Annotated in this window: 55 protein-coding genes and 1 tRNA gene (1 of these 56 running past the window's edge); 38 read left to right on the top strand and 18 right to left on the bottom strand. The window is 60.8% G+C overall.

Annotation, left to right across the window (positions count from 1 at the left end; translation table 11 throughout):
• The 6 genes from ilvD to ACTHXA_RS07270 all read left to right on the top strand — a co-directional run.
• Nucleotides 1-636: the end of a dihydroxy-acid dehydratase gene (ilvD, locus tag ACTHXA_RS07295; RefSeq protein ID WP_441670869.1), read on the top strand. 1068 nt of this gene lie to the left of the window's left edge; the window shows 636 of its 1704 coding nt (coding positions 1069-1704); its start codon lies off the left edge, out of view; its stop codon occupies nucleotides 634-636.
• Between the two features lie 54 nt (nucleotides 637-690).
• A complete protein-coding gene (locus tag ACTHXA_RS07290; protein WP_441670867.1) occupies nucleotides 691-2493 on the top strand; it encodes an acetolactate synthase large subunit in 1803 nt (600 codons plus the stop codon).
• Nucleotides 2494-2499: 6 nt separating this feature from the next.
• Nucleotides 2500-3006, top strand: a complete 507-nt coding sequence (ilvN, locus tag ACTHXA_RS07285; RefSeq protein ID WP_441670866.1) for an acetolactate synthase small subunit — start codon at nucleotides 2500-2502, stop codon at nucleotides 3004-3006.
• 53 nt (nucleotides 3007-3059) lie between these two features.
• A complete protein-coding gene (gene ilvC / locus ACTHXA_RS07280; RefSeq protein ID WP_441670864.1) occupies nucleotides 3060-4085 on the top strand; it encodes a ketol-acid reductoisomerase in 1026 nt (341 codons plus the stop codon).
• A 188-nt stretch (nucleotides 4086-4273) separates the two neighbouring features.
• Nucleotides 4274-5320, top strand: coding sequence for a 3-isopropylmalate dehydrogenase (locus ACTHXA_RS07275; RefSeq protein ID WP_441670862.1), 1047 nt, complete (start codon nucleotides 4274-4276; stop codon nucleotides 5318-5320).
• A gap of 35 nt (nucleotides 5321-5355) precedes the next feature.
• Nucleotides 5356-6453 (top strand): branched-chain amino acid aminotransferase, encoded by a 1098-nt coding sequence (locus ACTHXA_RS07270; RefSeq protein WP_441670860.1) that lies wholly within the window; start codon nucleotides 5356-5358, stop codon nucleotides 6451-6453.
• A gap of 23 nt (nucleotides 6454-6476) precedes the next feature.
• On the opposite strand, the gene ACTHXA_RS07265 is transcribed toward ACTHXA_RS07270, so the two are convergent.
• Complete coding sequence (locus tag ACTHXA_RS07265; protein WP_441670858.1) at nucleotides 6477-7919, bottom strand: PucR family transcriptional regulator; 1443 nt, start codon at nucleotides 7917-7919, stop codon at nucleotides 6477-6479.
• Between the two features lie 154 nt (nucleotides 7920-8073).
• On the opposite strand from ACTHXA_RS07265, the gene gabT reads away from it, so the two are divergent.
• Nucleotides 8074-9402, top strand: coding sequence for a 4-aminobutyrate--2-oxoglutarate transaminase (gene gabT, locus ACTHXA_RS07260; RefSeq protein ID WP_441670856.1), 1329 nt, complete (start codon nucleotides 8074-8076; stop codon nucleotides 9400-9402).
• Between the two features lie 86 nt (nucleotides 9403-9488).
• Here gabT and ACTHXA_RS07255 read toward each other — a convergent pair whose 3' ends face one another.
• Entirely contained in the window at nucleotides 9489-10184 is a 696-nt protein-coding gene (locus tag ACTHXA_RS07255) for a TetR/AcrR family transcriptional regulator (RefSeq protein WP_441670854.1), read from the bottom strand.
• Between the two features lie 140 nt (nucleotides 10185-10324).
• On the opposite strand from ACTHXA_RS07255, the gene ACTHXA_RS07250 reads away from it, so the two are divergent.
• The 3 genes from ACTHXA_RS07250 to ACTHXA_RS07240 all read left to right on the top strand — a co-directional run bounded on the left by ACTHXA_RS07250 (nucleotide 10325) and on the right by ACTHXA_RS07240 (nucleotide 13118).
• Nucleotides 10325-11284, top strand: a complete 960-nt coding sequence (locus ACTHXA_RS07250) for a universal stress protein (protein WP_441670852.1) — start codon at nucleotides 10325-10327, stop codon at nucleotides 11282-11284.
• Between the two features lie 47 nt (nucleotides 11285-11331).
• On the top strand, nucleotides 11332-12102 hold the full coding sequence (locus ACTHXA_RS07245) for a fumarylacetoacetate hydrolase family protein (RefSeq protein ID WP_441670850.1): 771 nt from the start codon (nucleotides 11332-11334) through the stop codon (nucleotides 12100-12102).
• 119 nt (nucleotides 12103-12221) lie between these two features.
• Nucleotides 12222-13118 carry a hypothetical protein gene (locus ACTHXA_RS07240; RefSeq protein WP_441670848.1) on the top strand — a complete coding sequence of 299 codons (897 nt, stop codon included), beginning with the start codon at nucleotides 12222-12224 and terminating at the stop codon, nucleotides 13116-13118.
• Between the two features lie 28 nt (nucleotides 13119-13146).
• Here the strand turns inward: ACTHXA_RS07240 and ACTHXA_RS07235 are convergent, their stop codons facing one another.
• A complete protein-coding gene (locus ACTHXA_RS07235) occupies nucleotides 13147-13788 on the bottom strand; it encodes a SatD family protein (RefSeq protein ID WP_441670847.1) in 642 nt (213 codons plus the stop codon).
• A 101-nt stretch (nucleotides 13789-13889) separates the two neighbouring features.
• Here ACTHXA_RS07235 and ACTHXA_RS07230 point away from each other — a divergent pair, with 101 nt between their 5' ends.
• The 6 genes from ACTHXA_RS07230 to hisC all read left to right on the top strand — a co-directional run bounded on the left by ACTHXA_RS07230 (nucleotide 13890) and on the right by hisC (nucleotide 19502).
• A complete protein-coding gene (locus ACTHXA_RS07230; protein ID WP_441670845.1) occupies nucleotides 13890-14285 on the top strand; it encodes a hypothetical protein in 396 nt (131 codons plus the stop codon).
• Complete coding sequence (locus tag ACTHXA_RS07225; RefSeq protein WP_441670843.1) at nucleotides 14279-14920, top strand: HD domain-containing protein; 642 nt, start codon at nucleotides 14279-14281, stop codon at nucleotides 14918-14920. Before ACTHXA_RS07230 ends, ACTHXA_RS07225 begins: the two co-directional genes overlap by 7 nt.
• A gap of 67 nt (nucleotides 14921-14987) precedes the next feature.
• The gene (gene gltX, locus ACTHXA_RS07220) at nucleotides 14988-16511 is read left to right on the top strand and encodes a glutamate--tRNA ligase (RefSeq protein ID WP_441670841.1); all 1524 of its coding nucleotides are present in this window, start codon (nucleotides 14988-14990) and stop codon (nucleotides 16509-16511) included.
• Nucleotides 16512-17504: an NAD(P)/FAD-dependent oxidoreductase gene (locus tag ACTHXA_RS07215; RefSeq protein WP_441670839.1), complete on the top strand. Its 993-nt coding sequence runs from the start codon at nucleotides 16512-16514 to the stop codon at nucleotides 17502-17504.
• 92 nt (nucleotides 17505-17596) lie between these two features.
• The gene (locus ACTHXA_RS07210) at nucleotides 17597-18163 is read left to right on the top strand and encodes a hypothetical protein (RefSeq protein WP_441670837.1); all 567 of its coding nucleotides are present in this window, start codon (nucleotides 17597-17599) and stop codon (nucleotides 18161-18163) included.
• 223 nt (nucleotides 18164-18386) lie between these two features.
• Nucleotides 18387-19502, top strand: coding sequence for a histidinol-phosphate transaminase (gene hisC / locus ACTHXA_RS07205; protein ID WP_441670835.1), 1116 nt, complete (start codon nucleotides 18387-18389; stop codon nucleotides 19500-19502).
• Here the strand turns inward: hisC and ACTHXA_RS07200 are convergent.
• From ACTHXA_RS07200 to ACTHXA_RS07185, 4 genes are all read right to left on the bottom strand, one after another.
• Nucleotides 19480-20589: a magnesium and cobalt transport protein CorA gene (locus ACTHXA_RS07200; RefSeq protein WP_441670833.1), complete on the bottom strand. Its 1110-nt coding sequence runs from the start codon at nucleotides 20587-20589 to the stop codon at nucleotides 19480-19482. The genes hisC and ACTHXA_RS07200 overlap by 23 nt on opposite strands.
• Before the next feature lie 85 nt (nucleotides 20590-20674).
• Complete coding sequence (locus tag ACTHXA_RS07195) at nucleotides 20675-21631, bottom strand: ion transporter (RefSeq protein WP_441670831.1); 957 nt, start codon at nucleotides 21629-21631, stop codon at nucleotides 20675-20677.
• Nucleotides 21632-21763: 132 nt separating this feature from the next.
• Nucleotides 21764-23062 carry an MFS transporter gene (locus ACTHXA_RS07190; RefSeq protein ID WP_441670829.1) on the bottom strand — a complete coding sequence of 433 codons (1299 nt, stop codon included), beginning with the start codon at nucleotides 23060-23062 and terminating at the stop codon, nucleotides 21764-21766.
• Nucleotides 23059-24291 (bottom strand): M20 metallopeptidase family protein, encoded by a 1233-nt coding sequence (locus tag ACTHXA_RS07185; RefSeq protein WP_441670827.1) that lies wholly within the window; start codon nucleotides 24289-24291, stop codon nucleotides 23059-23061. Before ACTHXA_RS07185 ends, ACTHXA_RS07190 begins: the two co-directional genes overlap by 4 nt.
• A 120-nt stretch (nucleotides 24292-24411) precedes the next feature.
• Here ACTHXA_RS07185 and ACTHXA_RS07180 point away from each other — a divergent pair, with 120 nt between their 5' ends.
• Together ACTHXA_RS07180 and ACTHXA_RS07175 are read left to right on the top strand one after the other, a co-directional pair.
• Nucleotides 24412-25440, top strand: a complete 1029-nt coding sequence (locus ACTHXA_RS07180) for an Lrp/AsnC family transcriptional regulator (protein WP_441670825.1) — start codon at nucleotides 24412-24414, stop codon at nucleotides 25438-25440.
• Nucleotides 25441-25619: 179 nt separating this feature from the next.
• Nucleotides 25620-25691: transfer RNA gene (locus ACTHXA_RS07175), tRNA-Gln, on the top strand.
• A 136-nt stretch (nucleotides 25692-25827) separates the two neighbouring features.
• Here the strand turns inward: ACTHXA_RS07175 and ACTHXA_RS07170 are convergent.
• Complete coding sequence (locus tag ACTHXA_RS07170) at nucleotides 25828-27261, bottom strand: hypothetical protein (RefSeq protein WP_441670823.1); 1434 nt, start codon at nucleotides 27259-27261, stop codon at nucleotides 25828-25830.
• Nucleotides 27258-28040, bottom strand: a complete 783-nt coding sequence (locus ACTHXA_RS07165) for a hypothetical protein (RefSeq protein ID WP_441670821.1) — start codon at nucleotides 28038-28040, stop codon at nucleotides 27258-27260. Before ACTHXA_RS07165 ends, ACTHXA_RS07170 begins: the two co-directional genes overlap by 4 nt.
• A gap of 329 nt (nucleotides 28041-28369) precedes the next feature.
• Here ACTHXA_RS07165 and ACTHXA_RS07160 point away from each other — a divergent pair, with 329 nt between their 5' ends.
• Nucleotides 28370-28720, top strand: coding sequence for a hypothetical protein (locus ACTHXA_RS07160; RefSeq protein WP_441670819.1), 351 nt, complete (start codon nucleotides 28370-28372; stop codon nucleotides 28718-28720).
• 68 nt (nucleotides 28721-28788) lie between these two features.
• Here the strand turns inward: ACTHXA_RS07160 and ACTHXA_RS07155 are convergent, their stop codons facing one another.
• The 7 genes from ACTHXA_RS07155 to ACTHXA_RS07125 form a co-directional block, all read right to left on the bottom strand.
• Nucleotides 28789-30492 carry an SWIM zinc finger family protein gene (locus ACTHXA_RS07155; RefSeq protein WP_441670817.1) on the bottom strand — a complete coding sequence of 568 codons (1704 nt, stop codon included), beginning with the start codon at nucleotides 30490-30492 and terminating at the stop codon, nucleotides 28789-28791.
• 143 nt (nucleotides 30493-30635) lie between these two features.
• Nucleotides 30636-31835 (bottom strand): pyridoxal phosphate-dependent aminotransferase, encoded by a 1200-nt coding sequence (locus tag ACTHXA_RS07150; protein ID WP_441670815.1) that lies wholly within the window; start codon nucleotides 31833-31835, stop codon nucleotides 30636-30638.
• Between the two features lie 90 nt (nucleotides 31836-31925).
• Nucleotides 31926-32747: an IclR family transcriptional regulator gene (locus ACTHXA_RS07145; protein WP_441670813.1), complete on the bottom strand. Its 822-nt coding sequence runs from the start codon at nucleotides 32745-32747 to the stop codon at nucleotides 31926-31928.
• Between the two features lie 13 nt (nucleotides 32748-32760).
• Entirely contained in the window at nucleotides 32761-33801 is a 1041-nt protein-coding gene (gene cofD, locus ACTHXA_RS07140; protein ID WP_441670811.1) for a 2-phospho-L-lactate transferase, read from the bottom strand.
• Between the two features lie 5 nt (nucleotides 33802-33806).
• Entirely contained in the window at nucleotides 33807-34631 is an 825-nt protein-coding gene (locus ACTHXA_RS07135) for an ABC transporter ATP-binding protein (protein WP_441670809.1), read from the bottom strand.
• Nucleotides 34631-35668, bottom strand: coding sequence for a FecCD family ABC transporter permease (locus ACTHXA_RS07130; protein WP_441670807.1), 1038 nt, complete (start codon nucleotides 35666-35668; stop codon nucleotides 34631-34633). Before ACTHXA_RS07130 ends, ACTHXA_RS07135 begins: the two co-directional genes overlap by 1 nt.
• The gene (locus tag ACTHXA_RS07125; protein WP_441670805.1) at nucleotides 35665-36480 is read right to left on the bottom strand and encodes an ABC transporter substrate-binding protein; all 816 of its coding nucleotides are present in this window, start codon (nucleotides 36478-36480) and stop codon (nucleotides 35665-35667) included. The genes ACTHXA_RS07130 and ACTHXA_RS07125 overlap by 4 nt, the downstream gene beginning before the upstream one ends.
• Nucleotides 36481-36872: 392 nt before the next feature.
• Between ACTHXA_RS07125 and ACTHXA_RS07120 the strand changes: the two genes are divergently transcribed.
• The 16 genes from ACTHXA_RS07120 to ACTHXA_RS07045 all read left to right on the top strand — a co-directional run bounded on the left by ACTHXA_RS07120 (nucleotide 36873) and on the right by ACTHXA_RS07045 (nucleotide 53463).
• A complete protein-coding gene (locus ACTHXA_RS07120; RefSeq protein WP_441670803.1) occupies nucleotides 36873-37448 on the top strand; it encodes an amino acid synthesis family protein in 576 nt (191 codons plus the stop codon).
• 25 nt (nucleotides 37449-37473) lie between these two features.
• Nucleotides 37474-38826, top strand: coding sequence for an aminotransferase class III-fold pyridoxal phosphate-dependent enzyme (locus ACTHXA_RS07115; protein ID WP_441670801.1), 1353 nt, complete (start codon nucleotides 37474-37476; stop codon nucleotides 38824-38826).
• Between the two features lie 12 nt (nucleotides 38827-38838).
• The gene (hydA, locus tag ACTHXA_RS07110; protein ID WP_441670799.1) at nucleotides 38839-40284 is read left to right on the top strand and encodes a dihydropyrimidinase; all 1446 of its coding nucleotides are present in this window, start codon (nucleotides 38839-38841) and stop codon (nucleotides 40282-40284) included.
• 24 nt (nucleotides 40285-40308) lie between these two features.
• Nucleotides 40309-41340, top strand: coding sequence for an LLM class flavin-dependent oxidoreductase (locus tag ACTHXA_RS07105; RefSeq protein ID WP_441670797.1), 1032 nt, complete (start codon nucleotides 40309-40311; stop codon nucleotides 41338-41340).
• Between the two features lie 2 nt (nucleotides 41341-41342).
• A complete protein-coding gene (gene npdG, locus ACTHXA_RS07100; protein ID WP_441670795.1) occupies nucleotides 41343-42017 on the top strand; it encodes an NADPH-dependent F420 reductase in 675 nt (224 codons plus the stop codon).
• A complete protein-coding gene (locus ACTHXA_RS07095; protein WP_441670793.1) occupies nucleotides 42014-42832 on the top strand; it encodes a carbon-nitrogen hydrolase family protein in 819 nt (272 codons plus the stop codon). The genes npdG and ACTHXA_RS07095 overlap by 4 nt, the downstream gene beginning before the upstream one ends.
• Before the next feature lie 93 nt (nucleotides 42833-42925).
• Nucleotides 42926-44602 (top strand): NCS1 family nucleobase:cation symporter-1, encoded by a 1677-nt coding sequence (locus ACTHXA_RS07090; protein ID WP_441670791.1) that lies wholly within the window; start codon nucleotides 42926-42928, stop codon nucleotides 44600-44602.
• Nucleotides 44599-45720: a Zn-dependent alcohol dehydrogenase gene (locus ACTHXA_RS07085; RefSeq protein WP_441670789.1), complete on the top strand. Its 1122-nt coding sequence runs from the start codon at nucleotides 44599-44601 to the stop codon at nucleotides 45718-45720. The genes ACTHXA_RS07090 and ACTHXA_RS07085 overlap by 4 nt, the downstream gene beginning before the upstream one ends.
• Nucleotides 45721-45763: 43 nt before the next feature.
• A complete protein-coding gene (locus tag ACTHXA_RS07080; protein ID WP_441670787.1) occupies nucleotides 45764-47233 on the top strand; it encodes an aldehyde dehydrogenase family protein in 1470 nt (489 codons plus the stop codon).
• A gap of 10 nt (nucleotides 47234-47243) precedes the next feature.
• Nucleotides 47244-48023, top strand: coding sequence for a coenzyme F420-0:L-glutamate ligase (gene cofE, locus ACTHXA_RS07075; protein WP_441670785.1), 780 nt, complete (start codon nucleotides 47244-47246; stop codon nucleotides 48021-48023).
• Nucleotides 48020-48640, top strand: coding sequence for an NTP transferase domain-containing protein (locus ACTHXA_RS07070; protein ID WP_441670783.1), 621 nt, complete (start codon nucleotides 48020-48022; stop codon nucleotides 48638-48640). Before cofE ends, ACTHXA_RS07070 begins: the two co-directional genes overlap by 4 nt.
• A 296-nt stretch (nucleotides 48641-48936) precedes the next feature.
• Nucleotides 48937-49767, top strand: a complete 831-nt coding sequence (locus tag ACTHXA_RS07065; RefSeq protein ID WP_441670781.1) for an ABC transporter permease — start codon at nucleotides 48937-48939, stop codon at nucleotides 49765-49767.
• Nucleotides 49760-50551 (top strand): ABC transporter ATP-binding protein, encoded by a 792-nt coding sequence (locus ACTHXA_RS07060; RefSeq protein ID WP_441670779.1) that lies wholly within the window; start codon nucleotides 49760-49762, stop codon nucleotides 50549-50551. The genes ACTHXA_RS07065 and ACTHXA_RS07060 overlap by 8 nt, the downstream gene beginning before the upstream one ends.
• Entirely contained in the window at nucleotides 50551-51366 is an 816-nt protein-coding gene (locus tag ACTHXA_RS07055) for an ABC transporter permease (protein WP_441670777.1), read from the top strand. The genes ACTHXA_RS07060 and ACTHXA_RS07055 overlap by 1 nt, the downstream gene beginning before the upstream one ends.
• Nucleotides 51367-51405: 39 nt before the next feature.
• Entirely contained in the window at nucleotides 51406-52560 is a 1155-nt protein-coding gene (locus ACTHXA_RS07050) for an ABC transporter substrate-binding protein (protein WP_441670775.1), read from the top strand.
• Nucleotides 52561-52563: 3 nt separating this feature from the next.
• A complete protein-coding gene (locus tag ACTHXA_RS07045) occupies nucleotides 52564-53463 on the top strand; it encodes a nitrilase-related carbon-nitrogen hydrolase (protein WP_441670773.1) in 900 nt (299 codons plus the stop codon).
• A 147-nt stretch (nucleotides 53464-53610) separates the two neighbouring features.
• Here ACTHXA_RS07045 and ACTHXA_RS07040 read toward each other — a convergent pair whose 3' ends face one another.
• Nucleotides 53611-54459 (bottom strand): SDR family oxidoreductase, encoded by an 849-nt coding sequence (locus tag ACTHXA_RS07040; RefSeq protein ID WP_441670771.1) that lies wholly within the window; start codon nucleotides 54457-54459, stop codon nucleotides 53611-53613.
• 104 nt (nucleotides 54460-54563) lie between these two features.
• On the opposite strand from ACTHXA_RS07040, the gene ACTHXA_RS07035 reads away from it, so the two are divergent.
• Together ACTHXA_RS07035 and ACTHXA_RS07030 are read left to right on the top strand one after the other, a co-directional pair.
• Entirely contained in the window at nucleotides 54564-54971 is a 408-nt protein-coding gene (locus ACTHXA_RS07035) for a winged helix-turn-helix transcriptional regulator (protein WP_441670769.1), read from the top strand.
• Between the two features lie 9 nt (nucleotides 54972-54980).
• Nucleotides 54981-55400, top strand: a complete 420-nt coding sequence (locus ACTHXA_RS07030; RefSeq protein ID WP_441670767.1) for a DUF4260 domain-containing protein — start codon at nucleotides 54981-54983, stop codon at nucleotides 55398-55400.
• Here ACTHXA_RS07030 and ACTHXA_RS07025 read toward each other — a convergent pair.
• Nucleotides 55397-56374 (bottom strand): GlxA family transcriptional regulator, encoded by a 978-nt coding sequence (locus ACTHXA_RS07025; RefSeq protein WP_441670765.1) that lies wholly within the window; start codon nucleotides 56372-56374, stop codon nucleotides 55397-55399. The two genes, ACTHXA_RS07030 and ACTHXA_RS07025, sit on opposite strands and share 4 nt — an antisense overlap.
• A gap of 77 nt (nucleotides 56375-56451) precedes the next feature.
• Here ACTHXA_RS07025 and ACTHXA_RS07020 point away from each other — a divergent pair, with 77 nt between their 5' ends.
• A complete protein-coding gene (locus tag ACTHXA_RS07020; protein ID WP_441670763.1) occupies nucleotides 56452-57090 on the top strand; it encodes an HD domain-containing protein in 639 nt (212 codons plus the stop codon).
• The last annotated feature ends 150 nt before the right edge of the window (nucleotides 57091-57240 follow it).

Below are 57240 nucleotides of genomic sequence, written 5' to 3'. Positions count from 1 at the left end.
GGTAAGACGGTTGCGGAAAACCTCGCCGAGCTCAACCCCGAGCCGCTCGACGGCGAAGTGATCCACACGATGGACAACCCGATCCACGAAACCGGTGGCATCTCGATCCTGCACGGCACGCTTGCTCCCGAAGGCGCTGTGGTGAAATCGGCAGGCTTCGACCTCGAGGCCTTCGAAGGCCCCGCGCGCGTATTCGAACGCGAGCGGGAAGCGATGGATGCGCTCACTCGCGGCGAGATCAAGCACGGCGACGTCGTGGTGATTCGCTACGAGGGTCCGAAGGGTGGTCCCGGGATGCGCGAGATGCTTGCGATCACCGGAGCGATCAAGGGCGCGGGCCTCGGTAAGGATGTACTATTGTTGACCGACGGTCGATTCTCAGGCGGCACAACCGGACTGTGCATCGGCCACGTCGCGCCAGAGGCAGTGGACGCTGGTCCAATTGCCTTCGTGCGTGATGGAGATCTCATTCGGGTCGATATCGCAGCGCGGACTCTTGACTTACTCGTCGATGAATCCGAGCTTGCCGCCCGCCGTGAAGGCTGGGCACCGCTTCCTCCTCGGTACACGCGTGGCGTGCTCGCGAAATACGCGAAGCTCGTGAAGTCCGCGTCTGAGGGAGCAATCACCGGCTAAGCCCAGCGAATTCCGCTTAGCCTCTCCGATTTCGCCTTTGAGGAATACTAGTTAATGACACGTGAAGCAACACGGTCCGCTGACGCCTTGGCGTCCCCGGCCGCGCCCAAGCCCGAACGCATGACTGGAGCGGCTGCGGTCGTCCGCACGCTCGAGTTGCTCGGGGTCACCGACGTCTTCGGTCTGCCCGGAGGCGCCATCCTTCCCGCCTACGATGCGATCCTTGACGCAAAGACGCTGAACCACATCCTCGTTCGTCACGAACAGGGTGCCGGTCACGCCGCCGAAGGATACGCTGCGGCAAGTGGCAAGGTGGGGGTATGTATCGCGACCTCCGGTCCCGGTGCGACCAACCTCGTCACCGCCATTGCGGATGCGCACATGGACTCGGTCCCCCTGCTCGCGATCACCGGTCAGGTGTTCTCGAACCTCATGGGTACCGATGCGTTCCAGGAAGCCGACATCGTGGGGGTCACGATGCCGATTTCCAAGCACTCGATTCTCGTGCGCCGTGCCGAGGATATCCCGCAGGCGATCGCAAGCGCGTACCACCTCGCATCCACCGGCCGCCCCGGCCCGGTTCTGGTCGATATCACCAAGGATGCGCAGCAGAACGAGTTTGATTTCGAATGGCCCGTGAAGCTTGATCTGCCCGGCTACCGCCCGATTACCAAGGCGCACGGCAAGCAGATTCTCGCGGCCGTGGACATGCTGCGGGAAGCAAAGAAGCCCGTGATTTACGCGGGTGGCGGTGTTGTTCGGGCCGAAGCATCGGCTGAACTCGCTGAACTCGCGCGCCTGTCGGGTGCCCCCGTGGTGACCACGCTCATGGCCCGCGGTGCTTTCCCTGACAGCCACCGACAGAACCTCGGCATGCCGGGAATGCACGGTACGGTTCCCGCGGTGCTGGCACTGCAGGAAGCCGATCTGCTGTTCACCGTCGGTGCTCGATTTGATGACCGCGTGACCGGTAAGGCTGCGCTCTTCGCGACGAAGTCGAAGGTCGTGCACATCGACATCGACCCGGCGGAGATCTCAAAGATTCGTAACGCCGACGTGCCGATTGTGGGCGACGCGAAGGAAGTACTTGCCGACGTTAACCGCGCGCTCGCGGAACGTGCAGGCGACGAGAGCGAAGACCTCAGCCCGTGGTGGGAATACCTCGATGGCCTGAAAGCAGAGTTCCCCCGTGGCTACACACCCACCACTGATGGACTGCTCGAGCCGCAGCGCATTATCCAGCGCATTAGCGAACTGAGCGGTCCGGAGGCTATCTACGCCACCGGCGTGGGTCAGCACCAAATGTGGGCGGCACAGTTCATCGACCTTGAGCGACCGAACTCCTTCCTCAACTCGGGAGGTGCGGGCACCATGGGCTACGCAGTTCCCGCCGCGATGGGGGCGAAGGTTGCGCAGCCGGATCGCACCGTATGGGCGATTGACGGCGACGGTTGCTTCCAGATGACCAACCAGGAAATCGCGACCTGTGTGATCGAGAACATCCCAATCAAGATCGCGGTGATCAATAACTCGTCGCTCGGTATGGTGCGTCAGTGGCAGACTCTCTTCTACGACGGTCGTTACTCGAACACCGACCTCAACACCGGTCACAACTCGATTCGTGTGCCTGACTTCGTCAAGCTTGCGGATGCGTATGGTGCCCTCGGCATCCGGGTTGAGCGCGAAGAAGAAATTGACGAGGCAATCAAGACCGCCCTCGAGACCAACGACCGCCCGGTCGTGATCGACTTCGTCGTGTCTGCGGATGCGATGGTGTGGCCGATGGTGCCGCAGGGCGTTTCGAACAGCTTCATTAATTACGCGCGTGACGCGAGCCCCGCGTACGAGGGGGAGTAAGGAACTATGTCAAAGCACATCCTGTCGCTTCTCGTTGAAGACAAGCCCGGTCTGCTCGCTCGCGTCGCCGGCCTGTTCTCGCGTCGCGGATTTAACATCACCTCGCTCGCGGTGGGGGAGTCCGAAGTTGAAGGCCTCTCGCGGATGACCGTTGTGGTCGACGTCGAGAACTTTCCGCTCGAGCAAGTCACCAAGCAGCTCAACAAGCTGGTCAATGTGATCAAGATCGTGGAGCTCATCCCCGAATCTGCCGTCGAGCGCGAGCACGTGCTCATTAAGGTGCGAGCTGATAAGCAGACTCGCTCCGAGGTAATTGAGGCAGTCAATCTGTTCCGGGCACGGGTCGTCGACGTATCGCAAGACTCGCTCATCATTGAAGTTACCGGGGACTCGGGCAAAGTTGGGGCGCTTCTGCGTATGCTCGAGCCGTATGGCATTCGGGAAATGGTGCAGTCGGGCCTTATTGCTGTTGGTCGCGGACGGAAATCCATCACTGAGCGGGTCTACCGCTAATACCCTGGGCGCACCGCCCACAACTGCGTATATATAAGGAGTACACACCGAACATGGCTGAGATCTTTTACGACAAGGACGCCGACCTCTCGATCATCCAGGGCAAGAAGGTAGCCGTTGTTGGCTACGGCTCGCAGGGCCACGCACACGCACAGAACCTGCGCGACTCGGGTGTTGAGGTAGTCATCGCACTTCGCGAGGGCTCAAAGTCGGCTGCGAAGGCGCAGGAAGACGGCTTCGAGGTCAAGACCAACGCCGAAGCTGCTGCCTGGGCAGATCTGATCATGATCCTTGCACCGGACCAGCACCAGCGTGGACTCTTCACCGAAGACATCGCCCCCAACCTCACTGCAGGCAAGACCCTCGCCTTCGCGCACGGATTCAACATCCGCTTCGACCTGATTCAGGCACCCGAAGGAATCGACGTCATTCTCGTCGCGCCGAAGGCTCCCGGCCACACCGTTCGTCGCGAGTTCGTTGCCGGCCGCGGTATCCCCGACATCATCGCCGTAGAGGTGGATGCATCGGGCTCGGCTTGGGAGACCGCAAAGTCCTACGCAAAGGCAATCGGTGGCACCCGCGCCGGTGTCATCAAGACCACCTTCACCGAAGAGACCGAGACCGACCTCTTCGGCGAGCAGGCAGTGCTCTGCGGTGGTACCTCGCGCCTCATCCAGTACGGCTTCGAGACCCTTACCGAAGCTGGCTACCAGCCCGAGATCGCATACTTCGAGGTGCTGCACGAGCTCAAGCTCATCGTTGACCTCATCTTCGAAGGCGGCATCACCAAGCAGCGCTGGAGCGTTTCGGACACCGCCGAGTACGGTGACTACGTTTCGGGCCCACGCGTGATCGACCCCTCGGTCAAGGACAACATGAAGGCCGTGCTCGCGGACATCCAGTCGGGTGCGTTCGCAAAGCGCTTCATTGACGACCAGGACAACGGCGCCGAGGAGTTCAAGAAGCTCCGCGCCGAGGGTGAGTCGCACCCGATCGAGAAGACCGGTGTTGAGCTGCGCAAGCTCTTCTCGTGGCAGCAGGCTGACGAGGACTACGTCGACGGTTCGGCTGCACGCTAGTCTGCCGCTTTTGTAAGAGTCGGGCCGAACGCATTTTGGATGCGTTTGGCCCGACTTTTGCGTTTCCTCTTGCTTTTCGACGTGCGCGCGCTTAGCGAACGATTGAACGATCCTGTAGCCACGTCGCCACAACGGCACGCTGGGGACTAGGCTATTCACGGTTAACTTTGGTGAAAGGAAGCGGGAACGTGCGCGAAAAAATTGATCTGGCAGTCATCGCAGGCGATGGAATCGGTCCGGAAGTTATCGCTCAAGCCCGTCGGGTGTTTCGGGCTGCGCTCCCCGAGAATGTCGAGCTGACAGAAACCGAGTATCCCTTCGGCGCGCAGCACTATCAGGCAACCAATGAGATCCTCGACGATGAGTCGCTCGAGAAGCTCGCGCAGCACGACGCCATCTTGCTCGGCGCAGTCGGCGGTAACCCAGCGGACCCGCGCCTGGCCGGCGGAATCATTGAGCGCGGACTGCTGCTCAAGATCCGCTTCGCCTTTGACCACTACATCAACTTGCGCCCAGTGCGGCTGTGGCCGAACACCACGAGCCCGCTCGCAAACCCCGGCGAGATCGACTTCGTCGTTGTCCGCGAAGGTACCGAGGGAAGCTACACGGGCACCGGCGGCAGCGTGCGGGAGAACACCCCGCACGAGATCGCCACCGAGGTGTCAGTGAATACCGCATACGGCGTCGAGCGCACTGTCCGCTACGCCTTTGAGCTGGCCCAAAGCCGCGACAAGAGGCTCACCCTGGTGCACAAAAAGAACGTGCTCGTGAACGCCGGTGTGCTCTGGAACCGCATTGTCAACGAAGTCGCTACCGAGTATCCCGAGGTCAAGGTGGACTACCTCCACATCGACGCAGCCACAATCTTCTTCGTCACCGACCCGTCGCGATTTGATGTCATTGTCACTGATAACCTGTTCGGTGACATCATTACCGACCTTGCAGGTGCCGTCACCGGTGGCATCGGCCTGGCGGCCTCGGGAAACATTAATCCCGATGGAACCTTCCCGAGCATGTTCGAACCCGTACACGGCTCGGCTCCTGATATCGCAGGAACTGGCAAGGCGAACCCGAGCGCAGCCATTCTGTCGACCGCGCTCATGCTCCGCCACTTCGGCTTCGAAGCCGAGGCGCAGCGTGTTGAAGCGGCCTGCGAAGCCGACGTCGTCGAATTCGGTGACGTCGAACGCACCACGAGCGAGATTGGCGACGCCATTCTCTCGCGACTTTCCTAACTTCTCCGACCCTAATCATCCGCTAAGGACCAATCATGACCGACCGCTCCTCGCTCGAATTCACTATCGAGCGCAACCCGAATCCCGTAACTGACGACGCACGCGCGAAGCTGCTCGAGAACCCAGGATTTGGTGTTCAGTTCACCGACCACATGGTCGTCATTGACTGGACGCGCGAGGGCGGTTGGCAGGATGCTGGAGTCATTCCATACGGTCCGCTGCAGATGAACCCTGGGAACGCGGTCTTCCACTACGCGCAGGAGGTCTTCGAAGGCCTCAAAGCGTACCGGCACGCGGACGGGTCGGTGCATACCTTTCGGCCAGAGATGAACGCGAAGCGGATGCAGGGCTCAGCTCGGCGACTCGCACTGCCGGAACTGCCGGAAGATATGTTCGTCGAATCGCTGCGCCAGCTCGTGCAGATCGATGAGGCCTGGGTACCGGCTTATGGTGAGAACAAATCGCTGTACCTGCGCCCATTCATGATCGCGAATGAGGACTTCCTCGGTGTTCGCCCGGCAGAAACTGTCACCTTCTTCGTGATCGCCTCGCCCGCGGGCTCGTACTTTAGCGATCCGACCCGTCCCGTTGACATCTGGCTCGAGACCGAGCTCTCCCGCGCCGGTCGCGGAGGCACCGGCGCGGCGAAGTGCGGCGGTAACTATGCTGCTTCGCTGCTGCCGCAGCGGACGGCGTATGAAAACGGTTGCGAGCAGGTGCTCTTCCTGGATGCGGCGAATGAAAAGTACATCGAAGAGCTCGGCGGCATGAACCTCGTGCTGATCTACGCCGACGGCACCGTCGTGACTCCCGAATCGGACTCGATCCTCGCGAGCGTGACGAACGACTCGATCCTGACGCTCTTCCGGGATGGTGGCCACAAGGTGGAGCGTCGCCCGGTCACGATCGACGAGTGGCGCGAGGGTGCGGCCGCCGGAACGATCACCGAAGCCTTCGCGGTGGGTACCGCGGCGGTCATCTCGCCAATCGGTATCCTCAAGCACCCCGAGTTCCAGATCGAGAACCCGCGAGTGAGCGAGGACTCACTCTCAATGCGCCTGCGTGCGAAACTTACCGGCATCCAGAACGGTGACGTCGCGGATGAGTACGGCTGGCTCGAGCAGCTTGTTTAGTAGGAGATTCCGGCTGCTCGCCGCTAGCCTTCCGTGAGGCGGCGGGCCGCGCGGGCCAGTGAGAGCTGCACGGCATCGGCCGTAATCCGCGGATCAAGGCCGGTGATGCTCGCAACCTGGTCGATGCGATAGCGCACCGTGTTTCGGTGCGTGCCGAGTACCTGCGCAACCTCGTTCGCGGCGCCCGAGTTGGCGAGGAACGCATCCAAGGTCGCTACGAGCTGTGTGCCGTGTTCGCGATCATGTCGCTCGAGCGGGCCGAGGAGTTCTTCCGCGAGATCGGCAATCGGCGCATCCGCCGCGCCGAGAATGAGCGCCGCGATCGAGAGCCGCGGTGCCTCACCGATCACTTCATCGGTGGCGAGTCGGTCAAGGGCATCGAGCGCTTCGTACCAGCTCCAGCGCAGCGCAGATGTCGCGGGATAGGGGCCACCGATGCCGACACGAGCGGGAATTCCGGCCGCTCGAGTCGCGACGATGAGGGCCTCTGCCGCGACCTGCGGAGCCACATCACGAGCATCCAGCAACACGGTGAGTCGATCGTCAAGCACAGTCGCTACGGTGTCGCGCAAGGAAGAGGGTAGCTGCATCGCCGCGAGGTCGGCGCGGCGTTGACCGGTTCCGGTGACCACCAGCATCCGGAAAGTGCCGCCCGGCTCCAACCCAATTGATTCCAGCCGGGGGGTGACCACCTCGGGCGCAAGCCGACCGGCGATGAGATCGCCGATGACCTGGCCGGCTTGCTCGCGCGCATCCCGCCGCCGCCTTGCGGTCTGCGCGAGGTGGAGGCCCACGAGGGTGCGCGAGGTGGTGAGTAGCTCATCGTCGTTACGGGGGCGGGATACGTGCAGCGTCGCCTGGCCTGCCGGGCCCAGCGCAATGGGCAGGGCATCCCACCCGGTGATCTGCGGGTCATCAATTTCGAGCGAGCCGGAAATGAGCTCACCGTTGACCGACACCGCAACGTGCGCGCCGGTCTCACGACCGAGCGTCGCCAACATGGATTCGAGGCCGCCGTCTCCCATGAGGAGCGCCACGAGGCGCTCGCGGCGGCGATATTGCGCTTCAACTTTTTCGACGCGGTCGGAGGCATTGGCGTAGGCAACGCGCTTCACGACCAGGGCGAAGGAGACCTGCACCGGTACTTCGAGGACGGGAATGCCGGCGCGGCGAGCTTCGTCGAGCAGAGCCTCGGGAATCTGCTCGTGGGTGAAGCCACTGCCGAAGCCGATGCCGCGAGAACCAGCCGCGGCAACCGCGCGCACAAAATTGCGGCAGGCGCGAACTGAACGAAGCCGCATCCCGGTCGTGAGTACCAACTCGCCACCGGTGAGAAATGGGCCCGGATCTGGCATTTCCGTGGTGGCGGCCCAGTCGAGACGATCGTTGAGCACGCTGCCGTGACCGACGCGGATGCGGAGCCCGAGCTCGGGATCACGGACCAATTCGGCAATTGAAATGGGCATGCCCATAAGACTATTGCTAATGCGGGTGCACAACAATTGCCCACACGGTAGTGCGCAGCCACATCCATACCAATATTCAAGCGACGTACGCTTTCGAGAGTGTGGCGGACAGCCGCCATCGCAAAATTCAGAATGTCTAAGGAAGGCAGGAGCAATGGAGTTTCGTCTGGAGCAAAAGCGCGAGATTGTCACCGAGATCCCCGGTCCGAAGTCGCTGGAGCTGAAGCAGCGCCGCGATCAGTACGTCAGCGCCTCGGTCGGATCAGCACTGCCCAACTACATTGAGCAGTCGGACGGCGCGATTCTTCGCGACGTTGATGGCAACCAGTTCATCGACTTTGGTGCCGGTATCGGCGTCACCACGGTCGGTAACGCAAGCCCCAAGGTCGTCAAGGCGATTCAGGATGCAGCAACCCAGGCCACGCACTTGCAGATCAACACCGCGCCATACGGCAGCTATATCGACCTGTGCCAGAAGCTCACCGAAATTACTCCCGGCGACTTCCCCAAGAAGGCAGTGCTCTTCAACTCGGGTGCCGAAGCACTCGAGAACGCCGTCAAGATCGCCCGCAAGCACACCGGCCGCGACGCCATCGTCGTATTCGACCACGCGTTCCACGGCCGCACGAACCTCACGATGGCAATGACCTCGAAGTCGATGCCGTACAAGGATGGCTTCGGTCCGTTCGCGCCGGAGATTTACCGCGCACCGCTGAGCTACCCGTACCGCGATGAGCTCTCGGGCGCTGAGGCAGCTGCTCGCACGATCGACATGATCGACAAGCAGGTCGGCGCAAAGAATGTGGCCGCGATCATCATTGAGCCACTCGTCGGTGAAGGTGGCTTCATCGTGCCAGCCGAGGGCTTCCTGCCCGCACTTGTCGAGTTCGCTAACGAAAACGGCATCGTCTTCGTCGCTGACGAGGTGCAGGCCGGTATGAGCCGCACCGGTAAGTGGTTCTGCTCGGAGTGGGAGGGCATCGAGCCGGACCTCATCACGAGCGCAAAGGGCATCGCCGGTGGTATGCCGCTTTCGGCAGTGGTTGGCCGTGCCGAGATCATGGATGCTTCGCACGCCGGCGGTATCGGCGGCACCTACTCGGGTAACCCCGTTGCGAACGCCGCTGCACTCGCGACCATCGAGGCTTATGAGACGGAAAACCTGCAGGCAGAGGCACTGCGCATCGAGAAGACGGTGCGTGAGGTGCTTGAGCCGCTCGTTGCTGAACTCGATGTTGTCGGTGAGGTTCGCGGTCGCGGTGCCATGCTCGCGATCGAGCTCGTAAAGGACTCCTCGAGCAAGACGCCGAACCCGGAGCTCGTCAAGACGGTTGTCGCTGACGCAATCTCGCAGGGTGTGCTCTTCCTCACCTGCGGCACCTACGGCAATGTGATCCGCTTCCTGCCGCCGCTGGTGATGACCGACGAGCTGCTGCGCGATGGACTGAGCGTATTGGTCGAGTCGCTGCGTAAGCACGCCTAGCCCGCCGCGATCGCGTCATCGACTGGCGTGTCGAACGCTATAAACCCGGTACCGAGAGTACGAACGCTCTCGGTGCCGGGTTTGTCTTAGTGGTCTGTTTCCGAGCCTGACTTCGACTCCGGACTCGGCAGGTCGACCCCGAGCTGTTCTGCACTCCAGGTCAGGATTGAATAGAACCCGATTCGGAAGAGCGCGTCACTGCTGAGCGGAGCATCAATGTCTCCCCGGGCATCCACGGAAGCGGCATAAGTCGGGGCGATCTCCAAGAGGTCTCGTTTATCGAGAACACCTTCGCGAACTTCTTCTTTGAGTGCGCTTCCAAAGATAAAGGCTTCGAGCGACTCGATGAGTGAGAGCGTGGATTCTATTGGCCAGCCGCCTTCGACGAGTGCGGTGGTTACGCGTTCATACATCCGCCACGCATTCGGCGATTCGTTAGCCGGTTGGGTTGCTAACAGCAAAATGAGTTCGCGGTGAGTCACGAGCACTTTGAGATAACTCTGTGCCCACGCCTCGAGTCCCTTTACCCATGTCTTCGTCTCAAATGCGGAGATATCGATTTCGCCGATGACCTCGTCTTCAACCCAAATGAGAATCTCGCGCTTTGAGTCAGCATGGTTATAAAGAGCAGACGGTGTGACGGAGAGTTCGTTCGCGAGTGAGGTCATTGTGAGCGCATCGGCACCCCGAGTCACAATAAGGTCACGAGCGGCGGCAGTGATGCCCGCACGCGTCAACAAGTTGGTGCGGGGACGGCCTGCGGGACGGCGAGTGCCTGCCACGAGCCCTCCTTTCACTCATACTCACGTGGCATTCAAATAAATGAATTAGATTCTATTTATGCGCTGTGAATCGATTACCTTCATATTTATATGATTGTACTTGTATTAAAATCCTACTCATCTGCGCTCAACGTCCATTAATGCCCGGGAGGTATTTCTTCATGTCCCCCTCTGAGAAATCTAGTGGGAGCTTAGTCGTTGGCTACGTTGCTGATGACCGGGGTAATGATGCGCTAGAACTTGCTTGTTTTCTCGCGATTGGTACTTGGTCCGAAATTATTATTGTGATGGTTCTTCCGGAGCCGCGGATAGGTCGAATCCCGGGCGGCGGTGTCACAAATCACACTTTGGATGCAAATCAGACGCAATTAAAAAAGTGGCAGGATGATGTGCTCGCTCGAGTTCCCGAGGAAATCAATGCTCGGGTCGAATTTCGCTACGGCTCAAATGACGCGCGAGGGCTCCTTGACGCCGCGGAAGACAATGACGCCACACTCATCGTCGTGGGTGCTGCCGCGGGTCGCCTGTTTCGGAGTTTTTCCGTGGGGCCAACGGCGAATACGCTGCTGCATTCCTCACCGGTTCCGGTAGCCCTTGCACCCGGTGGCTTTCGTGCTCCCGAAGGCAAAGTCGAGCGCATTACCGGCATCTACGGCACCCGACCGGGGTCCGAGGCGGTCATCGGTCGCACCGTAGAGCGCGCACTGGATCGCGATATTCCGCTGCGGCTAATCTCGCTCGTGCAGGTCGATCTCATCGAGCCGGCGGCAATTCGCGATATCTCAGATGAGGCCCGAGACTTTGGCGGTCGCCACCTCGAGAGTGAGGCCGTCGGGATGCTGGAGTCAGGGCGAGCGATCATTGAAATCGCCGAGGGACGCGATTTTGAGGATGCGCTTTCGCAAATTGAGTGGCTCGATAAGGAAATCGCCTTGCTCGGCTCGAGCCGACTTGGAAAAGGCACCAGCGTCTTCCTCGGATCGCGAGCTCACCGCATCCTGCGCACGCTGCAGGTGCCGGTCATCGTAATCCCGAGTGACTTCCGGGGGTCGACCACCGTCGAGGAGCCGACCCAAATCATCCCAATTGCTGGAGATTAGGCGGGCCCTAAGCTGTTGCCAGGCAGGTGGTGACTAGACTCGGCCGGGTGAAGATCGCACGTTTCGAATACCAGGACCAGCTCGCTTACGGCATTTTCGACGAGGACGCTGACGTCTATGTCCGCCTCGCCGGGGATCCGTTGTATGCGGGGATCGAAACTATTGATGAGCGTATTCCCGCTGCGGATGTGCGGCTGCTCGCACCGGTAATCCCGCGTTCGAAGGTGGTTGCCTTCGGTCGCAATTACTCGGAGCACGCGCGCGAGATGGGCAATGAAGTGGCGACCGAGCCGCTGATGTTCCTCAAACCAAACACCTCGATCATTGGCCCAGGTCACCCCATCCGTCTGCCCCGGCAGTCGCAGCACGTCGAGCACGAGGTGGAGCTTGCCGTCGTGATCGGAAGCGTGGCGCGTCACGTTCCGGCAGCAGATGCGCACCAGGTGATTTTTGGCTACACCGTCGCAAACGACGTGACCGCCCGCGACCTGCAGAAGTCCGATGGACAGTGGAGTCGAGCCAAGGGCTTCGATTCCTTCTGCCCGCTGGGCCCGTATATCGAGACGGAATTCGACCCCGCAAGCGGTGGGATCGGGGCAAAGGTGAATGGTGAGGTGCGTCAGGTTGGCGATCTCAACCAAATGGAACGCACGGTAGGCCAGCTCATTGAGTACGCCTCGAGCGTATTCACGCTCCTGCCCGGAGATATCCTGCTGACCGGTACGCCCGCCGGTGTCGGTCCGCTGACCGACGGCGATGAGGTGACCTGCGCGGTTGAGGGAATTGGAACGCTGAGCAACCCGGTCACGGGGGACTAGCTCCTTTTCGGTGGGATGCGCTGGCTCCGCTTGCCGGCGCATCCTCGAGCTTGGGGAAGCCTGCGCTCTTACCAAAAACTGGCCGGTCCGGGACGGTTTCGAATGCATAGACTTGATCTATGTTGGAAGCGCCGCGCTGGTCCCAGCGCAATTGGGCAAAGATTCACCGGGGTTGGATCGTCCCGTTGGTGTTGATTGTTGCGATCATCATCGCCAATAACCTGCTGCTCGCGGGTTCAAGCACTTCCGGGCAACCCCTCACCTACGGCGGTCTGTTCACGGGCCTGCTCAACTTTGTGTTGCTTATCGGGCTCCTCGCGGCGCTCGTATTCCTCATCATTGGAATCGTCGGGCTCATTCGAGCGATGCTGCGCTCGCGAGGTATCTACACCAAGCGCGAGCGGCGAGAGCTGGAGAACTATGAGTACCGGCTCAAGTATCGTGCTGATGCGCGCCTCGCGGCCGGGCGGACCCTCGAACAACTCCTCAACGGTCAAGTGCCACAGAGCTTCGTCGACTGGAGCATCCCCTTCGATCAGGATGAGGCACCGTTCGCCCGTGCGCAGTTCGGGTACGCGCGGTTTTATGGCACGGATGCACAGTGGACCAGCGGTGGCCTGGTCATGTTTGGCGGTCCGATGCTGCTCGCGGGTTCGCTGCTCGCAAGCGCTGCGGTCTCCGGGTCGAATAAAAACCGCGCCCTGCGTGAAGCTGCGGAACAGTGGCGCGAGGGGCAACTTGTCGACGGCATCATCACCAATCGCCGGTTCATCGCCATTCGTGCCGATGGTGAGGTGCTGAGTTTCTGGTACGAGGCCATTTCTCAAATGAATTTCAGTCTCGACACGCACCAGATTATTTTGCGCTTCCACGACACTGCACCGCTGTTCATCGAAGGAGATGACACCGATGTGCTTGCCGTCTACATCGTGGCTGGCATCCATGGTGACAACGGGCTGCGACAGCACCCCGAGCTTGAGCCGATTCGCTCGGCCTACGGTCAGATCGCGGCCTAGACCCTTAGGGGCCGCGTCGTTTGCGTTGCTATGGCAATTGCGCGAGCGACTCAATGGCATCAGCGAGGATGCGCAGGTCATTATTAATGATTCGTTGCGAGTTGGCCGAGGGGCTGATTCCGGCGAGCTTGGCCGCAGTTTTATTGTCATGCCCGGCGAGCAGGGAACGGAGCGCTTGACGGGCACCGTCCCGAAGCCGCGCGAGGTGCGTATCCACGAGACGCACCGTGGGAATTACGAGCGGGTTCGCGCTGCTGCGCTCATCGCGGATCCCGGTGCGTAAGCCAGCGGTGCCGGGCTCCGCGGCGAGCTGTTCGATCTCTTCGATCGCTTCGCGGGCGCGCCACCAGGCACTGCCGTCTTGAATGCCGCGCTCAGCATCGATGATTTCGATTTCGCCCACGCCGATTCCGAAGCGCAGCTCGACTTCATCGAGCAGTTCGTTACGGAAGAAGTGACTCGCGCGTAGGGCATCGCCAAGGGTTGCATAGATGCCCTGCATTTCGTCGCCAACGGTGACTCGAAGCGCATCGAGCGGCGGGACGGCGTAATTCGTCGCCTTAATGGCAGCGAGCACCTTCGGATGCGCCGCGTTTCGGTCGGCCTCTCGGGAGCCGACCTGGTCCACCAACAACCCGGCACATGAAGTAAATGTTTTCATTTTTACCATATGAAGAGAATAGCTTCATTGTGTTGTGGGTGCCAGGGGTATGAAGTGCGGGTGCGCGTGGTGCCAGCAATGTGTCGGAGGCTACACGCAGAATAGGGGACATGGATCCAGCGATCGAGGTCTTCTTGAAGGGGCTCATCATCGCGGCGTGCGGGCTCGCCGCGCTGCTTGCGAACCCCGCGATCCGCTATTTCTTGCGCAAGATTGAGCCGCCCGCGCCGAAAGATGACACCCTCGTGCTCGACCCAAATCGCACACTGCCCGGCGGGCGTTGGATCGGCATCCTCGAACGTGCTGGCGTATTCGGTTGCCTCGTGATGGGGTTCCCCGCGGGACTCGCATTCATCATCGCAATTAAGGGGCTTGGCCGGTATCCCGAGCTTCGTGCGCAGGCGAATCCGCGCGTGGGAGAGTTGTTTATTATTGGCACGCTCGCGAGCCTGCTGTGGGCGGCCGCGTTTGCGGGAATCGCATATTGGGGAGTTCGAGCATGGTAGTGAATCACGAGGGTGTAAATCAGCGCAGTGCAAATCAGAGCAGTACGCCCGGCGGAGCCCAGCCGCACGATCCCGATCTGCCGCCAGAGATCACTGCGGCGCTCCTCGAGCGCTGGCGAGAACCACACCGCGACTATCACGGTGAAACGCACCTCCGGTCGGGGCTCGACGCACTCGAAACCTTAGGCGGCACTCGACTCGAGCGGATCGCGTTTTGGTGCCATGACGCGGTGCACTCAAACACGTCGCCGGAGGACGAACACGCATCCGTCGAGGTCACCCGAGAGGTCCTGGGCCAGTGGCTGCCGCAGCCAGAGCTCGAGGAGGTAATCCGACTCATCCTGATCACGATCGATCACGCACCCGAGGCCGGTGATGCGGCCGGAGCGCGCGTGTCGGATGCCGACTTGGTCGGGCTCGGGTATCCCTGGGATGGCTACGCCGCCAATATCGCGGGCATCCGGGTCGAGCTTCCGCAACTCAGCGATGAACAGTGGCGCGAACGCCGCCGCGGCGCCGTCACGAAACTGCTGCAACACGAGCCGCTGTTCCACACCGAGTACGGGCGCTCGCGGTGGGAGCCACGGGCACGGGAAAATCTGCAGCGAGAACTCGCCGAGCTGGGTGGCAACTGACCCACGAATGCGAGGGCAAACATCCTGACCCAGAAGCAAGGTAAGGCTCAGTAAGATGGGCAGCACCATGACTTCTGTAGATGCTGCGCCCGTCACGAGCGCCACCGGTTCTGATATTCGAGTTCGCTTTTGCCCTTCGCCGACGGGAACCCCGCACGTCGGGTTGATCCGTACCGCGCTATTCAACTGGGCATACGCAAAGCACACGGGTGGCAAACTCGTGTTCCGGATCGAGGACACCGATGCCGAGCGCGACTCCGAAGAGAGCTACGCGATGATTCTCGAGGCAATGCGCTGGCTGCGACTCGACTGGGACGAGGGTATCGATGTGGGCGGACCGCACGAGCCGTACCGCCAGTCGCAGCGCTCGGATAAGTACGAGGAAGTGATCGACAAGCTCAAGGACGCCGGATTCCTCTACGAGTCCTTCGCGACCGGCGAAGAGATCGAAGCTCGGAACATTGCGAACGGCCGCGACCCGCGCCAGGGTTACGACAATTTTGAGCGAGACCTGACCGAGGAGGAGCGTGCGGCGCTCAAGGCAGAAGGCCGACAGCCGAGCTTGCGCCTGCGAGTTCCCGACGCGGACCTCTCCTTCGACGACCTCGTTCGCGGCGAGATCACCTTCAAAGCGGGATCCTTCTCCGACTTCGTCGTGGTGCGGCCGAACGGTAAGCCGCTCTACACGCTGGTGAACCCAGTCGATGACGCACTCATGGGAATCACTCACGTGCTGCGTGGCGAAGACCTCCTCTCGTCAACTCCGCGGCAGATTGCGCTGTACCACGCGCTTATTGCCGTGGGCGTTACCGAGTTCGTGCCACGCTTCGGGCACCTCCCGTACGTGATGGGCGAGGGCAACAAGAAGCTCTCGAAGCGCGATCCCGAATCGAACCTCTTCCACCACCGGGACCGCGGTTTCCTGCCCGAGGGCCTGCTGAACTACCTGGCGCTGCTGGGCTGGTCGATCGCGCCGGACCGGGATGTGTTCACGATGGCGGAGATGATCTCGGCCTTCGAGATCGAAGACGTGAACCCGAACCCCGCGCGCTTCGACGTGAAGAAAGCCGAAGCCATCAACGGTGATCACATGCGCGAGCTCGACGGCGAGGACTTCGCTGATCGTCTCGTGCCGTACCTGCAGGATGCGGGGATCGTTACCAATCCTGCCGAGGGCGCGGAGCTCCGCATGATTCGGGCCGCAGCGCCACACGTGCAGGAGCGCATGCAGTTACTCGGCGAAGCACCCGGGCTGCTCGCCTTCCTCTTCACCACCAGCGATGAGCTCGTATATGCCGAGGACGCGCTGAAGACTCTCAAGGCAGGGGCCGAAGAAACGCTCGCCGCAACGGGTAAGGCGCTCGCGGACGTTACGGAGTGGGACACCGAGCACATTGAAGCGGCGCTGCGCGCCAAGCTGATTGATGAGTTGGCGTTGAAGCCTCGCCTCGCGTTTGGTCCGGCACGAGTGGCGCTTTCCGGGCAGCGAATCTCCCCACCGCTCTTCGAATCGATGGAGCTGCTCGGCAAAGACGAAACGCTCGTGCGGGTTGAGCGACTGCGTGAGTTCCTTGAAAACAAGGATGCGTAGTTGACCGACGAAGGAATTGACGCGGCTGGCGTGGCTGCGAGTGCGAGCACGCCAGCAGACCAAATCGCGTCGGCCGATCAGTACGAAGTTGTCGTGATTGGTGGTGGCCCCGCGGGACTGCAGGCTGCGCTGATCCTTGCGCGGCAGTTGCGCCGAGTGCTCGTGCTGGACGGCAACCGCCCCCGACATTCGGCAACGCTCGAGGCACACGGCTTTTTGTCCCGCGACAATATCCCGCCCAATGAGCTGCGCGCTGCCGGTCGAGAGTCGGTCGAACACTACGACACGGCCGAGATCCAGTTTGCCCAAGTGACTCGCGTTTCGCGGGATGCCGGTGCGGGATTCGTGATCGAAGCTCGCGGTGTGCGCGGCACCCCCAACCGGCTCGTGCGTGCGGAACGCGTGATCCTCGCCACCGGCTTAAAGGAAACCTTCCCGAAACTGCCGATGCTGCGCGCGTTCTATGGCACACACATCCACTCCTGCGTCGTGTGCGATGCGTGGGGGAAGAAAGACACCCGGCTCGCGGTGTTTGGCGTGCCGGAGGCGAAAACGCTCGCGTATCGCGCCGCGCAACTGTCGAGGATCGGCTCCCACGTAACACTGTTCGCCAACGAGACACAGGTTGACGAGACTGATGCGGCTCGACTGCGCGAACTCGGCGTCGTGATCGACCGGCGCGAGCTCGAGGATGCAGTGGGGGACAAAGCCACGCTGACCGGAATGCGAGTGGTTGGTGGCGAGATCGTTGATGTAGACGCCGCGTTCGTGTTGCCCAGCTACGAGGCACAACTAGGCTTCCTCGATGAGGATCTGCGTCCCGACCTTACTGAGGAAGGGTTCGTTGTTGCCGACAACTTTGGCCGGACCCGCGTGCAGAACCTTTACGCCACGGGGGAGCTCACCCTGCCGGGGCCGGAAGTCCTGATTATTTCTGCCGGCAAGGGAGCACGCACCGCGATTGCAGTGCACCGCGACGCCACCGGGTTCTGATGGCTGAAGACCCTAGTCCCAGTCCCGGTCAATCTGAAAAAGTGCCACGAGAGAGGCGACACGCCCACGACACGCCGTCGGAATCTCCCGCGGTGGCACTTTTCCAGAAGCAAGGCACCGGCTCTGAGGGCGAAGAGTTCGCAAAAGCCGTCGAGAATGTGGAAAAGGCCTCACCGCGACGCGCGTGGCACATCATCTCCGCGGCAGGCGCGGGCGTAACCGCAACGACCTTCCTCGTGCTTGCGTTCATGTTCTTCGTGGTGTTCGCGCAGTCGCAGTCGTCGCTCGAATTCCTGTCGTACACCCTGTTTATGCTGCAGATTCTAGGCATGGTCTGGGCGCTGATCGTGCACACCCCGCTGTGGCTACTCGTTGAGCGCCGCGGCTGGAACAAGTACCTCATCATGGCACTCGAAGCGATCGCACTCGGGCCAGTGGTCGCGATCCTACTGCTTGCGACGCAGTTGTTTACGGTGGAGACATGGGGCCTATTCGTCGCGCTACTCTTCATCCCGGCCCTATTCCATGCCGGAGTCTCGGGCCTGGCGTTGCAGAATGAGAAGCTGCGCCGACGCGGCTGGTTGATCTGGGTGATCGCCACCGTGGTCACGTTCATTGCATGGTTCCTCTCCGGCATTCTGCCGTGGATGCTGCGCTAGCGACGGTCTGAATCACAAGTGCACAACGTTTGCGAGTAGTCGACCCTAAAGTGACCATTTTGCTAAGAGGTTAGATAAACAAGTTGCAAGTATTGCCATAAAAATTGGATCACTTGCAAAAGTGTGCTGTCGGCAGTACGAATTGCATTATCGGCGCCGACGAAGACCGCCGCTCAAGTCTCGGTGACCCACACGAGAGGTCACGAACAGTAGGAGTACATCGATGACGAATGCGACCACTGACCAAAGCAAGCAACCACGCGAACCGCAACCACGCGACGTATTTCACCGCATCCCCGCGTATAAACCGGGGCGTCGCGCGGAAGGCGCGCAGATCGCGGCACTCGCGTCGAACGAGAGCCATCACAATCCACTACCCTCCGTGCGCGAAGCGCTCGCGGCCGAAACGCAACGTGTGAACCGGTACCCGGACGCGGGTGTAGTCGCGCTACACGAGCGACTCGCGCAGAAGTTTGCGGTGGTCGCCGACCAGATCGCCACCGGGGCGGGGAGTATCGGGGTGCTGCAGCAACTCATTTCAGCGTATTGCGGGCCCGGCGACGAGGTCGTGTTTGCGTGGCGATCCTTCGAGGCGTATCCGCTGCTGGTCTACCTCGCGGGTGCGGACCCGGTGATGGTGCCGCTTCGTGAGGACGAGAGTCACGACCTCGATGGGATCGCAGCATCGGTGACCGAGCGCACCCGAGTGGTGCTGCTGTGCACCCCGAATAATCCCACCGGGGTGAGCCTCAGCCACGACGCGGTGGTGGAGTTTCTCGACAAGGTCCCACAGCACGTCCTCGTGGTGATCGACGAGGCCTATGTGGAATACGAGACGAGTGAGGATGCGGTTGACTCGCTCGCGCTTATTGCCGAGCGTCCCAACGTGCTTGCATTACGGACCTTCTCCAAGGCATACGGTCTCGCGGGACTGCGTGTCGGCTATGCGGTATCAACGCCGCGCATTATCGAGTCGGTACGAAAAGCCGGCCTCCCATTCAGCGTGAACTCACTCGCGCAGCGTGCGGCGATTGCCTCATTGGATGCGGATGACGAGCTCGCGGTTCGCGCCACGGAGGTTGTTGGGGCGCGTGAGCGACTCGTGGCGGAGTTGCGGGACACCGCATGGCAAATAGTCCCGAGCCAAGCGAACTTCATTTGGATTCGAGTGACCGGTGACCGCAACGCGGCACTCAGCGCAGCCTTTGACGAAGCTGGAATCTTGACCCGCGTATTCCCCGAGGACGGAATCCGAATTACGCTTGCGGATGCGGCGACCAACGACCGAGTCGTGGACGTCCTCAGGAGCGTCGAAGTCACATCCACTTCGATTTCTTGAACACGATAAAGAGCACCACCGCGACCAGCAGCATGAGCCCGAGCGCCATCGGGTATCCGAATGACCAGTGCAGTTCGGGCATATCGTCGAAGTTCATGCCGTAGATCGCGCCGACCAGCGTGGGCGCAAAGAGAATTGCTGCCCAGCCGGAGATCTTTTTCATATCTTCGTTTTGTCGTTGCGCCACGAGGGTTGAGTTCACGCTGAGTATTTGGGTGAGGGCATCGCGGAGGTCCCGGACCTGCGACGTGGCGTGGGTGAGATGATCGGCGACGTCGTCGAGATACGCCTGCAAGGCATCCGGAATCTGGTACTTGTCGAATCCGGCCCGCAAGGAGTCGACCACCTCGGTCATCGAGGACAGGGTTTGCTGCATCTCGATGACTTCCTGGCTTAGGCGATAAATGCGTTCCGCGACCGCCGCATCCCCGCTAAAAACCTGGCGTTCAATCTCTTCTTTATCAATCTCGAGACCGCGCAGAATCGGCGGATAGCCATCCACGACATCGTCGATGGCTCGGTACAGGACCGCCTCCGGTCCAAGGGCGAGCAACTCGTCCGTGGAAAGCAGGGGCCGGCCGCGTCGTGAGGTTGAAAAGGGATGCGCATCCTCAAGATTCGGTTCATCGGAACCGTCGAACCAGTGACCGTCCTGGCACAGCACAACCACCGCACCTGGGCGCACCAGCAGGTGGAATTCCGCGAATTCGACTTCCTCAATATCGTCGAGGTATCGCGCTGAGCGGATCACTACGAAAAGGGCTTCGCCATAGCGCTCCACCTTGGGGCGCTGATTGGCAATGAGGAGGTCTTCGACCAGGACCGGATGCAGGCTCCAGGCGGTCGCGAGCTCGGCGACTTGCTCCGGCGTCGGTCCGGGATAGTAAACGAGTGCGGTGCGATTCTCACCGGTCTCGCTGAAGTGCAGGGCATCGGCGACGGATGCGTGTTCCGGCTCATCGACGAGGTGGCCGTCGACGATATAGCGCGTAATGGGCTCGCGAGCAGCTGAGCTTCCCGGCTTAGCGGGCTGGCCGTTCTTCGACGCGCTGCTGAACCCGAACAGGTTTGGCCGGTGATTGGGCATTGTCTGCTCCTGCCGATGATCAATGAGGAGTGCGGCGGAAGGATGCTGCCGAACTCATCCCGATCGTCTCACGAATGTGGCAACGCTATTGGCGCCGCGCAGTCAGCAATTCCTTGATCTCGGCAGTCTCCTTACGAAGTGCCGCGAGTTCCTCGCGAAGTGCGGCCGCATCATCCAGATCACCTCGACCGTTCGAAGTCGAGGGCACATCGCGCACCACGATCGGCTGAGTCTTGGTGATGATCGGTGCGGGTGCCGCAACCGTCCCTCGCGTCGACTCATTCATATTCAACATGGTGTCGACAATGATTGCGACGAAAAGACTGAGCATCACGAATGCCGAAATCAGGATGAACGGGAGGAAGAACATCCACGCACCCGGATGCACGTCCAGAATCGGGAACACGACCGATGTCGTCCAGTTATCGAGCGTCATGACCTGGAAGAGCGTCAACAGCGATGTCGGGATGCTGCCGAACATTTCCGGAAAGTCTTCGCCGAAGAGCGAGGTGCCCATTACGGCTCCCACATAGAAAATAATCGCCATGAGGGCTGCAATCGCGCCAATGCCCGGAATCGCTTTGATGATCGCGGTGGCGATCCGTCGCAATTGGGGGAGTCGATTGACGAGGCGAAGCACGCGGAGTACCCGCAGTGAGCGCAGCACCGTGAGGTCCCCGACTGCCGGGATGAGCGAGATGACGACGACCACGAAATCGAAAATGTTCCAACCATCGGGCCAGAAACGTCGCCCGAGTACGAACATTTTGAGCGCCAGTTCGATCACGAAGATGACGATCGCCGCGATGTCGAGCACCAAGAGGAACCCGCCCAGGGTGTCCACGATTGCATCCGAGGTTTGCAGCCCCAGCGTGATCGCGTTGATGATGATGACGGCCAGCACAAAGCTCTGCACCGGGCCGCTCAACACAAACTCACCGATGCGACGGCGAAGGCCGGTGGCGCGAGGGTTTGGTTCCCAGAGATTCGCTGGGGCGGTGGAGGAGGATGCGGTGCTCGTCTTGCGTGCGTCTGCGGGCATGGCACCGATGGTAGTTTTCGCGGGTTACGGGGCAAACGTGCGCCGGATGGAGATCACATGCGCCCCGAGTCGGTTAGGGAAGTGTCAGGGTCGCCATAGTCATGGCGACCCTGACACAAGATCCCGATCGGACTAGAGTTTTCGTCCTTTCGTTTCCGGGAGTAGGAATATCGCAGTCAGACCAGAAACGATGAGGAGCGCGACGGCGTATACGGAGAACATCCAGGAGGCTCCGATGGCCTCAGTGAACCAGGTCTGGAGATAGGGAGCAGTACCGCCGAAGAGTGCAACTGCGATTCCATAGGGCACAGCAGTGCCGATGGTGCGGATGTGAGTTGGGAATAGCTCTGAATAAATGGCAGGCAATATTGCGAGTGAGCCCGAAAGGAAGAGCAACACGGCGCTCATCGCCACAATAAGAGTCCACGGCTCGTCAGTCATGATTGCGCGCATCGGGAAGAACATTGCCGCACTGCCGAACATGCTGATAGCAAGCACGGCACGTCGGCCAATCTTGTCCGAGAGGGCGCCCCAAAGTGGCAACGCGAGGATAAAGACGATCTGGCCGACAGCTCCGCCCCAGAACGCAGCGTTTGCGTTCATTCCGAGTGATGTTGTGGCGAACCCAGTAGTCGTCACCGCCCAGAAGTAGAACGAAACAGTTGCACCGACCGTGCAGAGGATCACTAGCAATGAGGCCTTGGAAGCTGGCATGAGAGGCTTGGGAAGTTCGCCGGCTTGAGCCTGAATTTGACTCGTTTCGAAGGTTTCCGTCTCCTGAAGGCCGACACGCATTACGAGCGCAAAGAGCCCGAGAACGGCGCCAACGATGAATGGAATTCGCCACCCGAATTCCATCATGAAGGATTCGCTCACAACACCAGTCAGTACGGCCCCGAATATGGTTGCGGTAAGGATTCCAGTGGTGCCCGATACGTAGATGAGTGATGACCAACGACCTCGTCGTTCTGCGGGCGCCATTTCCGAGAGGTACGTCTGTGCGGCTGGCATCTCACCACCGTGTGCGAGTCCCTGGATCAGACGTGCAATCAGCAACAGGACTGCCGCACCGACACCGATCGTCGCGTGGTTCGGGATAAGGCCGATCATCAGGCTGCCCACTGATGCGGAAACGATGGCGAGGATGAGCGATAGCTTGCGTCCTTGTCTATCCGCGAGCCAGCCGAAGAGTACGCCTCCTAGCGGCCGAGCAAGAAACCCAACGGCAAATACGGCAAAAGTCTGTAGTAGTGACGACACCGGATTGGACGCATCAAAGAGCTGTGCCGCAATGAACGGGGCAAAGGTTGCGTATATCTGCCAGTCAAACCACTCAAGGGCGTTGCCCATGCTTGTTGACGCAAGCACTCGGAAACGGCTTGGTTTTACCGGTGCGTGACGACGGTCCAGTTCGACTTTAGTGGACGTCAATGTTCACTCCTTTTAACTTGAGGGTCTTCAAGGGTTGAAGATTCGCTGGAACGGAGTTCCTTGAGCTTGTGGAATGCGAATTCGGCGTACATCTTGGCACCATCATGGAGTACATCTTCGTCAAACACCGCCCTTGGCGAGTGGTTGTAGTCGCTCCCGCCATCGGGAGTGCAATCAATGAACCCGAATGTCCCTGGAACCTGTTGGAGAATTTCAGAGAAGTCCTCCGACGCAGTTTTCGGATGCTCGAGAAGCTCAACTGCAGAAGAACCAAATGTCTCGCGAGCGACGCGGACCGCAAAGTCTGTTTCGCTAGGGGTGTTGATGAGCGGGCGGAATTCGTGCTCGTATTCCACGAGGGCTTGTTGATTATGGGCAGCTGCGACACCCTTCGCCACTCGCGTGAGTACATCCGCAGCCAAGTCTCGTGACTCATTAGTGAAGCAACGCACTGTGGCCTCAATTCGGGCGTCGTCGGGAATGATGTTTCGACGGGTGCCTGCGTGCAGTGACCCAACGGTCACGATCACCGGGTCGAAGGCATTGAAATCACGAGTCACGGCACTTTGCAGCGCAACTACCGTTTCGGCAGCAGTGGTGACCGGGTCGCTGGCTAGGTGGGGAGCCGAACCATGTCCGCCTCGCCCTTTTACGGTGGCTGTGAGCGCGGATGCTCCCGCCATCGCCGTACCGTGTCGAAAGCTGAATCGGCTAGGTCGAACATCTCCGGTGAGTACGTGCATGCCAAATGCTGATGAGACCTCGGTGCCAGCTGCCGTCAGCACGCCTTCTTCAACCATCATGGCTGCGCCGCCCCAGCCTTCTTCTCCAGGCTGGAACATGAAAACCACGTCGCCCGAGAGGGTGTCTTGCTTTGCACAAAGGATCCTTACTGCCCCAATCAGCATGGTCATGTGCATATCGTGTCCGCAAGCGTGCATGATTCCGGGACGCCGAGAAGCGAACGATAGACCTTCCGGCTCCGATACTGGCAGCGCATCCATATCGGCGCGGAGCAGAACCGCGGGCGTTGAATCGTCCCTGTTGGTCGCGCGGAGAACTGCAGTGATCGATGAGCATCCCCGTCCAAGAGTGATTTCCAGGGGAAGCTGCTCGAGTTCGCGAAGAAGTCGTGCCTGCGTGTCAGGGAGGTCCAAGCCGATTTCTGGTTCGGCATGCAAGTCTCGACGGAGACGAACGAGATCTTTTTCGAGTGTGGATGAGGCCAAGGTCAGCTTCCTTGCTGGTGTTGATTACAACGGTTCACCTAGTGTGGCTATGCATCCATGACAATCAAAAAATAATGAAGAAACGATCATTTTTTGCAAATTAAATCTCGATACGATCAATTGTTCGACCCATCCGTGCTTCTTGACGAAGACCTCCAGTTAATTCACGCGCTGCAGATTGCTCCTCGAGCGTCCTGGGCGGAGCTTGCGAACATCCTTGAATCGCATCCGACTACCTTGGCCGGTAGATGGGAGCGTTTGACAGCAGCGGGAATCGCTTGGGTGGGGGCCCACACGATCGGGGCGCGGACGAATCCGTTGCTGGCGTTCATCGAAGTCCATTGCGAATTGGCGTACAAGGACGCTGCGGTTGAGACGTTCTGCAAGTTTGCAGAGATTGTTTCGCTTGATCTTTCTGCTCGCGATAGAACGCTTCTCCTTACTGTGTCGACCGACTCGTTTGAATCAGTGTCAGAGCGCCTCATTCAGGACATATCGACAGTGCCCGGGGTCGTGAGCTTGGACGTATTTTTTGCGACACGGCTACATTTCGCTGGAGATGGTTGGCGGCTCAACGTCCTTGACCGTGGCCAACTTGCGAGTGTGCAGAAACTCGCCACGAGGGTCGAGAACACTAATGAGCCGGTACCTCGAATTGCGCCAGAAGTACTGCATGCGCTGGCGCGGGATGGTCGACGCACAGCATCCGAAATCGCAAGGGAAGTCGGTATGTCCGAATCTACGGTCCGTCGCCAGATTCGTCTTGGGATCAGTCGAGGAGTGATACGACTGCGATCCGAAATCGCGCAAGATGTGACCGGCAATCCGCTTACGGTTCAGTGGCATGGCACATTGCCGGCTCAACTTCACGACAAGGCAGCGAGAGTTATTTCCACCATTCCCGGGCTGCGACTTTGTGTGTCCACGACAGGGCGCACCAATTTCTTTATTGTGATGTGGCTCCGTTCAGTCGCCGATGTGCTCACGGTCGAGCAGCAACTCACGGCAGCGGTGCCGGAGTTGGAGATTCGTGAAAGCTCCGTGGGGCTGCAGATTGTGAAACGTGTGGGCTGGATACTTGGGCCCGGCGGTAGAGCAACGGGTGAGGTTGTCGCGCCTCGATGGGGCAGTGATCCGGTCCATCCATAAGGAGCCATTCCCCAAAGTGCAACTAGATTTCTCGCCGCAGCGCCATGGCGCCAAGATGTCGTGGACGCGGTGTTTGCCGAACGGGTCCGGGCGACGCAGGACCCCGCCCGGAGCGGAGACCGAGTTGAGTTGGCGAATATCTTCGGGGTGGGCTAAGCTATCGTGGTGCCGTAAAGCACTGGGCTATGGTGTAATTGGCAACACAACGGTTTCTGGTACCGTCATTCTTGGTTCGAGTCCAGGTAGCCCAGCGATTAACTCCCTCGATTCAGCGCGAATCGAGGGAGTATTTCTTTTCGCGGTGAGCCGAGCGCAGTGAGCCACTGCGTCGGGAGCCCTGGCGCCCTGATCTCCCTCATGCTGGTACTGAAGATGGCGTTACTGTCACTACCAATAGATTTTGATGACATCGACAAGTTCGGCTGGTTCGTTGTCACCACCGCCGACGCCAACCCGCAGATACCCGGACCCCTCTGGCTTGAGAAAATACATGCCTAATACTTCTGCGGAGTCGCTCGTTGGGAACGCCCAAAGCGTGTCGACAAACTGCTCGGTGTCGAGCTGACCGCACGCTCCCGACCCGGTCCTGAACCCGTCGATTGAATCCGTGTTCGCGCCGGAGTTATAGAAACACACACGTCCGTCTGTGAGTTCAAGAACGACTGGCCGAAGATGATTGCCGTCGTTTGTGCTTGCGGTGTCGATCGAGGAAGGAACCGGATGCAAAGTCCACCCGAGTGTTTCGTTGATCACCGCGGGGCACAATGCTTCCGTCTCGGTGACGTTGAGGAAGCAATGGTCCACTCCGGTGCAGTTCACCGCCAGATCGGAACGATATACATCGCGCATGCACGCATTCAGCTCCTCGCCAGGTTCGGCGGATGCTGCAATCGCGGAATCAGCCCAAGGGTCCAGCCTATGCATCACGGTGAGTGTGCCGGTGTCAAAGTCGGTATCGGCCTCCGGCGTCGGTTGGGTGGATGGATTGGTTCCGAAGCCCTGTTCTTCAAGGTAGTAGGGGATCAGGTCAAAAGAGGACCCTCTTGCGGATGCATCCTCAATCTTGATGCTGTTGATGTGTGCGTCATCAAAATCGCTCAATGCCTCAGGGATTTCATCCAGCGCAATCGGCGTGAGTGTGAAGGTGAGTGCGTGAGCATCACGATCAGTCACGACGTACTGCGACACTCCGTCCTCGGAGAGGACTTGCATCGTGCCACCAGGAAAGGAGTCACGCATAGCCGATGCAGCGTCACCGACACGGACGCCGCGAACTGAGGGCAACATATCGCCATTCTGGATTTCGTCCACCTCAAGAGTGTTGCGGTGACCGACCTCGATCGAGATGACGGTAGAAGCTGCATCCAACTCGATGATCAGTATCGGGTTTTGGGAATCTCGCGACGAGTCGTCAGCCAAAGGAGTCCACGTATAGCCCGCAATCTCGCCATAAACCGATGTCTGCGTATGGAAGTTTTCACCCTCGACGGGGGCTTGCGCCCACGGCACCACTCGCTGCACCTCGTCGACAGCGTCCCCAAGTCGAATTGGCCCGATTCGATCCGCCTCGATTTCCCAGGTCGCCATTTCAGTCGCGGATGCGGTCTCTTGTGTCGAGGGCGCAGGCTGTTCCTGGGTGACGTCCGAGCCGTCGCCGTCGCTGTCGGTGCCGGTGACAAATACTCCCTGTTCGATCGCCTTTGCCGATGCAATCGAACCGAGTACGGCGGCAGCGATGAGCATAACGACCGCGATAATTGAGAGAACCCAAAACAATGGGCTCCGGGCGGATACTTTGTTTCCGGTCATTCCAGAGTTCACAACGAGCCTTCCTTGAGCTGTTGCAAACCAGCCTCAAGCCGGTCGGCCACCGTGCGCGCGATTTCTTTTGGGTCGACGGTGGAGCCGATTTCTGTCGGCAGGCTGATCTGAATAATCGTATTTGCGACCGTCGCATGAACCACGGTTTCGGATGCACTGGCGTCGGCAAGGGAACCGACAACTACGGAAACATCGGTGCGGAAGTCTTCGGCAAGGGGCGAATACGTCACTTCCAAGTCTGTTAGAGATTCTTCAGACTCTGAAGGCAGCGTGTAATAGAACTCCGTGCAATTCGATATCGCAGTCGCGTAGTACTCCCACGAATTCTCGGCGGTTGTGACATCGGCATACTGCAATACGTATTGGTGCATCTCGATCGTGTCACCGTCGGGTGTCGACACTGACGTTTCATGGTGCTTCTGCAGTGAACCGACGGCCGGCTGGAGGTCCGGCATGATCAACGGCAGACAAATTGCCGGGAAGCTGGTCTCATCCTCGTCATTTTCGGGGTGTACGAAGATTGGGGATGCCTCACCTGCTGGCTCAACTTCAGGGAAAAGCTCGTCAACATCTCCGTCAGAAAGTAAAAGTACGTCGAGTTCATCCCCGATGAATACTTCTGTCGCAGCGGTGTCGATTTGATCCTGTGCGGTACCTTTTTGTGTGCTTGAAGAATCCGTGAGTGGGCCAGTGAGCGCCCACGCTGACACCCCGACGACGATCGCTGATACCGCAATAACACTCCCGGTAATCCGGAGAAATGCGCGCTTCGATACCATCTAATTTCCTTGAGTGTGGTCGAGCGATAACTGGGGCCACATTCACGGCTACTTCGCCAATATCGTTCAATTTGCTCATCGTGAGTTCACTAAGAGCCTGCCAGATCGCCTAGACAATTCTCAAACGCACTTTGGTGACAGTGCAGGACGGACAAATGAAAAGCCATTCGCGTGACAGGTCAAGCAGATGTGAAGCGGGGATCGCAGCGCTGTCATCTCCTGCACCATGATCCCCTCAGGCAGGTACGGGAGCATAGAAGCAGCAACGCATCGGATGCGGAGTCTGCTTCGCTTCGATGCCAACGTTGGCAATCGCTAAGGAGACGATCATGCGCTATTTGCTGTCGTGGCATATTCGTGAAGTGGAGTTGCAGGACCGCAGCCCAGAGTGGCGAGATGAAGCCACAGCGTTCCTTGCAGAATTCGAGAATGAATTATTCATGGCATCCGAACTCGACTGGGTTGAAGTGCTCGGCAGCGAATCGCAAGCCATCGTTGTAGGCCCCGGGGCTGAGATTCGGGACGGCTTTTATAACCAGGAGGGCAAACCGTCTGCGCGAATTTGGGTGGTTCGGGTTGATTCTAAAGAGCGCGCTGTCGAACTCGCTGCCAGGCTGGCGGGCGAACTCGACACCTGGATTGAAGTGCGCGAATGCCTGCCGGGGGCGCAGCGCCCCTGACTCAATAATTGTTCGCAGCGCGGAATTTGAGATGCACTTGTCCGCTGCGAACTCAACCGCGGTCCGGCCTAACCAGTGAGCCCATTGCGATCGAGTTCGCGGAGGAGTGCCGGCCGACGCGCGTAGGTCTCACGAAGTTGCGCAATATACGCATCCGCGTCTTCTACTGCACCCGCGCTCGCGTACCCCGCGCGCATCCTGAGGAGGATCTCGGCGACCAACGGATAAGAGCGAGTATTCGCCGTCCGGAGGAAGTCGTCGAGTTCCTCGCGGTATAGGGCGGCGGCCTGATCTGGCCGAGTGGACGCGCTGGCGTCAGCAAGTCTGCGGCGCATGTGTCCGGCACCCCACCGTTCTGCGGCGGACCATGCCCAGTCAAGGTCGTCATCTTCGAGCGCAGTCTCGATTACTTCGCGCCCGTTGTCAGCTTGTTGCGCACGATCTTCGAGCACAGTGCGGATGCGGCTGTGTTCTTCGTCTCCTACTTCGAGTTTGGTCGCGTACTTCATCAATGCTCGGTAGTTGTGGATTTCTGGACGCCGATTCCAAAGGTCTCGCAAGAGTTGTAACGCCTCTTCCTGCCGCCCGTCTTGGTCGAGCCAGGAGACGACCTCCTCCGCATCAAGCCAGTAGGTATTCCCGCCATCGACGCGAATTCGATCTTCGTCAATCGCGCGTTCGGTGAATTCCATGGCTCGGCGAATTTGCCCCGCAGCACGGAGGCGGGAGACGATCTCGCCATATTGCGGATGATCGCCAGATTGCAGGATCTCGACCGCACGATCAAGATCGCTGTCGTGGTCGGCGAGTTCGAGTAGGACTTGGCTTCGGCTGAACGTCGATGTATCGGAGTGATTGGCAAATTTCTCGATTCCTCGACGATACGTATCGAGAGCCTTCGCATCGAATGCTTGGACGTAGAGCTCCAACGGTGTCTCCGGCCACCCCGGCGAACTGCTTCGATACTTCACGAGCCATTTGGCGAGCTGGACGGGATCAGGGTTCCCCTCGAGACATGCGCGCGCGTGCAGGTCAACGGCGCGGTACAAGGCATCGCCGATGCTGCCATCGGAATCGTCCGCTGATTCCATGACGGTTCGAATACGCTGCAGCGTGTACCGTAAGGCTGGCTCAGCCGCGTCCGCTGCGCCGTTATTGATGGCGTCGTCGAGTTCATCAAGGAGTTCTTCGGCGGACTGAGCAACCTCGTATGCGCGGTAATAGTCGATGAATCCGCGAAAACTCAACGCTTGCTTCGCGGACGAGTGCAATTCCTTCGCGACGGCCTGCGTATTTCCGCTGGCCATCACCGCCCTGGTGATCAGCATGCGTTGCCCGGTTTCGCTGAGACTCGACATCTCCAACACAATGCGAATCAGTTCACTGTGGCTCAGCCCCGATAGCCAGCTGTTGACCAATTCGAATTGTTGGGCCTGCTCGTTCGCGACGGCTTCAATGGAGTGGGAACTGCCGACTGGATGCGCAGCCTGTTCTGATGCTTCCTCGGCCGTGTCACCCACGATCGCGAGCCCGACCGCAACGAGGTGTTTGCAGAAATAGCCGCTCTGGGAGTGCGGGCAGCTGCACCACCCGGTGACCGAGCGTGTATCCCATTGCAGTTCACACCGGTAGGAGTGCGTGCCGCGGACATTCGCCGTGGCGGTACCTTCTCCGATGCGAAGCCTGCTCACGACTGATACATATCCGCGACCGCGGTCAACGATATCCTCGTCGGTCGCCGCAAAGAGTGCTGTCTGACTGAGCGCTGCCATCTGACCTACTCTAAGCGGCGAACTCTCAACAAAGCTCGACTCCTGTGCGAAGTGCAGACAGCTCTGTTGAGAGTTCGCGCATGTGCGCTCGTCGCATTGGTCAAGTGGTGATTCAACGACCGAGTCGGGACAGTAACCAATAGCTAGGCAAGAAGGTCCTGAACTCGCTGGATTCCTTCGATGAGTTCTTGGTCATCCAGTGCGTAGCTGAATCGCAGGAACCCACTGGGCCCGAAGGCTTCCCCCGGGACAGCCGCAACTTCAGCTTTCGAAAGGATGAGGTCAGCGAGTTCGAGGGAGGTCCGTGCAGTGATGCCTTGAATGTTTCGGTTGAGTGCTCCAGTGACGTCGACGTAAGCGTAGAAGGCACCTTGCGGTAACGGGCAACGGAAGCCATTCACTCGGTTGAGCGCATCTACGATCACAGTCCTGCGTCGCTCGAATGCCTGGCGCATTGCCTCGATCGGTTCGAGGGGACCATCCAGCGCCGCAATCGCCGCACGCTGTGCGATGTTGTTCACATTCGACGTGAGATGTGACTGTAAATTTGCGGCACCCTTGATGACGTCGGTGGGACCGACCATCCAACCGAGTCGCCATCCGGTCATTGCGTAAGTTTTCGCGACGCCGTTGACGAGAATCGTGCGGTCAGCGAGTTCGGGCACTGCCTCGACAATTGAGATTGCTCGAGCGCCGTCGTACGTAAGGTTTTGGTAAATTTCGTCGGAAATCACCCAGAGTCCATGCTCAAGTGCCCACTCACCAATCGCCTTCACTTCTTCGTGTGAGTAAACCGCGCCTGTCGGATTCGATGGGGAGACGAACAACAGAACCTTAGTAGCTTCCGTGCGAGCAGACTCGAGCTGTTCAACGGTGACCTTAAAGCCCTGATCGGTGCCAGCAAAGACCTCTACTGGCACGCCACCCGCGAGTTGAATGACCTCGGGGTAGGTCGTCCAATAGGGACTCGGCATGAGTACTTCATCGCCCGGATCGAGCAATGCCTGGAAGGCTTGATATACCGCTTGCTTGCCACCGTTCGTGACAACTACCTGGCTCGGCGAAACCTCAAGTCTGGAGTCGCGCGATGTTTTTCGAACGATAGCCTCCCGCATTTCGAGGAGCCCCGTTGCGGAAGAGTAACGGAAATTATTCGGTGAATCGAGCGCTGCACGGGCGGCGTCCACGATATGAGAAGGTGTCGTGAAGTTAGGCTCACCTGCGGCGAAACTGATGACTTGGCGCCCTTCGGCTTTGAGCGCTTTGGCTTTGGAATCGATTTTTAGAGTGGTGGACTCGGCGATTTCGCCGATCCGCATTGATAGACGAGTATTCTGAACCATTGGTTCAGTTTAGCGCAGATTTATCCCCATTGTGACTATCTGGCAGTGGAAAACCGCCCAATGGTGTCCTGGATCGGAGCGTGTGGGTCGCTAAGCGATCAATGAGGTTGCAGAGAAATCTGTACCCACCTGGTCCGTCGCCGAGAGCAGCTTTGCGGCCTGATCAGATGCTTCAATAGCCATCTGTCCGAGCTGTCGAACATTGTCCGGTGTGATGCGGTAGGTAGGACCGCCGATCCAGATTGCGTATTTTGGCAGGTCGCCAACGAATACTGGCGCGGCCACAGATGCGGCATCACGCTCGAGCGCGCCGTACAGCCACGCATATCCATGCACTTTCGCAGGTTCGAGCGAATCGATAAAGGAGTCGAGCTGGGCCAATTTCTCACTGGGGTAGTGGGGCGCGAGCAACTCGCGCACCGCCTTCGGGTCCCGGTATGACAACAGCGACTTTCCGGTCGAGGTGAGCCACGGTGGCTGGATGCGTGGCGTGGATTTCAAAGTCTGTCCAATTAGTGAAGGGCCGACGTTTTGCAACATGACAATGATGTTGTGATCTTGCAACATATCGAATCCCGTTGTCTCACCGGACTTCTTAGAAAGTTCGGAAAGAATTTCGCGAATTGCCCGGAGCGTGCCCGTTTGGGTAAGAAGTCCGCCGATTATCGACAGCGATCCGACCGAAATACGAATTCGCTTCGTCTCATCGTCAGTAACAAGCACTCCCTCTTCTTCCAGCGCAGTGATGATGCGGAAGCAAGTGGCCTTCGGCACGCCAGAGAGCCGAGTGAGTTCGCTTAGCCCGACGCCGTGTGGAAACGTCGAAATTACCCGCAATACGTTCATAGAGCGGTTGAGAAGTCCATCTCGCGTTCTTGGTTCGGAGTCATTCGCTTCCGGCTTAGTACTCATCTTGGGATAATACCTAAACCGAGTGGGTGATTCGCTCACTCTGAGGGATGAGGGAATTCACGGATCGATGTGAATTCACGGAGCGTTGCATTTCACACTTCGCTGCGAGTTCAAAGAGTGCATCGACAATTTGGAAGTCTTCCTCACCGCGAGTGAACCGGAGCGGGCTCGCAGCAACACGTCCTGGAAAAGAGCGCGAACTGGTCACATCCCCTTCGTCGACGAGCCAGCCGTCGAGAAGACCGCCTTCGTTCCGATGGCCGTAACGTTCGGCAACGGCCGAGGCCGTGCAGTCCACTCCCTCCACCTGGAGGCAGCGATCGGCCCATCCACGAACCGGCTTGTTCGCGATAATCGGCGAGATGCCAACCACCGGTGCGGATACGCGCTCCACTGCTTCGCGAATGCCCGGAATCGCGAGGATCGGTTCGATCGACACAATAGGGTTTGACGGTGCGATCACAACTACATCCGCTCCTGAAATCGCCTCGATCACACCTGGGGCGGGCGATGTAGATGCCACGAGCGGGAACTCGAACGACTGAGGGAGCGGCTCGGCCCGATCACGAACCCACCATTCCTGAAACCCGCGGTCGACGGAAGTGCCATTTGGGCCGGAGAACCGTACTCGCGTGGGCGAGGGATCGTTTGTTGAGGGTAGCACTCGCATGTCGACGCCATAGCGCGCGGTAAGTTTCGCCGTGACCTCGCTCAGCGTCAGGCCCTCAGTGAGCAGGTGGGTGCGCATTGCATTGTGGGCGATATCGAGGTCGCCGAGCTGGAACCATCCCGCCTCGGGCAGCACGCGCTGCACCTCGCGAATCGCCGCATCGGTGTCACCGGCACGTCCCCAGCCGCGGTGCTGGTCGCCGAGGTCTGCGAGATGATAGGTGACCGAGTCGATATCCGGCGAGACCCGCAGCCCCAGGTGGGTGAAGTCGTCGCCAACATTCACGATCGCGGTGAACGCACACGGCAACCCCGCGCGCCGATTCCACTGCTGGAAGGCATAGGCGAGGCGAGCGCCGCCGATGCCGCCACTCAGAAATGTCACGTTCTTCATCGTTCTCTCGTCTCATCTAAGGAATTGTTCGAAATGCTGGTGCGCTGCCCGGTTGTGCTGCCGTGGTCGAGCAAAAATCGGCGACCATCCGGGCCATCGATTGTCACTGTCTCGACCTTCCAATACGTTCGAATGGCATCCGCGGTGAGGGTGGATGCGGTGGGGCCGACCGCGTGGACTCGACCATCGGCGACGATGGCCACGGTGTCGGTGACGACCGTCGCGAGATCGAGGTCGTGGAGACTCACGATGAGGGTCACGTTCCCCGTGGCGAGGCTTCGCAACAGCGCCATCGTGTCGCGGATCGCGGCGAGGTCGAGGTGGTTCGTCGGCTCGTCGAGGATGAGTACGCGCGGCTCCTGTGCGAGCGCGCGGGCGATCTTCGCCCGCTGGCGCTGGCCACCGGAGAGTTCAGCAAAGGGTGCTTCGGCGAGGTGGCTGATGTCGCAGCGATGCAGTGCCTCGTCGACGGCAATCTGATCGGTGCGGGTGTAAGGCTGGAAGAGTCCGCGAAACGGTACTCGACCGAGCTCCACGAACTGCCGCACGGTGAAACTCGGCGCCTGCGCCGTCTCCTGCGCGATATAGGCGACGCGCTTCGCCCACTCACGGCTCCCGAGCTGACGCTTCGTCGACCCGGACCACCGCACTGAGCCCGAATTCGGCGTCACGTGCCCGGCGAGGATGCTCAGCAGCGTGCTCTTTCCCGCACCGTTCGGTCCGAGCACGCCGACGATGTGTCCGGGCTCGAATTCCAGGGCGGGCGCTTCGAAAACGAAGTCGCGACCGCGCGCGAGTGTGAGGGCGGATGTCGACAGCATTAGGCGTGGTTTCCTCGTTGACGAATCATGATGATGGCGAAGGCGATCGCGCCGAGCACGGACGTCGTGATCCCGACGGGGAGCTCCTCGGGTAGCGCGATCAGCCGGGAGAACGTGTCCGACCACACGAGCAGAATCGCGCCGATGAGGGTGGCGCTGACGAGGTGCCGGATTACTGAGCCCCGTGCGAGGGGCCGCGCGAGGTGCGGCACGATGAGCCCGACGAAACCGATCGCGCCTGACACAGAGACCATGCCTGCGGCGAGCATCGCGGCGACGGTGAGCACGCCGGCGCGCGCCTGGCGGGTGTTGATGCCGAGCGAGGCGACCTCGTCGTCATTGAGGAGGAACAGGCTGAGCAATCGGGAAAAACAGAAGATGACGGTGCCGAAGATGGCGAAGGCCGCACCCGCGATGGACACGCTCTGCCAGCTCGAGCTCGCGAGCGATCCGAGCAGCCAGTGCAGCACCTGCTGATAGCTATCGCTGTCGGGGGAGCGGAAGATCACCAGCGACGTGAGCGCGCTGAAGAGCGCGGTCACGGCGACACCGCCGAGGATGACGCGCTCGGCGGGCATTCTCGTGCGCGCGCCGCTCAGGATTAGGGTGGCGAGCAGCGCGAGCGTGCCGCCGAGGAGCGCCGCGACGGGCAGCATGAGCCCGACGCCGAGTAGGATAACCGACACCGCACCGAGCGAGGCTCCGGACGAAATGCCGAGAAGATACGGTTCGGCCAGGGGATTGCGCAGGGTCGTCTGTAGTGCGACCCCGGAGATCGCGAGGCCGGCACCGACGATCGCGGCGGTGAGCACACGGGGGATGCGCACCTGCATCAGGATGATCTGATTCGAATCCCAGAGATGCGGCGGGGTCGTCACCGCGGTGTCGAAGGTGTCGAGGGGGAGAGTCACGGCGCCGAAGAGCGCCGCGAGGATGATGGACGCGACGAGGCAGAGCGCTAATACTGCGACTGTTGCGGCGAATCGTCCCGTGCGCGAAGCGCGGACGGGACGATTCAGCTCCAGCGTTCTGGTCATGGCGTGACGGGAAGCTCCGCCATCGCGTTCGCGATCGTTTCGACGGCTTCAACGTTGCGCACGCCGGCCTCTGTTGTCGCGAAATCGACGATGATGTAGTTGCTTTCCTGCACGGCGGTCATCTTGCTTGCAGCCGGATGGGCTTCGAGGCGTTCGCGCTTCTGCTCGGCCGAGTTCCACGGTGCATCCACGAGCACGATCACATCGGGATCACTCGCAACGAAGGACTCCCACGGCATGCTGTACCAGCTCTGCGGCTCGCTCGCGGCGACGTTCTCGAGCCCAGCAGCCGCCATGATCATGTTGGGCGTGCCGGTGCCACCGCCGACGAAGGGCGTGTCGTCCCCCGAGCTGTACCAGAGCGCGGTGGTGCTCTCCGCGGGCACGGCAACGGCGTCGAGCCGTGTCTGCTGCTCGGCAACGAGGGCCTCGGCGCGATCTTCCACCTCGAAAATCGATCCAACTTCAGTGATCATTTGAAACACACCATCGAAGGTGAGTGGCTCTGTAGCCGCACCCCCGAATTCGCATGCCGGCGGGGCGACGTATGTGCGCATTCCTTTGCTGAGGAGGTCTTCGCGCGTGCCGACACCGTCGGTGCTGAGGTTCGACTCCCAACCTGCGAACACGAGGTCGGGGGAGGCAGAGATCAATACCTCTTGGCTCGGCAGATCGTCCGCAAGTACAGTCGGAGCCCAACCAGCGGGTGCCAGGTCGTCCGACACAGGGCCGTCGAGGAATGCGGAACCGACGACGCGGTCTTCGAGTCCGAGCGCGAGCATCAGCTCGAGGGGAGTCGACTTGATCGTCACGACACGCTCGGGGACCGGCGACGTAGTAAGGGAGAACCCACAATTGTCGATTGTGGTAGACGCAGTCGATGTCTCGGATGCTGCGTCACTCGAGGTGGTTGCGCAGCCCGTTAGAACCAGCAGTGCGAGCGAAGCGGCAGCCGCTTTTCTGAAAATGAACTGACGGTTTGATTTCTGAATCATTGAGAATGGGCCTCGCTGTTGTTGGGGGCCGTATCGTATGGGCGCAGCATTGCGCCCTTGTGTAGCCCGGGATTGCAAGGATAACGTACTAACTGGATTCTAGAAATGGGCCCAGTGGGAGAGCGCAATATCGATACTGAATTCGGAGTTGCGGAAAAGGTGAACCAGTGGTTCACTATTAGAACTACCCCACTTGTCAAGGAGGACTGATGACACTTCGTGTTCGGAAACTGGTGCGGCTCGTCGAAGAGCTCAGGAGCGAGAACGGCGTACCCCTCGAGCGACCCCACCGCGTGGCCGTTGCCGCAGCGGTGATCGAGAACCCGTACGGTGTGGACGGCTACGTGCAGGACCTCACGACGATCGCCGACCAGCTCGGCGAAGAAATCGGCGAGCTGATCGGGCCCGAGGCTGTCGCGCTCCTCGACGACGAGGTCGAAGCATTCGGCAAAGCGGCCCTCGTCGGGACCGCGGGCGAAACCGAACACGGTTCCGCACTCATCCATAACCTCCGCTTCGGCAACGTCTTCCGTAAGGCCGCGCGCGGAACCGAGCTACTCCCCGGCGCAGAGAAGACCGGCGTCATCGGCGCTCCGATTGACGTCCCCCTCAAGCACAAGCTCGACGCGAAGACCCGTTCGCACCACCAGACCATCACGTTCCGGATCGAAGACGCACCGCGTCCCGACGAAATCGTTGTCGCGTGCATCGCCGCGAATTCCGGCCGCCCGCTTGCTCGCCTCGCCGTCTTCGGCGCCGAGGCGTCCGCCGACGTTTCGGCCTAGCCGTCCGGACGACAGGAGAGAACACATGACCATCCTTGCTCCCACCCTCACCAAGGAAGAGCTCGTCGAAGCCGACCGCGAGTACGTCATCCATTCGTGGTCGAAGCAGGGCGGCCTCAACGCCCGCCCGATCGCCGGCGCCGCGGGCTCCTGGTTCTGGGACTACGACGGCAACCGCATCCTTGACTTCCAGTCGCAGCTCGTCAACAGCAACCTCGGCCACCAGCATCCCCGGCTCGTCGAGGCGATCAAGGAGCAGGCGGACCGACTCTGCTACATCGGGCCAAACTTCGCCGAAGAATCGCGCAGCCTGCTCGCGAAGAAGCTCGCCGAGATCACCCCCGGCGACCTCAAGATGAGCTTCTTCACGACCGGCGGCGCAGCGGCGAACGAGAACGCGATCCGCCTCGCGCGTCACGTCACCGGTCGGAGCAAAATCGTCGCGCGCTACCGCTCGTACCACGGTGCCACCGCTGGAGCGCTCGCGCTGACGGGCGACCCGCGACACTGGCACTCGGGCGCTTCGATGCCCGATGTCGTGCGCATGCTCGACCCGTACACCTACCGCTGCCCCGCCGGTCACCCCTCGCCCTGCCCGGTATGCTCGGGCGGGCCGCACCTCGAAGAGATCCTGCAGTTCGAGAACCCCGAAACCGTGGCAGCGGTCATCCTTGAACCGGTCACCGGCACGAACGGCCTCATTTACCCCGGTGAGAACTACCTCCGCTCGATCCGCGAGGTCTGCGACAAGTACGGCATCATCCTCATCTTCGACGAGGTCATGGCGGGCTTCGGCCGCACGGGCGAACTCTTCGCATGCAATCACTGGGACGTCACGCCCGACATCCTGATCACGGCCAAGGGCCTCAACTCGGGCTACGTACCGCTCGGTGCCATGACGGTATCGGCGAAGATCTCCGAGTGGCTCATGGAGAACAAGTTCTGGGGCGGGCAGACCTACGCGGGCCACCCGCTTGCCTGCGCCTCGGCGGTCGCCTCGCTCGACATCATGGAGGACGAAGGCATCGTCGCGAACGCCAAAACACAGGGCGAACGGCTCGGCGCCGGCCTCGCGCAGCTCGCCGAACACCACCCGAGTATCGGCGATATCCGCGGCCGCGGTCTCTTCTACGGGCTCGAGCTCGTCAAGAACCGCGAGACGAGGGAAGCACTCGTGCCGTTCAACGCAGTGGGCGCGGCAGCCGCACCTATGCAGGAGTTGAACAAGGCCGCTATGGCGAAGGGGCTCTATCTCTCGTCGAACTTCAACGTGATGCGACTCACGCCGCCGCTCGTGATCAAGGATGACGAGATCGACCTCGCGCTCGAGATTCTCGACGACGTGCTCGACCTCGCGGACCGTCACTACGAAGGCTAAGGAACCGAAGCAATGCCAGCTCAACCCTCCTCAGAACCGACCACGCTCATCCGTGGCGGGACGGTCGTGAACGCCGAAGGATTCGTTCGCGCGGACGTGCTCGTTCGCGGAGAACGGGTCATTGGAATCGGCGTCGACCACGACTGGGATGCCGATACCGTAATCGACGCGACCGACAAGTACGTCATGCCAGGCGGGATTGATGTGCACACGCACCTCGAGTACCCGATCGATGGCTTCACGACCCGCACCGCGGATGACTTCGCAACCGGGTCGGTCGCTGCCGCGTTTGGTGGCACGACGATGTTCATCGACTTCGTGAAGAAGCGGCCGGATGCATCCCTCTACGAGACCTTCGTGGATCGTCGCAAGGTGGCCGAGGAAAAGAGCATCGTCGACTTCAGCTTGCACGCGATCGTGCCGCCGTTGGCACAGCAGGCCGACGTGCACGAGGATCTCGAGCGGCTCTATGAAGAGCAGGGCGTCACGAGCTGGAAGTTCTTCATGGCGTACCCCGGAACGCAGATGGTCGAGGACAACGAACTTCTCGCCGGTATGGACCTCGCGAAACGCCTCGGTGCGCTCCCAATGGTGCACGCCGAGAACGGACACATGATCAACCGTGCCTCGAGCCAGCTGCTCGAATCCGGCAAGACGGCTGAGATCCATCACGTGGATGCGCACGGCCACTCGTCAGAAGCGGAAGCGGTGCACCGCGCGATCGTGCTAGCCGAGGAGGTCGGCACGCCACTCTATGTCGTGCACGTCTCGAGCGAACAAGCGGCGGTCGAGATCGCGCGCGCTCGCAGCGAAGGCATCGAGGTATGGGGCGAGACCTGCCCGCAGTATCTCTTGACCGCGCTCGAGGACTATGAGGGACTCGGTGATCGCGCTGCGGGCTACATCTGCTCGCCGCCGATTCGCGAGCGCGCGAACCAGGCGGGGCTGTGGAAATACCTCGCCGCCGATGGCCTGTCGACCCTCGCGACCGACCACGCCGCGTTCTGTATGGAGCAGCCGGACGACCTGCCGCCCCAGAAGCTGCGATCGCCGGGCTACTTCCCAAAGACTCCGAACGGTGTGCCCGGGCTCGAAGACCGCCTCAAGGTGGTCTGGGAAGCAGGCGTTGTCGAGGGGCGGATGGACATTTGCCGCTTCGTCGAACTCGTCGCCACGCGCCCCGCCAAGCTCTTCGGTCTCTACCCGCGCAAGGGCACGGTCTCGGTAGGCGCGGATGCCGACATCGTCGTGTGGGATCCGAACAGTGATCACACGATCACCGCCGCCGAGAGCCACTCGCGCACCGACTACAACCTCTACGAGGGGATGCACGTCACGGGGCTTCCGGTGACCGTGCTCAGCCGAGGCAAGGTCCTCATCCACGACCGGCAGTTGCAAGAGGCTGCCACCACGACCCGCGGCCAGTACCACTGCCGCGAAAACGCTCAACTCTACTAACGCCCCCAAACGAAAGGCAAGACCATGCGAATTCCACTTGGAATCCACGTCGGCGACCGTATGACCCTCCCCGAGATCTACGAGGTCGCCCAGTACACCGATGAGAAGGGCTTCGACTCCTTCTGGGTCGCAGAAGGCCGTATGGCCCGCGACGGCATCGTGCCAGCTGCGATCGTCGCAAAGGAGACCAAACGCATCCGCATCGGCACGGGCGTAGTCAACAACAAGAGCCGTAACGCAGCACTCATGGCTGTGACCTTCAAGACTCTCGATGAGGTCGCTCCCGGCCGCGCGATCCTCGGCATCGGCGCGTGGTGGGAGCCCCTCGCCACGAAGCTCGGTTCGCCCATTCGCAAGCCGGTCGCCTCGATGCGTGAATACATCACGATCGTCAAGCGCCTGTTCAACAACGAGCAGGTCACGTTCAACGGCGAGTTCTACTCGGTCGAGGGCGTGCGCTTCGACAGCATGTACCGCGAGAACACCGTCGTACCCGTCCCCGTATACGTGGGGGCAGTTGGCCCGAAGATGCTCGAGCTCTCGGGCGAGATCGCGGATGGCGTGCACATGGACTTCTTGCTGCCGCCGTCCTACCTCGTCGGTGCGAAGGAAGCCATCGGCCGCGGTATTGCGAAGCGCACCGACAGTGTGAACGAGATCGACCTCACGCAGATCGTCGCGTGCAGTGTGAACGACGCCGACCCGCAGGAGGCGATCGACCACTGCAAGGCGTTTCTCACCCTCTACCTCATGCAGCAGCCGCACATCGCTGCGCACTCGGGCGTCGAGCCAGAACTCGTCGAGCGCATCCAGGAAATCGCGGGTTGGCCCGCGACGAAGGAGGATATCAAGCGCGCGATGGAACTCGTCCCCAACAGTCTCGTACAGAACGTCACGGCGTGCGGTTCGACCGATGACGTCGTCTCGAAGCTGCTCGAATACCACGAGGCTGGCGTGCGCGTGCCGGTGCTCTCGACGCACGGCGACCACCACCAGACACTTGTCAACGTGACCGAGGCCCTGCAGGCCGACGTCGCCGAAACGGTCGCTTCCTAACCATGACGATCGCAATTATCGGGGGCACCGGCCCTCAAGGAAGCGGAATCGGACTGCGACTCGCGGTCGCCGGCGAGCACGTGATCCTCGGCTCAAGGGATGCCGAGCGCGCCGCGGCGGAAGCCGCCACGCTCGTCGACACGCACCGCCCAGATGGGCGGCTCGAGGGTATGGCGAACGCCGACGCGATCGATCAGGCCGACACCGTCATTCTCGCGGTGCCGTATAAGGGCCATGCGGAACTCGTGACCTCGCTTGCCGACACCCTCGCGGGCAAGCTCGTCATCAGCTGCGTCAATCCTCTCGCATTCGATAAGCGCGGCCCGGTCGGCATGCAGATTGAAGACCTCAGTGCTGCTGAAGAAGCGGCCCGCTTGCTTCCGGAGTCGACGCTCGCGGGTGCGTTCCACCATCTCTCGGCGGTCAACCTGCATAAGCTCGACCACGACCTCAGCCACGAAGACGTGCTCGTGTGCGGTGACGATCAAGAGTCTAAGGCCACCGTCATCCGCCTCGCCGAGCTCGTCACCGGTGGCCGCGGCGTCGACGCGGGCGCGCTGCGACTCGCGCGGCACCTCGAGCCCTTCACGGCGGTGCTCATTTCGATGAACAAGCGCTACAAGACGAACACCAGCGTCTACATCACCGGCATCCGACAGAACGGAGATACCAAATGAAGATCGCTGCACTGCAGCTGCGCGCGACGGAAGATCGCGAAGCCACTCTTCGCCGTGCAGGCGAACTCATCGATGAAGCTGCGACACAGGGGGCAAAGCTTCTGCTCATGCCGGAATTCTTCGCGATTCCGTTCGTGCAGCCGGAGCCGGACCCGGAGTACATCAAATGGGCCGAGACGATGGACGGCCCTTCGAATGCGCTCGTGCAGCAGAAGTCGCTCGAACACGGGATGACGATCGTCTCATCGTTCTTCGAGGGCACGAACGTGCCCGGTGCCTTCCACAACACCGCGGTGACGTTCGTTAACGGCGAGGCCCGACAGATCTATCGCAAGTCGCACCTGCCGTTCTCGAACGGCTTCCCCGAGAAGTTCTACTTTCGACCGGGCCAGGAAGAGCCCTCGGTGGTGGATGCCGGTGAAGCCAAAGTGGGCACAATCATTTGCTACGAGCGGCACTTTCCCGAACTCTCACGTACCGTCGCACTAAAGGGCGGCGACGTGCTGTGCGTGCCGGTCGCATCTGCGTCGGCGCCAATGAAGGAAGTGTTCCAGCTGGAACTGCGCGCGCACGCCGCGTTCAACCAGTTCTTCGTTATCTGCTCGAACCGAGTCGGTCTCGAAGGGACCAAGGACTACTTCGGGCTCAGTGCGGTATATGGGCCAGATGGCACCGTGCTCGCGCAGGCCCCTGAAGGGGAAGAGGGCATCGCGGTCGCCGACGTCGACATCGAAGCGATGCGCGCTGCGCGGATGCGTCGCCCCTATTTCCGCGACCGCCGTCCCGAACTATACGGGACATTGACCCAAGAATGACTCGAGGTCCGGCAGCATCGGTGCGTTCACGCAACGCTGCATGAACGCACCGACACTGAGGGCGGGCCCGAGCAGTCAGGAATGAAGGTTCCAATGAGCATCAATACCGATGGACACGGGCGAGTTGAACTCACCTCGAACTCCAATATCGAGGGCACTAGCCTATACAACAAGGACCTTGCGCCGGTCCCTTTCAAAGGGCGCAACTGGAAGACTTATAACTACCTCGCGCTGTGGATGAGTATCGCGCACGGTATCCCGACCTACTATCTCGCCTCCGGGCTGATCGATATGGGGATGAGTTGGGTGCAGGCTGTGGGCACGATCGCCTTAGGTAACATCATCGTGCTGATCCCGCTGCTGCTGAACAGCCACGCGGGTGCGAAATACGGCATCCCATTCCCCGTCTTCGCACGAGCGGCATTCGGCACTCGCGGCGCGAATATCCCCGCGCTCATTCGCGCGGCCTCTGCCTGCGCGTGGTTCGGCATCCAAACCTGGGTTGGTGGACAGGCTATCTACACCCTCACCGGGGTATTCGCAGGAGACGGCTGGCGTCACGCCACTGAGATAGGTGGCCACGCCTGGACCCTGTGGCTGTCCTTCGGGATCTTCTGGCTAATTCAGATGGCGATTCTCATCCGCGGCATCGACACCATCCGACACCTCGAGAACTGGGCGGCCCCGCTCATCCTCGTCGTGGCCTTCATCCTGCTGATCTGGGTCATGTCGCTCGCGGGTGGACTCGGCGGGATGGCCACGGCCCCCTCCGAACTCGGATGGGGACCGGAATTCTGGCGAATCTTCCCCGGTGCACTCATGGGCATGATCGCGTTCTACGCCACGATGTCGGTCAACATTGCCGACTTCACGCGCTACGCAAAATCGCAGAAGGCGCACCTCGTTGGCCAGCCGATCGGCCTAGTGCCCACCGTCGTCGCCTTCACCACGATCGGCGCACTCACGACTTCCGCGACGATCGAGGTCTGGGGCGAGGCGATCTGGGACCCGGTAGAGCTCGTCGGGCTTATCCCTAATGGCATCATCGTGTTCTTCAGTATGATCTGCATCATCGTCGCGACGGTCGCCGTGAATGTGGCCTCCAACCTCGTGGGGCCTGCCTTCGACTTTTCGAACGCCTTCCCGAAGCGGGTGACCTTCAAAATCGGCGGCATCATCACCGGCGTCATCGCGATCCTGATGCAGCCGTGGAACCTGCTGGCGAACAACAGCGTGTTCATTTTTGCGTTCCTCGGTGTCGCGGGCGCGTTCCTCGGTTCCGTCGCTGGTGTGCTTGTCACCGAGTACTGGATCGTGCGCAAACGCTACCTCAACGTCGAAGAACTGTACCGGCACGAAGGTCGCTACTTCTATCGCAATGGGTTCAATTGGCGCGCAATAGTGGCGCTCGTGATGGCGCTCGTGCTGTCGGCAGGCGGCGCCTATACCGCGCCAGGTACCGAGGGGCCTTTCCCTGAGAACGGAATCATCCCCTTCCTCAAACCGCTGTACGACCTCAACTGGGCGGTCGCGTTCCTCACCGGCATCCTTGTGTACCTCGCGCTGACTAAGCTCTTCCCACCTGAGTCGCTTGTGTTGGATGAAGCGGAGCGGGAAGCGGAACGGGAGCACAGCGCCATGACCGCAGCAATCAAACTGCAGACCGCACAGGTGCCGCTGTACGGGGCGGTTGCACCAGACTCCGTGTCTGGGGCGGATACGGCCACCGACGAATCCTCACCACAGCACCTCGAAAGGAAAGAACGATGAAGACTCAGGCAGCGACGATCCTCGAAGCAGGACAGGACTGGACCCTCACGGAAATCGATCTCGCACCACCGCAGGCAGGCGAAGTGCTCGTCGAATTCACGCACGCGGGCCTCTGCTTCTCAGACGAGCACTTGCGCCACGGCGGGCTCGGAGAGCTTCCCGCCGTCGGCGGGCACGAGGGCGCGGGCATCGTCCGCGAAGTTGGGCCGGGAGTCAAGGGACTCGAGGTCGGCGACCACGTCGCGGCCTCATTCATCCCGACCTGCGGCCAATGCGACTGGTGCGTGAGCGGACACTCTAACCTCTGCACCGAATCTGTGAACAGCCCGGGCCAGGCAGATCGCAGCAAATACCGCTTCTCGATCGATGGCGAGACGATCTCCGCGAACTGTGGGCTCGGCACCTTCGCTCGGTACTCGGTCGTCTCGGCGAATACGATCATCAAGGTTGACCCGACCGTCCCGCTCTCGGCAGTAGCCGTTGCAAGTTGCGGCGTGCTTACCGGTTGGGGCGCCGCAGTGCATGCCGCCGAGGTCGCGACCGGTGACGTCGTGCTCGTACTCGGCGCGGGCGGCGTGGGCGTGAACGCGGTGCAGGGTGCAGCGCTCGCTGGCGCTCGCGAGGTCATCCTCGTCGACACGAACCCCGCGAAACTCGAATCCACCGAGCAGTTCGGGGCAACGAAGACCTTCACGTCAATGGATGAGGCGGGCGAATACGTTCGCATCATCAACCCCGTGGTCGACGGCGCCGACGTCGTGATCGTGTGCACCGGCAACACCGTCGAGCCAATCGTCACAGCGGCCTACGGCGCCCTCGGCAAGCGCGGTCGCCTGATCCTCGCGGGCATGTCGCAAGATGCTATGGCGAAGAACGTGCAGCTGCCCGGTACCCAGATCGTCTTCAAGGAACAAACGGTACGCGGCACGATCTACGGCTCGTGCAATCCCCGTCGGGATGTTCCCCTCATCCTCGACCTCTACAAGCGGGGCCTCATCAAACTCGATGAGCTCGTGACGCAACAGTATTCGCTCGAAGACATCAATCAGGGCTTCGAGGATCTGCGCACCGGCAAGAACCTCCGCGGCGTGCTAAGCCACGCAGGCGCGAACAACTAGGCCCTTCGGGGCAACGAGAGAATAATTTCTACCTGGAGTAATGATGGAAACGACATCGGTCTACGCCGACCGGAAATCCCTCTACATCGACGGTGCGTGGGTCGAACCCGCCACGGATGCACGAGCTGAGAACTTCGACTCGAACGACGAACAGTCAATCGGTAGCTACTCGCTCGCCGGTCGAGAGGAGATCGACCGAGCCGTCGCCGCTGCTCGCGCGACGCTGAACGACCGCGACGGCTGGGCCGGTTACTCGCCGTTCCAGCGAGCTGCGGTAATGCGCCGGTTCGCGGACGCGCTGGAGCGTCGCCGTGACGAGCTCGGCGAGTGGGTCGCGCGGGAAGTCGGGACGCCGATCGAGCGCTCGAAGTTCAGCAACGCCGACACCGCCTCGGCACTGCTGCGCTTCTATGCCGATATCATCGAGCACACCGACCTCGAGGATCTCCGCCCCGCCGGCCGCGGTCACTCGCTGGTTCGCCGCGAAGCGATCGGCGTGGTCGCGATGATCGCGCCGTGGAACTTCCCCATGAGCACGCTGTTCTTCAAGCTCGCTCCGGCACTCGCCGCCGGCTGCACCGCCGTGATCAAGCCCGCGTCACTCACCGCGCTCAACTCGTTCGTGATCGCCGAAGCCGCGATCGAGGCCGAGGTTCCCGCGGGCGTCATCAACATCGTGCCGTGCGACCGCACGACGGGTGACCACCTGCTGACGCACCCCGGTATTGACAAGATTGCCTTCACGGGCTCGACCGAGGTCGGACGCAAGGTCGGCCGCATCTGCGGAGAGAACCTGAAGCCGGTCACGCTCGAACTTGGCGGCAAGTCGGCCGCGCTGCTTCTCGAGGATGCGAACGTCGATCGGCTCGTGACCGAGCTGCACGACCTTAGCTTCTCGAACAACGGTCAGGCGTGCACGAATAATTCGCGCCTCATCGTGCCCGACAACATCTACGACGACGTGCTCGCGGCGGTCGCGGAAGAAGTGCGCGGCTGGCGCGTCGGCCACTCGATGGATCCTGAGACCGTGATCGGCCCCGTCGTCAGCCCCGGCCATCGTGCATCCATCGAGCGATACTACGAAATTGCGGCTGCAGAGGGCGGGCGGGTGCTTGTTGGCGGTGAGCCCATTCGCGATCGCGGCTACTTCGTGCAGCCCTCGGTGTTCGCGGACGTGACACCCGAGATGACCATCTTCCAGGAGGAGCTGTTCGGGCCCGCGATCTCGATCACGCGCTACAGCGGTGATGTCGAGGAAGGCATCCGGATCGCAAACGACTCGAACTACGGGCTCTCGGGCGCGGTGTTCACCGAAGACGAAACCCTCGGCATCGAGACCTCGCGTCGTATCGAAACCGGCACAGTACAGTTTAACCTCGCCAACTTCGATATCGGGGCACCCTTCGGCGGTCGGAAAGACTCGGGTGTGGGGTACGAGTTGGGGGCCGAGGCGCTGCTCGCCTACCTCCACTTCAAGACCATCTTCACACCCAGCGTGCCAGCGGGCTTTTAGACACAACACCATGATCGATCTAACCAACGGTGGCCTCTCCATTTATCCCGTTTCGGGGATACCTGAGATCACACCCGAGCACTCGCTCGCCGAAGAGCTTTTGCTCGCGATCGGCGAAGGCGTGCTCGAGGAGGGGGATGTGCTGGTCGTGACGAGCAAGATCGTCTCGAAAGCGGAGGGACGATTCCTGCCAGCGAGCGAGCGGGCGGCCGCGATCGAACGCGAGACGGTGCGGCTCGTGGCGAAGCTTCCTGGCGGCAACGGGTCGGCGATCGTCGAGAACCGCCTCGGCGTCGTTGCGGCGGCAGCGGGAGTGGACGCGAGCAATATCGTTGGCGACCGCATCCTGCTGCTGCCGGAGGACCCGGACGATTCAGCGTGTCGGCTCGCGGCGGAGCTGAAAGACCGAACGGGCCTCGACCTGGGCATCGTCGTGACCGACACGGTGGGCCGCGCGTGGCGCTACGGTCAGACCGATATCGCAATCGGCTGCGCCAATTTCCAAGTGTTCGACGATTCGCGGGGGACGGTGGATACCGACGGCAAGCCGCTATCGGTGACACAGCGATGCATTGCCGACGAGGTCGCCGCCGCCACCGACATCGTGAAGGGTAAGGCTGCCGCGATTCCGGCGGCGCTCGTGCGGGGCCTCGCGGCGCAGGTCGTGCCCGGGTCACTCGAGCGCGCTCGCGATATCAATCGTGACGCCGACCTCGACCTCTTCTCGCAAGGGACGGCCGAGGCCTACGCGTCGGGCTTCGCCGACGGCGCGAAGCAACCGTCCCCATGACCGGGCAAGGATCGTCTCGGCCGGCGTGGACGGCGATCGTGCCCATCCGCGACTTCTCGACGGCGAAATCGCGCTTGCGCGCATCCCTCCCGTCGGCGGCCGTGGATGACCTGGCCCGGTGGCTTGCGCAGCGCACGATCGGGGAGTTGCTTGCTTGTCGTGCGATCGACGAGGTTCTCGTCGTGTCGGATGCCGAGATGCGCGGGCACTTCGCGGAAGAATCCGTGGACTGCCTCGTGCAGCGCCCCGGTGGCGGTCTCAACGCGGCCATTCGCGAGGGAATGGCCGCGGTGTGGCACGGGCGTCCGGATGCTCGACTCCTCGTCACACACGCCGACCTGCCGTTCGTGACCTCGCGCGACTATGCGCGACTCGCCGGGAAGCTGCATGCGATCGGTGAAGACACGATGGTGCCCGATCGCGCGGGCACGGGAACCACGATGCTTGCCCTACATCCGAGCAGCCGGCGGATGCCCTCGTTCGGCGAGGGTTCCGCCGCACGTCACGAGGAACAAGGGTTCCGGCGCATCGAGCTGCCACGGGAGAGCGGATTGCGCATCGATCTCGACACGATCGAGGACTACCGCGAATTCGCGAACGCCGTGCTCAGCCGCTGAGCGCCGTTCACCCTGATCCCGGTACGCGTGATCCGCGTGCTGCCGACCGACCCAAACGTCCATATTTTCACCGAGCAGCACTTCTTGTTTGTCCGTGCATGGGCCAACAAGGTCTCAGCAGGGGCTGTCAATCCAACTGAAAACCGCTATATTAAACAGAACCAACGGTTCATTTTGAAGGGGATGCAATGACGCAGACCACCTTGATTCGACCCTCAAGTAATGCCAACAAGGCATCGCGAGGTCCAACAGCACACCAGAGTAAGCAGTTCGGCAAATCGGTCTACCGTTTCACTTTGACCATAATTGCAGTTATTGCTGGTGCCGCCGTGCTTTGGGAAGGCTATAAAGCAGTCGGCGCACTGACGGGAGACAAGATCCCGTTCACTCAGATTCCTCTGCCGGTCTCGAGTTCCGACTACGCGATGCCACACCTATCGAGCATCATCGGAGTTCTATTCGAGCCCGCGAGCGGCGCCGGCGGGCCAAGCCTTCTCAGCGAGTTCCTCAACCAACTCTCAGTTACGCTCCGAGAGTCTGGGTTCGGACTCATCATCGGGGCCGCGATCGGCTGCGTACTCGCCGTCCTACTGCGCGAAATTGTCGTCCTCGGCAAGGGTCTGCTGCCCTGGCTCGTGATGTCGCAGACGATCCCGCTTGTGGCGCTCGCACCCATCATCGTCGTGTGGGCTGGTGCGGCCGGACTGCCGAGCTGGGTGGCCGTCACGATCATCTCGGCCTACCTCTCTTTTTTCCCGGTCGTGGTGAATATGCTCACCGGTTTGAATAGCCCAGACCCGGTGCAGATCGAGTTCATGCGTTCGATCTCGGCTTCGCGGCGACAAGTGCTGCTGTGGGTGCGTTTCCCTGCTGCTCTTCCCAGCCTCTTCACGGGACTTCGGCTTGCAGCAACTGCATCGGTCATCGGCGCGATCGTGGGGGAGCTCTCGGCGGGAACAGGGCTCGGCATCGGCCGCGCGATCCTCACCGCGGCCTACTACTACAGCAATTCCCCCGAAACCCTTTTCGCTGCCGTACTCGTTGCTGCACTCGGCGGCGTCGTATTCGTACAGATCATCAGCGTGGTCGAGCTATTCGTCCTTCGGAACAGGAGTAATAATGGATAACGCAATTTCGATTCAAAGCGCGAGCAAGACCTTCCATGTCGGCGGCAACACCGTGGCCGCGCTCTCCGATGTCAACCTTGAGATTGAGCAGGGTGCATTCGTCTCGCTGCTGGGTCCCTCAGGCTGTGGAAAGAGCACGCTCCTCCGAGTCATCGGCGACCTGATCAACCCGGATGAGGGCGGCAGCGTTGCTGTGCTCGGCAAACCGGCGAAGAAAGCCCGCCAGGATCGCGACTACGGCATGGTATTCCAGCAGCCTGGCCTCATGGACTGGCGCACGGTGCAGAAAAATGTCGAACTCCCGCTCCAAGTCGCAGGAGTCGGCGCAACGGAACGTGCAGCGCGGGCAAAGGAACTCCTCTCGCTGGTGCGGCTCGACGGTTTCGAAAACCACCGACCGCGACAGCTTTCGGGCGGGATGCAGCAGCGAGCCGCGATTGCACGGGCGCTGTCGTTCGAGCCGAAGATCCTGCTCATGGATGAGCCGCTCGGTGCTCTTGACGAGATGAACCGGGAATACCTCCAGCGCGAACTGCTGCGCATCTGGCGCGAGACAGGCACGACAATCGTGTTCGTGACCCACAGTGTGTCGGAGGCCACCTTCCTCTCTACCGACGTCGTAGTAATGTCACCTCGTCCCGGCCGAATCGCCGAGCGCATCCAGATCGACCTGCCGTACCCTCGCGTCGACGAAACGCGCAACTCTGAAGCGTTCCACCGCGCGGAGACCGAAGTGCGCGAGGCCCTCCACTCCGTACTCGAACCGACCACGGCAGGTGTGTGATGACTGCGACGCAGGCTATTTCACTCCGCAAGGCAGCGCCCACCGCATCCTGGACCGATAGGCTGCGCGACGCGATCCCCGCGATCGTGGTCGGCCTCATCGTCTTGGGTTCGTGGGAACTCATCGTGCGCGCCGCGAACGTGCCGTCCTACATCCTGCCGATGCCGTCGGAGATCATGGCGCGCTTCTTCGGCGATCTTGGGACGCTCCTGTCGGCAGCGCGGGTCACGACCCTCGCCGTGTTCGGCGGGCTCATCATGGGCGCTGGCCTCGCGATCATCGCGTCGCTGATCGTGAGCCTCTTCGAGCGATTCGCGAAGACGGTGCTCGTGATCGTCGCCATCATCAGCTGCGCGCCGGTCGTTGCGTTGGCACCGATCTTCAACGCGTGGTTCGGTACGACCAACATCTTCTCGAAGATCGCCGTGGCCGCGATCATGGTCTTCTTCCCCGTGATGGTGAACACGACGCGAGGGCTCCTCGCCGTGCAGCCGCTGCACCGCGAGCTACTCGACTCGCTTGGTGGTTCCCGCGCCCAATTGTTGTATTTCGTGCGCATCCCCGGGGCCTTGCCATCACTCATCGACGGCCTCAAGGTCGGTGCAACGCTATCGGTGATCGGCATCATCGTCGCCGAGTACTTCGGCGGTACGGCAAATGCGCTCGGCGTCCTCATCGCGAATTCCGCGGCCCTGTCGCAGTTCACACTGACTTGGGCGGCGGTGCTTACTGCGAGTCTGCTCGGGCTCGCGGCGTACGGCATCGTGCTGCTACTTGGTCGAATCCTCGTGCCCTGGAAGCAGACCGCGCTCTAATTCTCACTTCTCCAGAAATCCCTTCAACAGAAAGCATCAATGACGATGAAACGAAATACCTTCAGTCGCATCCTCGCGGCCGGTGCGAGCGCTCTAATGCTCGCGAGTCTGACCGCATGCAGCGGTATGTCCGAACCTAGTGCAGACGCAGCCGGGGGCAGCGACCATTGCGAGTCCGTTGACAACGTCACCGTTGTGCTGCAGTGGGTCGCCCAAGCCCAATTCGCCGGGTACTTCGCCGCGGATGACGAAGGCTACTATGCCGAGCAGTGCCTCAATGTGACCATTCAGGAAGGCGGCACGAACGTTGTGCCTCAGCAGGTGCTCGCATCCGGTAACGCCGAATTCGCGGTTAGCCACGTCGTCAAGAGCATGGCGACTCGCGAGGAGTCTGCCGATATCGTGAACATTTCGCAAATCTTTCAGCGGGGCGCCTACCTAGAAGTGTCGTGGGCCGAGGACGGCATCGAGACGCTGCAGGACTTCAACGGCCTGAAGGTCGGCTCATGGGGTGCCGGTAACGACCTAACTCTACGTTCGGCGCTTGAGGCTGAGGGGGTTGCATTTGGCGAAGATTTCGAGGTGGTCCAACAACCGTTTGACATGTCGCTGCTGCTCAACCATGAGGCCGACGTCGTCCAAGCGAAGACTTACAACGAATACGCACAGTTGCTTGAGACCATGAATCCTGAAACCGGCGAACTGTATCAGCCGGAGGATTTCAACGTAATCAACTTGCAGGAACTCGGCTACCAGACACTCGAGGACGGCATCTACGCGCGCGGGGACTGGCTCGGTGATGGAAATAATGCCGATATAGCGGCACGCTTTCTTGCCGCGACTTATCAGGGGTGGAGCTTCTGTCGCGACAACGCAGAGACGTGCGTCGACCAGGTCGTCGCTCGCGGCTCAGCACTCGGCGCGACGCACCAGCTCTGGATGATGAACGAGATTAATAACCTCATCTGGCCGAACCCGACGGGGGCGCCGATCGGCACGATGGACCAGGCTGCGTGGGATCAGACGATCGAGATCGGGATGAACGGTGGTGTGCTTTCGCAGGTGCCCGATGAGGGGGCCTGGCGTCAGGACATACACGAGAGCGCGGTTGCGCTACTCGACGGCGGCGACACGGATCTCATAGGAGACGGCTTCACACCGCTCGAAGTTGAGTTGACTGAGGGCGGCAAGTAGACCGTGGGAAGCACAGCGTCCAAAACCGCAGAGTCCGGAGAGATCGTTGTCGCCTGCGCACAGACGGATCCGATCCTCGGTGATATCGAAGCGAACATCGATATCACCGAAGCGGCGATCCGCCGTGCCTCCGCACTCGGTGCCCGCGTCGTTGTGCTTCCCGAATGCGCGAGCGGCGGGTGGGCCTTCGCTGATCGAGCGGAATCCGCCGCCGCCGCGCAGCCTATTGAGGATGGTCCGACCATCCGTGCGTGGAGTACCCTCGCCCGAGACCTAGACATCTGGGTTTGCGGTGGCTTCGGAGAAGCGACCTCGGATGGTTCACTCTTCAACAGCGCCGTGCTTCTGAGTCCACACGGTGTCGAGTCGGTATATCGCAAGGTGCATCTCTGGAACACCGAGCAGCTCGCGTTCGATCCGGGAAACCTTGGATTTCCAGTGGCCGAGACTCCTTTCGGTCGGGTGGGTATGCTCATCTGCTACGACGCCTGGATCCCCGAGAGCTTCCGTAGCCTCGCCGTGCGCGGCGCCGATCTCGTGCTGGCGCCGAGTGACTGGGTGCCGAATCCGCACCAGCCACGGGACGCTCCGCCGCTGGCGCACATCATGGTGACAGCAGGTGCCCACAGCAACCAGTTCTACGTCGCCGCTGCGAGTCGATACGGCATCGAGCGGGGGCAGGATTTCATTGGGCGAAGCGTAATCGCGAATCACACCGGCTGGCTGCTCGCGGAAGCGGGCGGAGAGGCCGAAGTCATCACAGCGAAAATCGACCCTATCGGTTCGCGCGAACGACGCCTATCGGACCCGTTCAACCGGCCTCTAGGAGATCGTCGAGTGAGTGAGTACGACCTTGGCGATGTTCGGCCGACACGCTTCCAACCAATATCGATGCTCGATTAGCATCAATCGGCAAGTTCGCGCGTAATCTCGCGGGCATTCGAATGACAACAGCAAATGCGAACTCTCAACACAACTCCGAAACCGGCGGGTCTTGAGAGCGATGTGTTGAGAGTTCGCGAAGTTGTTTGAGCGGCCAGTGCCGTGGGGTTAGGCCGAAAGCGCCTCAGACACCGAGGTCGAGGGGCGACCAATGAGGTCCTGCAGGTCGGTGCTCTCCGAGTAGAGTGCCCCGTTTGCGATGATCGGGTCCATTCCCGCATACATCCCGGCCATGTCTGCGGGCATGCCGAAGCCCTCAAGGGTGGCTTGGTAGTCCTCGACCGACTGGTCGACATAGGTGACCTCGGAGCCGATGACCTTGGCAACTTCATCCGCGATGCCCTGGTACGTAAGCGCTGGAGCGCCGGCGAGTTCGTAGACCCGTCCGGCGTGATTTTCACCGGTCACGACGACGGCTGCGGCTTCCGCGTAGTCTCGTCGAGCGGCACCGGAAACCTTCGCCGAGCCGGCGGCGCCGAAGAACTTGCCGGTGGCTTTACCGGAGTCAATTGCCGAGGCGTAGTTTTCCCAGTACCAACCGTTGCGCAGCGTGGCGTAGTCGATACCGCTTTCGGCGAGAAGCTGTTCTGTTCCGATGTGCTCTGGTGCGAGACCGAGTTCGGAGGTGTCGAGGTTGAGAAGGCTCGTGTACGCGATGAACTTCACGCCGGCAGCCTTTGCCGCATTGATGATGTTGGTGTGCTGCGCGAGACGCTGGCCTACTTCGCTGCCAGAAACGAGGACGAGACGGTCAACGCCATCGAGGGCTGCGGTGAGGGCTGCTTCGTCTTCGTATGCTGCGACGCCAAGCTTGATGCCCTTCGCTGCAAGGCCAGATGCCTTCGCTTCGTTGCGGACGATGGCGACGATGTCGCCTGCGGCAACACCGCGATTGAGGAGGTGCTCGATGACGAGGGCTCCGAGGTGACCTGTGGCTCCGGTAACTGCAATGCGCATGAATGTCTCTTTCCGTCGTTCGGTAGGTTGTGAATCTAGTGAATCACTTACTAAAAATAAGTGCAAGTATTTCGTAAGTACTAATTTGCGCGTAAGATGGTGCTATGTCGCGTCGAGAATCTGAGTTGTCCGAGCCATTGGCCGCGGACGTGTTTTCGAGCGCGTGCGATTCCCGGACGGCGCTGCAGCATCTCACCGGCCGTTGGGGTGCTCTGACGGTTGCGGCCTTGCAAGTCGGTGACGGTCCAATGCGATTCGGTGAGATTCGTCGACGGATTGACGGCATAAGCGACCGGATGCTGTCGCAGACGCTCGGACAACTCGAGCGTGACGGCATGGTTGAGCGGACGGTGCACAGCAGCATCCCGCCGAATGTTGACTACGCACTTACAGCTCTGGGTGCGAAAATTGCCGAACCGATGCTCGAGCTGATCACGATGCTCGAAGCAGAACTACCGCAAGTGCTCGCTGCGCAAGAGAGCTACGACGCCAACTCCGCGCGCCAGCAGTAAGGGGCGACCATGAACGCCGCGCAGAAGAACAAGGTACCGACCGCCGGCGTTCAACGGATCGAGAATGGTGCGCTCGCGGCAATGCTCGTCGTGGTTGTCATCGCGCTGGGGCAGCCGTGGTGGATGCTCTTGGTCGCGTTTCTCGTGTTCGATCTGTCGGCACTCGGATACCTTGCCGGTAAGCACACTGGCGCATTCACCTACAACCTCGTGCACAATTACACGGCTCCGGCACTGATCGGTCTTGGCTATGCCGTACTCGCGATCGCCGGAATCGACGCGGGGTGGTTGGCACTCGTTGCAGCGTGTTGGGCATTCCACGTTGCCGTAGATCGTGCGCTCGGATACGGGTTAAAACTTGAGGATTTCTCGCAGACGCACCTCGGGCGTATTGGCAAGGCTGCAGCAGCAGCTAGGGCGCCAGGCTAGGTCCGCCGCGTGGTTGCGAAGCGATCTCGAAACGCTGACGGCGTCGTCCCGAAGTGTCGCGCGAAGGCGCGTCGGAGCGATTCATCGCTGCCGAATCCGCTCAATTGAGCCGCGCGCGTCACCGGGTGACCGTCGAGGATTAGGGCGCTCGCGGCATCCGCCCGCACTTCTTCGAGCCACTTCGAGGGCGTCATACCGAGCTCGGCATGGAAGATCCGATTCAAGTGACGCGTGCTGACACCGATTGATGCTGCCATGGACGTAATGGTGTGGTTGTCTGCCGGGTCTGCCGCAACGGTTTCGACCACCGATCGTAAGGCGTCATGATGGATCGGTCGACGCTGGAGTGCCGTGGAGAATTGTGACTGGCCGCCGGGCCGCTGCATGAACATTACGAGCTCGCGGGCAATGGTTCGCGCAGCAGTTGCGCCCAAATCTTCTTCCACCATGGCCAGCGCAAGATCGATCCCGGCAGTAATGCCGGCCGAGGTCATGAGATTGCCGTCGCGGATGTGGATGACATCCGGTTCAACATTGATGCGCGGATACCTCCGTGCAAGCTCGGATGCATGACGCCAGTGCGTCGTTGCGCGACGGCCGTCGAGTAGGCCGAGTTCCGCCAGGATGAACGCCCCGGTACAGACCGACGTAACGCGGTGAGCAATGGATGCGAGGGTAGCGACGTCTTCGAGGATGCTTTCTTCGAAGCGCAGACCTGCGAGGTGCTCGCCACCAACGACCAGCAGCGTATCGAGCGAGTCGACTTCAAGCACAGATTGTGTGCCGGCTATGGCGATGCCAGACGCCGAGCGGACAGTCCCGCCCGTGTGAGAGAGGTAGCTGAGTTCGTAGTGCTTGTCCCCACTATTCGCGAGGCTGAATACCTCTGCCGGTCCGCTGGCATCGAGCACCGTCATCCCGTCAAACACATAGATGCCGACTCGGTGCATCATGTCTGAAGCTGTGGGAAGCATGGCAGAAAGGACATGTCGCCAGTGTAGGTCGGATTGAGAGTCTTGGGAACACAACCAGAATCTGAGAAAGGTGCGCAATGACTGAGACAATCGCCGGAATCACAATCCCCGACAGCACGATGGCCAAGGCCGCAACGGAACTCGTGCGCGACGTCGCCACAGAACTGGTCTACCACCACTCGCGAAGGGTGTATCTGTTTGGTTCGCTTCGTGGTCAGGAGTCGGGCCTCACCTGGGATCCCGAACTGCTCTACGTCGGTGCAATGTTCCACGATCTCGGACTCACCGAGAAATACGGGCGCACCGATCAACGATTCGAGATCGACGCTGCCGATGAAGCACGTCGGTTCTTGACGGAATACGGGGTGTCGAGTTCGGAAGCCGATACCGTGTGGAACGCGATCGCGCTGCACACGACGCCCGAAATCCCGTTGCACATGGCACCGGAAGTGGCACTCGTCACCCGCGGCGTGGAATTGGATGTGCTGGGAATTGGGTATGACGCAATCACCGATGAGCAACGTGCCGCGGTGGTTGAATCGCACCCGCGACCAGACTTCAAGAACCGCATCCTTGCCGCCTTCACGGAGGGGCTCAAGGAACGCCCGGCGACCACGTTCGGGAACGTCAAGGCGGATGTGCTTGAGCATTTCGTGCCTGGATTCGAACGGGGCGATTTTGTTGAGGTCATCCTCGGCTCCGACTGGGCCGAGTAGTCTCGCGCGGCAGATTTAGCGACCTTCATATCGAAGGGGCTCGGAAATGTGTGGCGGGGGGGAGAAAAATTTGTAACAGATTGAAAGCCCCCCCCAACCCGGGGGGGGGGGGGGAGCGAAAACGAAAACCACTCAAAACAAGCCCGGGTT

Origin of the sequence: Gulosibacter sp. (assembly GCF_052090685.1) — a bacterium.
In the GTDB taxonomy this organism is placed as follows: Bacteria; Actinomycetota; Actinomycetes; order Actinomycetales; family Microbacteriaceae; genus Gulosibacter.
The sequence above is the reverse complement of the archived record's forward strand: the minus strand, read 5'-3'. Positions and strand labels throughout refer to the sequence as shown.

Excerpts from the sequence above, each read along its gene's own strand:
- ACTHXA_RS07290 (WP_441670867.1), top strand. The coding sequence starts at position 691 with ATGACACGTGAAGCAACACGGTCCGCTGACGCCTTGGCGTCCCCGGCC.
- ilvN (WP_441670866.1), top strand. The coding sequence starts at position 2,500 with ATGTCAAAGCACATCCTGTCGCTTCTCGTTGAAGACAAGCCCGGTCTG.
- ilvC (WP_441670864.1), top strand. The coding sequence starts at position 3,060 with ATGGCTGAGATCTTTTACGACAAGGACGCCGACCTCTCGATCATCCAG.
- ACTHXA_RS07270 (WP_441670860.1), top strand. The coding sequence starts at position 5,356 with ATGACCGACCGCTCCTCGCTCGAATTCACTATCGAGCGCAACCCGAAT.
- ACTHXA_RS07265 (WP_441670858.1), bottom strand. The coding sequence starts at position 7,919 with ATGCCCATTTCAATTGCCGAATTGGTCCGTGATCCCGAGCTCGGGCTC.
- gabT (WP_441670856.1), top strand. The coding sequence starts at position 8,074 with ATGGAGTTTCGTCTGGAGCAAAAGCGCGAGATTGTCACCGAGATCCCC.
- ACTHXA_RS07250 (WP_441670852.1), top strand. The coding sequence starts at position 10,325 with ATGCCCGGGAGGTATTTCTTCATGTCCCCCTCTGAGAAATCTAGTGGG.
- ACTHXA_RS07240 (WP_441670848.1), top strand. The coding sequence starts at position 12,222 with ATGTTGGAAGCGCCGCGCTGGTCCCAGCGCAATTGGGCAAAGATTCAC.
- ACTHXA_RS07235 (WP_441670847.1), bottom strand. The coding sequence starts at position 13,788 with ATGGTAAAAATGAAAACATTTACTTCATGTGCCGGGTTGTTGGTGGAC.
- ACTHXA_RS07230 (WP_441670845.1), top strand. The coding sequence starts at position 13,890 with ATGGATCCAGCGATCGAGGTCTTCTTGAAGGGGCTCATCATCGCGGCG.
- ACTHXA_RS07225 (WP_441670843.1), top strand. The coding sequence starts at position 14,279 with ATGGTAGTGAATCACGAGGGTGTAAATCAGCGCAGTGCAAATCAGAGC.
- gltX (WP_441670841.1), top strand. The coding sequence starts at position 14,988 with ATGACTTCTGTAGATGCTGCGCCCGTCACGAGCGCCACCGGTTCTGAT.
- hisC (WP_441670835.1), top strand. The coding sequence starts at position 18,387 with ATGACGAATGCGACCACTGACCAAAGCAAGCAACCACGCGAACCGCAA.
- ACTHXA_RS07200 (WP_441670833.1), bottom strand. The coding sequence starts at position 20,589 with ATGCCCAATCACCGGCCAAACCTGTTCGGGTTCAGCAGCGCGTCGAAG.
- ACTHXA_RS07195 (WP_441670831.1), bottom strand. The coding sequence starts at position 21,631 with ATGCCCGCAGACGCACGCAAGACGAGCACCGCATCCTCCTCCACCGCC.
- ACTHXA_RS07165 (WP_441670821.1), bottom strand. The coding sequence starts at position 28,040 with ATGGTATCGAAGCGCGCATTTCTCCGGATTACCGGGAGTGTTATTGCG.
- ACTHXA_RS07160 (WP_441670819.1), top strand. The coding sequence starts at position 28,370 with ATGCGCTATTTGCTGTCGTGGCATATTCGTGAAGTGGAGTTGCAGGAC.
- ACTHXA_RS07155 (WP_441670817.1), bottom strand. The coding sequence starts at position 30,492 with ATGGCAGCGCTCAGTCAGACAGCACTCTTTGCGGCGACCGACGAGGAT.
- ACTHXA_RS07150 (WP_441670815.1), bottom strand. The coding sequence starts at position 31,835 with ATGGTTCAGAATACTCGTCTATCAATGCGGATCGGCGAAATCGCCGAG.
- ACTHXA_RS07145 (WP_441670813.1), bottom strand. The coding sequence starts at position 32,747 with ATGAGTACTAAGCCGGAAGCGAATGACTCCGAACCAAGAACGCGAGAT.
- ACTHXA_RS07135 (WP_441670809.1), bottom strand. The coding sequence starts at position 34,631 with ATGCTGTCGACATCCGCCCTCACACTCGCGCGCGGTCGCGACTTCGTT.
- ACTHXA_RS07130 (WP_441670807.1), bottom strand. The coding sequence starts at position 35,668 with ATGACCAGAACGCTGGAGCTGAATCGTCCCGTCCGCGCTTCGCGCACG.
- ACTHXA_RS07120 (WP_441670803.1), top strand. The coding sequence starts at position 36,873 with ATGACACTTCGTGTTCGGAAACTGGTGCGGCTCGTCGAAGAGCTCAGG.
- ACTHXA_RS07115 (WP_441670801.1), top strand. The coding sequence starts at position 37,474 with ATGACCATCCTTGCTCCCACCCTCACCAAGGAAGAGCTCGTCGAAGCC.
- hydA (WP_441670799.1), top strand. The coding sequence starts at position 38,839 with ATGCCAGCTCAACCCTCCTCAGAACCGACCACGCTCATCCGTGGCGGG.
- ACTHXA_RS07105 (WP_441670797.1), top strand. The coding sequence starts at position 40,309 with ATGCGAATTCCACTTGGAATCCACGTCGGCGACCGTATGACCCTCCCC.
- npdG (WP_441670795.1), top strand. The coding sequence starts at position 41,343 with ATGACGATCGCAATTATCGGGGGCACCGGCCCTCAAGGAAGCGGAATC.
- ACTHXA_RS07095 (WP_441670793.1), top strand. The coding sequence starts at position 42,014 with ATGAAGATCGCTGCACTGCAGCTGCGCGCGACGGAAGATCGCGAAGCC.
- ACTHXA_RS07090 (WP_441670791.1), top strand. The coding sequence starts at position 42,926 with ATGAGCATCAATACCGATGGACACGGGCGAGTTGAACTCACCTCGAAC.
- ACTHXA_RS07085 (WP_441670789.1), top strand. The coding sequence starts at position 44,599 with ATGAAGACTCAGGCAGCGACGATCCTCGAAGCAGGACAGGACTGGACC.
- ACTHXA_RS07080 (WP_441670787.1), top strand. The coding sequence starts at position 45,764 with ATGGAAACGACATCGGTCTACGCCGACCGGAAATCCCTCTACATCGAC.
- cofE (WP_441670785.1), top strand. The coding sequence starts at position 47,244 with ATGATCGATCTAACCAACGGTGGCCTCTCCATTTATCCCGTTTCGGGG.
- ACTHXA_RS07070 (WP_441670783.1), top strand. The coding sequence starts at position 48,020 with ATGACCGGGCAAGGATCGTCTCGGCCGGCGTGGACGGCGATCGTGCCC.
- ACTHXA_RS07060 (WP_441670779.1), top strand. The coding sequence starts at position 49,760 with ATGGATAACGCAATTTCGATTCAAAGCGCGAGCAAGACCTTCCATGTC.
- ACTHXA_RS07055 (WP_441670777.1), top strand. The coding sequence starts at position 50,551 with ATGACTGCGACGCAGGCTATTTCACTCCGCAAGGCAGCGCCCACCGCA.
- ACTHXA_RS07050 (WP_441670775.1), top strand. The coding sequence starts at position 51,406 with ATGACGATGAAACGAAATACCTTCAGTCGCATCCTCGCGGCCGGTGCG.
- ACTHXA_RS07040 (WP_441670771.1), bottom strand. The coding sequence starts at position 54,459 with ATGCGCATTGCAGTTACCGGAGCCACAGGTCACCTCGGAGCCCTCGTC.
- ACTHXA_RS07035 (WP_441670769.1), top strand. The coding sequence starts at position 54,564 with ATGTCGCGTCGAGAATCTGAGTTGTCCGAGCCATTGGCCGCGGACGTG.
- ACTHXA_RS07030 (WP_441670767.1), top strand. The coding sequence starts at position 54,981 with ATGAACGCCGCGCAGAAGAACAAGGTACCGACCGCCGGCGTTCAACGG.
- ACTHXA_RS07025 (WP_441670765.1), bottom strand. The coding sequence starts at position 56,374 with ATGCTTCCCACAGCTTCAGACATGATGCACCGAGTCGGCATCTATGTG.
- ACTHXA_RS07020 (WP_441670763.1), top strand. The coding sequence starts at position 56,452 with ATGACTGAGACAATCGCCGGAATCACAATCCCCGACAGCACGATGGCC.